This window comes from Bacteroides sp. MSK.20.82 (assembly GCF_019052485.1).
GTDB lineage: Bacteria > Bacteroidota > Bacteroidia > Bacteroidales > Bacteroidaceae > Bacteroides > Bacteroides thetaiotaomicron.
On record NZ_JAHQUN010000020.1, the window covers coordinates 1 to 57,671 of the forward strand.

Genomic DNA, 57,671 nt, shown 5'->3' on the forward strand with positions numbered 1-57,671 from the left:
AAAAAGTTTTTCATGTTAAATAATTTTTTAAGTTGAATAATAAAATAAATATTTTCATAAAAATATTGATACTGTAATATTTTATATAAGAATAATAGTTATGCAATCATCTACATTCATTTTAATTTGTATCGAACCATCCGCATTCTTCTTCGGAATGAATGTTTTTTTGTTCAATTTCCAACGATATGCTTCAGCGTTTGGAAGACGAAGAATGAATTCTGTTGCAGCGGTAGCCTTGAATACCGTATTTTCTATCCGGGCGTTTTTCCAGCTTGCGTCTATTTCGATACCTCCACGCGCACAAAGTCCTTTGAAACTTCCGTTTTTCCATTCTTCCGGCAGACAAGACAATAATTCGATGCAATTATCATGACTTTGCAATAACATTTCTGCCATACCTGCTGCTCCGGCTGTATTTCCGTCGAAGGCGAAAATATCTTCACCTGCTCCGGCGATTCCGGCCGGGGAAACAGTGAACATATTTTCACGTGATAGTTTCCCAAGTAATTGTTTCACACTGCTATAAGCTTTTTCAGAATCTTTCAATCGGGCATAGAAGCAAATCATATTGGCACGGCTCCATTCTGTGTCTTCCCAGTCTTTGGCGGCCAGACGTTTTTCGATTGTTTTGGCGGCAGCTTGTGCCAGCTCGGGTGTCTTGTCCAATGTAATTTGGGAATAGGGATAAAGGGATAATAAATGTGTAGTATGACGATGATTGGGATGTGCCTCTTCGTAATCTTCAAACCATTCCTGTACTCCTCCGTTTGTGCTGATACGGAAAGGAGGGAGTTTGCTGATAGCGGTACGGAGGCTGTCGGCAAATGAGGCATCGACATTTAATATTTCCGTAGATTGCAGGCATGCCGAGAATATCTCATAAGCCAGTACACGGTCGCAAGTCGGCATCATAGATGCGCAAAATTCTTGTCCTTGATGGCGAAAACTGTTTTCCGGCGAGATACTAGGACCTGTTACCAAATAGTTATTTCGTGGGTCTATTACCATATAATCTAATAGAAATTCAGCATTACTTTTTAATAATGGATATGCGGTATTCTTTAAAAAATATTTATCTTGTGTGTAATCATATTGTGTCCATAAATGAGAGGCAAGCCAAGAAGATGCAGTCGGGAATAATCCCCAAAGAATACTACCTGATACAGCTGTATATCCCCATGGATTGGCTGTAGTATGTGCAGTCCATCCTTTACAACCATATAAATCTTTTGCTGTTTTTGCACCATGAATTGATAGATCTTTAATATAGTCAAAAAGAGGGAGATGACATTCTGCTAAATTACCTACATTAGCAATCCAATAATTTTGTTCAGTATTGATATCCAAATGATAATCGTTAGTCCATCCCATATGGCAAGCGAGATTATCGTTAAAAAAACCTTGTAAAGCTACAGGTAGAGGAGAATTAGGACGTGAAGAAGCGATCAACAGATAGCGAGCATATTGGAAAAATAATGCATCTAATCCAGGATCAGATTCTCCTTTCTTTACCCGTGCCCAACGTTCATCGTTTGGTAGGTGATCAAACTTTGCGTGATGCTCAAACGAAAGTCCTACCCGGGAGAAAAGTGGAGAATAGTCTTCTATATGTTTTTTCTTCAGAGTCTTAAAATCTTTCTTTGATGCTAATTCAATTGTTTTCTCACATTTTATTTTGTAGTTGTAACCAGAGAACGTATTGTTTTTAAAATTGGTACGTACATCAGATAATAAAGTGACTTCAGTAGCTTTCTCAATATAAAGTTTTTTCCCTTCAGCCTTTATTGTTCCTCCTTTTATTTGTACAGCAATACGTCCTTCAAAATGTACTCCTCCTTTACCATGTTTTTCAAATTCTGCATTACCGGTATAAATAAGTTGGTTACCGGATGCTACTACATTTGCCTGTCTGAGTAATTTCAATTCAAGTTCTATCGTTATTGCTTTTGGACGACTAGCTTTTATATGCATGGCAACTACGTCATCTGGATTAGAAGCGATACATTGGCGTATATATTCAGTATTACCTACTTTATAGCTAACTGTGTTTATAGCAGTATGTAAATCCAGTTCATGGCGATAATCTGATATTTCTCCTTGAGGATATGAAAAATTTATTTTCAAGTCACCTATGGGAAGATGTGTTCCTACTGAATGTGGGCTACCTGCCATCATATTTCCTGCGACGTGATTACCTTCTGACAAGTTATTTTCAAAAAATAGCTTTCTTACTTGATTGAGTTTTTCTCTTCCGAATGGACGTTGCTGATGTTCATCATATTCCCCTGACCACATTGTTGATTCGTTTAGAGCGAGTGTTTCTGTTTCTATGCCACCATAGATCATTACACCAAGACGACCGTTCCCCAAAGGAAGAGACTTCATCCATTCATCTGCAGGTTTATCATACCATAATTTCATTTTATTCTCGGTTGCCTTCAGTGACAGACTACCACTAACTAGAAGTGCGGCCCCTATTATCAGGCCTAATGTTACGTTTCTCATGTTATAAAATAGTTTATTTCAAAATGATATTGCAAAGGTATAGGAGAAGGGAAAAGTAAAAATGAACAAATGCGGCTATTACTGAAACAAATGCGTCAACTCCTTTTTATATACTGTTTTTTAGTGTATATTTGCGCGCACAGCCAAATATAACCACTATATAATTTATGAAGAAACACCTACTACGATTAGCTTTCATAAATGGATTGCTATTCTTATCTATTTGTATTTTTGCTCAGGAATATTCTGATTTTTATTTCACCCGTGTTAATGGAGAAAATGGTTTATCAGAGAGTAATGTAAAAGCAATCTTGCAGGATAGCTATGGATTTATGTGGTTTGGGACAAAAAATGGGCTCAACCGCTATGATGGAACTTCTATTCTCCAATTCGATTGCGATGATTTGGAGGAGGGTACAGGTAATCATAATATTGGTGCTCTTTTTGAGGATAAAGAAAGGAATTTATGGGTTGGAACAGACAGGGGTGTTTATATATATAATCCGGCGGTTGATGTATTTAAACGTTTCAAAATAGCTTCATCAGAAGGAATAACTCTTGATAACTGGGTAGCGGAAATTCTGTCTGATTCACTAGATAATATTTGGGTGTTGATTCCTGATCAGGGACTTTTTCGTTATAAAGACGGAAAGGTACATCATTATTCATTGATAGATAAAGACAATTTAAAAAATAATAATCCGGAATGTATTTGTATCAATGAGCAGGGCGAAGTATGGGTAGGTACATCAGGAATAGGTTTATTCAAGTACAATTATCGGGATGATAATTTTGAACAATATTTGACAGACCGAATGGGACGTTCGTTAATTGACAAAACAATTATAAGTATTTGTTTTCAGAAAGAAAATGCTATTTTGGGAATACATGAAGGAGATTTGCTGAAATATAATACTCGAACAGATGAGTTGAGTGAAGTTTCGTTCCTTGGTGAGAAAAAAACATTTTTGCGAGATGTAATGTGTTTTGGAGATGAAATTTGGGTAGGTTCTCTTCATGGAATTTTCATTATTAATGAGAAAGAAAATAATGTTATTCATTTGAAAGAAGACCTGATGCGTTCATTTAGTTTATCGGATAATAGTATTTATTCTATTTATAAAGATTATGAAGGAGGAATTTGGATTGGAACAATGTTTGGAGGTGTCAACTATCTGCCTAATCGTATCTTGACTTTTGCTAAATATGTACCGGGAAGCGATCCATATTCTTTAAATACCAAACGTATCCGTGGATTGGCAGAAGATAATAATGGGTGTATTTGGATAGGTACTGAAGATAATGGTGTTAATGTATTGGATCCTCGAACAGGTAAAGTACATCAGATATATGATAATGTTCCAGGTCGTCTCATTACACTATCAGTAAAACATTATGAAAATCATATATATGTTGGATTATTTAAACAAGGAATGAATGATATTAGTATACCTGGTGAACATCTTAAATACGTCAGTGATAAGGATTTGGGTATTGAAGAAGGAAGTGTATATAGTTTTTTAAAAGATAGTAAAGGTCGTACTTGGATAGGACCTGGGTGGGGATTATATGTATCACAACCTAAGGAAAGGAAATTTCACCGTGTGGAAGAAGTAGGATATAACTGGGTTTTCGATATAATGGAGGCTAGAGATGGTACAATTTGGCTTGCTACTATGGGAAATGGTGTTTGGAAATGTGATCCTAAGAATAATTCTTATAAGAATTATTCTTATAAGGAAGGAGTTGACAACTCTCTAAGCTCCAACTCCGTCAGCTCCATCATGCAGGACAGTAAAGGGAATATATGGTTCTCTACCGACCGTGGCGGTATATGCAGATATAATGAAGCGCAGGACAACTTTACCACTTTCAGTATCGAAGATGGACTACCGGATGACGTAGCTTACAACATATTGGAAGATGATGCCGGAAATCTGTGGTTTGGAACCAATAAAGGATTGGTCAAGTTCAATCCCGAGAGTGGAGATGTACGTGTCTTTACCAATAAGGACGGATTACTGGGTAATCAGTTCAATTATCAATCGGCATTGAAAGCTCAGGATGGAAGGTTCTATTTCGGTGGGGTGGACGGATTGATCGCATTTGACCCTACTGTTCAAGAGGAGGAAAAGCCGCTTCCGCCTGTCTACATTTCCAAGTTCAGTATATATAATAAGGAGGTGACGGTGCATACTCCCGAATCACCCCTGAAACAATGTATCGTACATACGGATGAAATCGTCCTGCCTTACGACCAGGCCAATATCAGCTTTGATGTGGCATTGCTCAGCTACTCTACGGCCGAGTCCAACCAATATTATTATCGTATGGAACCTCTTGACAGGGATTGGGTACGGGCTGCCAGCAACCAGAACATCTCGTATGCCAAACTTCCGCCGGGAAAATACACCTTCCGTGTGCAGGCTACTCACGGCAGCAAGTCCGAGTCGTCCACACGCTCTCTGTCTATTATCATTCTTCCTCCGTGGTGGCAGTCTATCATTGCTTACATTGTATATACCGTATGTATTATCCTGATCGTGGTTGGCACCATCTTATGGTACAAACGCCGCAAGGAGAAACAATTGGAAGAACGGCAAAAGCTGTTTGAGATCGAAAAAGAGAAGGAACTGTACGAATCCAAAGTGGACTTCTTCACAGAGATAGCGCACGAAGTGCGTACCCCTCTGACGCTGATCAACGGTCCTCTCGAAGCCATTGAGGAAATGGGGATACAGGAACCCAAGATGAAGAAGTATATCAGTGTGATGGTTCAGAACACCAAACGCCTGCTGGAACTTACCGGACAACTGCTGGACTTCCAGAAGATCGGTGCCAACAAGCTGACCATGAAATTTGAGAGCGTGGACATTACCGAACTTCTTGCCGGAATCGTGGCACGCTTTGAAGTGACATTTAGCCTGAACCGGAAAGAATTGCAATTAAAATCTACAGAAGAGCAGGTGTGGGCAGCCGTAGATAAAGAAGCAATCACCAAGATACTGAGCAACCTGCTTAATAATGCGCTGAAATACGCCAGCCAGAATGTACTGGTAGAACTGGAAAAGGGAGAAGACAGCTTTACGATTCGCGTCACCAGTGACGGAAACAAGATTCCGGCGGAAGTCAGCCAATATATATTCGAACCGTTCTATCAGGTGGACAGAAAGGAGAAGCCCCGTAATGGAGTAGGCATCGGCTTGTCTCTGGCACGTTCGCTGGCATCCCTGCATAAAGGCACGATCTATCTGGACACCCGTCAGGAAAACAATATGTTTGTACTGACCATTCCTTTGAATATGGAGGGCATTAAACAGGAGAACAACAAAGCCATACAGAAAGACATTGTCGAGCTGGACGAACATACGCCCGTCACGGCCGATATGTATGGATATACCCTCCTGCTGGTAGAAGACAATGAAAGTATGCTGACCTTTATTCTCGAACGCTTGCAGGAAAACTTCACCGTAGAGACAGCGATGAACGGGGTAGAAGCACTGGAAATATTGAGAAGCAGCCATATCGACTTGATCATCAGTGATATCATGATGCCTGTAATGGACGGATACCAACTCTGCAAGGAAGTAAAATCGGATATGGAACTTTCTCATATTCCTATTATCTTCCTGACAGCCAAGAATGACATCGACAGTAAAATCAACGGTCTGAAATATGGTGCGGAAGCATACGTTGAGAAACCTTTCTCTTTCAATTATCTGAAAGAACAAGTCCTGTCCTTGCTTGACAACAGACGCAGGGAAAGAGAAGCCTTTGCAAAACGCCCCTTCTTTTCTGTCAACAATATGCAGATGAACAAGGCGGACGAAGAATTTATGAATAAGGTGATCAAGGTCATTGAAGATAACATAACCGATGATAATTTCGGTGTAGAACGAATGGCGGATATACTCTGCATGAGCCGTTCCAGTTTGTTAAGGAAAATCAAGACACTGTTCAACTTGTCTCCGCTCGATTTTATCCGGTTGATCAAGCTGAAGAAGGCAGCCGAGTTTATTCAGGAAGGTAAATACCGGATCGGAGATATCTGCTATATGGTCGGCATCAATTCGCCGTCTTATTTCAGTAAGTTATTCCTGAAACAATTCGGCATGACACCCAAAGATTTTGAGAAACAATATCAATCCGGCAAGCAGATCATTATCACGCAGGAGATAAAGAATGTCGAGGCAGGAGAGGGCACAAAATAGATAAAATACCTCTCTTAGCCCCCATTGGAGCTTATTTGCCGTATTTTTATCATTTTTTGAATCGTTTGTATATAGTAAAGGAGATGCCAATCCTTACCTTTGTGGCATACCTCAATAAGAGAAAAAGGTTTCTTATTCGGGTATGCTTCATTTTTTTACATAAGAACATTGTACCATATGAAAAACCAAAAGCTACTATTAAAAAAAATGTCGGGAGTATCCCTGATGCTTCTTCTGTTTCTTTTCTTTTCCAACTGTGCCAGTGGAGACAAGATTTTCTCTACCGATGTATGGAATATCACTTACGATGATCAGCAAGGGGGGATAGCACTCACCTATAAGTCAAAAAATATTTGTAACGGAATGTATGCTTCCTATCAATGGGAAGGGAAGGAGATCAAGACGAGTGACTATGCCCGCCATAAAATCAGTACGGGCAAAGTTTCCGATTCTTTCGGGAAAGGACATATATATAAGGTGGAGTATACGGATAAGGAACTTCCGAAGCTGACTCAGTATTTCTATCTTTATCCGGGTAAGGAATATATACTGACCGATTTTACAGTCGAAGCGAAAGAAGAAATCAGTTCCGGCAGAATGGCTCCTGTCAATGTCGATTCTATATCCGGATTCTTGCAGGCAAGTGATAACCGTGCCCTTTTTGTTCCGTTCGACAATGACAAATGGATCAGATATCAGTCTCATCCGCTTGGTTTCGATACATTGGTGAGTTATGAAGTGACAGCCATATTCAATAATGAAAGCCGGAACGGTCTGGTGATCGGCTCCGTAGAACATGATAACTGGAAAACAGGTATTTCAATAGGTAAGGGGGATCGTGATAACATTGGTTCGCTGGTATGTTATGGGGGCATAGCAGATGAGCAGACTCGTGACGTAAAGGCTCACGGTGCATTAGCAGGTAAAAAGATTAAATCCCCTAAAGTCTTTTTGGGTTTCTTTGAAAATTGGTGCGATGGACTTGAAGCGTATGCAAAAGCCAACGCTGTAATTGCCCCTCCCAAAGCATGGGAGAAAGCTGTTCCATTTGGTTGGAACAGCTGGGGGGCATTACAATTCAATCTGACTTATGAGAAAGCGATGGAAGTCTCTGATTATTTCAAGGAGAATCTGCAGAACAATCATTTTGTAAACCCTGATCAGACTGTCTATATCGGTCTGGATTCCGGTTGGGACTGTATGAATGAGGAGCAACTGAAGTCATTTATCGAAAAGTGTAAGTCGAACGGACAGATCGGTGGTATCTACTGGACTCCGTTCACCGACTGGGCACGCGATCCGGAACGGACGGTAGATGCCGCACCGGAATATAAATACAAAGATATCTATCTCTATGCCAACGGAAAGCCGCAGGAACTGGACGGCGCCTATGCAGTCGATCCAACACATCCGGCAGTGGAAGCTATGATGAAGAAGACTTCCGGTTTGTTCCACCGTGCAGGATTCGAGTATGTGAAGATGGACTTCATGACACACGGTGCGATGGAAGCGGACAAATGGTATAATCCTGAGATTACCACAGGTATACAGGGATATAATTATGGCATGAAACTGCTCAATCAATATTTTGGAGATATGTATATCAATCTCTCCATTTCTCCTGTTTTTCCCGCTCAGTATGCGCAGTCACGCAGAATAGCCTGTGATGCGTGGAACCAGATCAAGGATACCGAATATACATTGAACGCTCTTTCATACGGCTGGTGGCAGAAGTATATCTACCAATATAATGATGCCGATCATATTGTACTGAGAGATGCTACCGACGGAGAAAACCGTGCCCGTATTACTTCGGGTGTCATTACGGGTATTTACATTACAGGAGACGATTTCAGTGTGGGAGGAGGAAAAGACGCCAAAGAGAAGTCACAGAAATATCTGACCAATGCGGCAGTGAATGCGGTGGCGACAGGAGAAGTGTTCCGTCCTGTGGAAGGAAACGGAGAGAAGTCGGAACATATCTTTGTAAGAAAGACACCCGATGGTCGTTTCCATTGTGCGGTATTCAACTACTCGGACCAGGAACAGACAACTGTGCTTTCGTTGGAAAGAATAGGATTGGACAAGGCACGCAACTATCAGGTGAAGGAGTTGTGGAGCGGCAACGAGACTTCTGCCACAGGACAGCTTGAAGTGACCGTACCCTCCAAAGACGTGCAATTACTTGAATTTAAATAACCGAAGAAATGAAAAAATATCAATTAACACTCTTATCGTTATGTGTGGCAGCCTTTGCGCAAGCGAAGGTCACATTGCCGTCATTCTTTACCGATAATATGGTTATTCAGCAAAACAGTCAGCTGACGTTACCGGGAAAAGCGAAAGCCGGTAAACAAGTGACTGTGAAGGTGAGCTGGAATCATGAGAAATATACGGCTAAAGCGTCAGCTGATGGTCATTTTAGTATAGAAGTCCCGACTCCGCCTGCCGGAGGACCTTATCAGATCACTGTTTCGGATGGTGAGAAACTGGTGCTGAACAACGTCCTATCGGGAGAAGTCTGGATCTGTTCCGGTCAGTCGAATATGGAAATGCCCGTTGCCGGATGGGGAAAAGTGATGAATTACGAACAGGAGGTTGCCGATGCCAATTATCCTTCCATCCGTCTGTTGCAGGTAAAGAAGACCGTCGCTTTCTCTCCGCAGGATAACGTAGAAATGAATATGAACGGTTGGCAGGAATGTAGTTCCGCTACTGTATCGGAGTTTTCTTCCGTCGCTTATTTCTATGCCCGTAAGTTGTGGAAAGAACTGAATGTGCCCGTTGGGGTGATTGACTGTACTTGGGGCGGCACACCTGCCGAATCGTGGACAAGCCATCAGACATTGAAGCGAGTCATGGGATTCCAGAAAAAGATGGCCGAAATGGAAAGCGCAGGCTTCCAAAGAGAGAAACTTGTCGAACTTTACCATCGGGAAATGGACGAGTGGCTTCAGCAGTTCGATGCCAGGGATGCCGGATTCAAAGACGGAGCTCCCCAATGGATATCAGCTCTTCAGACAGGGAATGAATGGAAACCGATGGAACTGCCCGCCTACTGGGAAACTCGCGGACTGAATTTTGACGGTACTGTCTGGTTCCAGAAAGAAGTGGAAATACCTGCCGACTGGAGCGGCAAGGAAATCTCTTTCCATCTGGCTATGATCGACGACGACGATATCACTTACTTTAACGGAAAAGAGATAGGAAGAACTTCGGGATGTAATACGATGCGTACCTATAAGATTCCCGCAACCTTGGCAAAGGCAGGTAAAGGGGTTATCACCATTCGTGCCATAGATTATGGAGGTGAAGGTGGTATCCATGGAGAACCTCAGCAGATGTATATGGAAGCGAACGGCAAGAAGATTTCCTTGGCGGGCAACTGGAACTATCACACTGGAGTATCGATGACCGGTGCACCTTCCAGACCATTGTCTCCCGAAGGAACCGGCTGGCCGACATCCTGTTACCCGACCGTACTTTACAATGCAATGATACATCCTTTTACTGTTTTTCCTATCAAGGGTGCTATCTGGTATCAGGGAGAAAATAATGTAGGATTCGACGAGCAGTACAGAGTACTTTTCCAATCAATGATTACAGATTGGAGAAGGGCATGGAAACAGGATTTTCCTTTCTACTTTGTGCAGTTGGCCAATTATCTGAAGCCGGAAGAAGTGCAGCCGGACTCCAAATGGGCGGCTCTCCGTGATGCACAAGCACATGCGCTGCATCTGCCTAATACAGGTATGGCATGTGCCATCGACCTCGGCGAAGCTTATGATATCCACCCGAAAAACAAACAGGAAGTAGGAAAGCGACTGGCGCAAGCGGCATTGGCGAAGACCTATAACAAAAGTACATACGAAGTGCCTGCATTCCTTGGATACCGCATTTCGGGACGTACGCTGATTCTTAGTTTCGATCAGGAAGTAGTAGCCAAAGAAGGGGCTCCGAAAGGCTTTATACTGGCGGGACCGGACGGGAAATACGTTCCGGCACAGGCTACCATCCGGGGAAAAGAAGTCATTCTGCAATCCGACCGGATAGAAATACCGACGGCGGCTTGCTATGCGTGGGCAGACAATCCTGTTTGTAATCTATATGGCAAGAGCGGGCTTCCCGTACCCCCGTTCCGCACCAGAGAATAAATATCAACCATAACAATGTAAACCATGAAATTAAAAGCATTCTTACTTTTTTTTCTATTAAGTTCTTTTTCTCTTTTGCAGGCTGCCGACAAGCCGCTGATCAAAATAGAAACCGAACGGACCAGCCTTATCTATCAAGTAGCTGACAACGGACGTCTGTATCAGAAATACTTGGGCAAAAAGCTTAACCATGATTCCGATATCCAGTATCTGCCACAAGGGACTGAAGCTTATCTGACTCACGGTATGGAGGACTACTTTGAACCGGCTATTCACATACGTCATAATGATAATAACTCTTCATTGCTGCTGAAATACATAGATCATTCGAGCAATGTCATCGATAACGGGGTCAACGAAACCGTAATTACCCTTAAGGATGATAAATACCCTGTGACCGTGAAGCTGCATTATGTGGCTTACGGCAAAGAGAACATTATCCGTACGTTTAGTGAGATCAGCCATGAAGAGAAGAAGCCTGTGATACTTTGCAAGTATGCTTCATCAATGCTTCACTTGAACAGCAGCAAGTATTTCCTGACTGAATTTTCCGGTGACTGGGCACACGAAGCCAACGTGACCGAAAGAGAACTGGCTTTCGGTAAAAAGGTGATCGATACGAAGTTGGGCGCACGTGCCAATATGTTTGTATCTCCTTTCTTCCAGCTGGCTCTTGACAATCCTTCGCAGGAGAATGCAGGCGAAGTGCTGGTAGGAACTATCGGGTGGACGGGTAATTTCCGTTTTACTTTCGAAGTGGACAATAAAAACGAACTGCGCATTATCAGCGGTATCAACCCGTACGACTCCGAATACAGCCTGCCCGCCAAAGAAGTGTTTCGTACTCCGGACTTCTATTTCACTTACAGCACGCAGGGGAAAGGTGAGGCCAGCCGCAGCTTCCATGACTGGGCGCGCAATCATCAGGTGAAAAACGGTAATGATACCCGTATGACTTTGCTCAACAACTGGGAGTCTACCTATTTTGACTTTGATGAAAACAAACTGATCGGCTTGATGGATGAGGCTACCAAGCTGGGCGTAGATATGTTCCTGCTGGACGATGGTTGGTTTGCCAACAAATATCCCCGTAGCAGTGACCATCAGGGTTTGGGCGACTGGGAAGAGACTGCCGGCAAACTTCCGAACGGAGTAGGGCGTCTTGTTGAAGAAGCACAAAAGAAAGGTATCAAGTTCGGTATATGGATAGAGCCGGAAATGGTGAATCCCAAAAGCGAGCTTTACGAAAAGCATAAGGACTGGGTGATTCATCTGCCTAACCGTGATGAATACTACTTCCGCAACCAGATGGTTCTCGACCTTAGCAATCCGAAAGTACAGGATCATGTATTCGGCGTGGTGGACAACCTGATGACCAAATATCCCGGCATCGATTTCTTTAAATGGGACTGCAACAGCCCGATTACGAATATCTATTCGGTGTATCTGAAAGATAAACAGTCTCATCTGTACGTTGATTATGTGCGCGGACTTTACAAGGTGCTGGACAGAATCAAGGCTAAATATCCTAATCTTCCGATGATGCTGTGTGCCGGTGGCGGCGGACGCTCCGACTATGAAGCATTGAAGTACTTCACAGAGTTCTGGCCAAGCGACAATACCGATCCTATCGAACGTCTGTTTATCCAATGGGGCTATTCGCAGATCTTCCCGAGTAAGACACTGTGTGCCCACGTCACTACCTGGAACCGTGGAACCAGTATCAAGTTCCGTACCGATGTAGCCATGATGTGCAAATTAGGATTCGACATCAAACTGGAAGACATGAATCAGAATGAGCACTTGTACTGTGATCTGGCAGTCAAGAACTACAACCGTCTGAAACCTGTTATCCTTGAAGGTGATATGTATCGCCTTGTTTCTCCTTACGGAAGCAACCATACTTCTTCCATGTTTGTAGGCAAGGACAAGAAAACAGCTGCGGTATTCGCCTTCGATATCCATCCGCGCTATGCGGAAAAGACACTGCCTGTCCGCCTGCAAGGACTGGATGCCGACAAGAAGTACCGTGTGAAGGAAATCAATATGATGCCCGGCAACGGTTCCTCATTGAAGGGTAACGACCAGGTTTTCTCCGGAGAATATCTGATGAACGTCGGACTGGATCTTTTCACAACGCAGCAGCTCAACAGCCGGCTTATTGAAATAACAGCAGAATAAAAAGCTATAGACATAAGAAACATATCTTATAAAAACACTACGAACCATGAAGAAATTACTTTTAAGTGTATGTGCATTTTCATTGACTCTTGCTACGTTGCAGGCAGGGGAAATCACTAAATATGTAAATCCGTTTATTGGAACGGGGGCCATCGATGGGGGACTTTCGGGTAATAATTACCCGGGGGCAACCTCACCGTTCGGTATGATACAGCTTTCTCCGGACACCAGCGAAGCTCCCAACTGGGGGGACGCTTCCGGCTACGACTATAACCGGAATACAATCTTCGGTTTCAGCCATACCCGCCTGAGCGGGACAGGAGCTTCGGACCTGATCGACATTACATTGATGCCGACCAGCAGCGGACGCACTTCTTCCGCATTCACGCACGACGAAGAGAAAGCCCGTCCCGGCTATTATCAGGTAATGCTGAAAGATGAAGGTATTAATGCAGAGCTTACCACTACTCAGAGAAACGGTATCCACCGCTATCAATATCCCGCCGGTAAAGATGCGGAGATTATACTGGATATGGACCACTCGGCAGATAAGGGCAGTTGGGGACGCCGGATCATTAACTCTCAGATCCGCATTCTGAATGACCATGCAGTGGAAGGTTACCGTATCATTACGGGATGGGCGAAACTGCGCAAGATTTATTTCTATATGGAGTTTTCCAGTCCTATCCTTACTTCTACGCTGAGAGACGGCGGTCGTGTTCATGAAAACACAGCCGTGATCAACGGTACGAATCTTCATGGCTGTTTCCGTTTCGGCCAACTGAATGGCAAGCCACTGACATGTAAGGTAGCCCTTTCGTCCGTCTCTATGGAGAATGCTCGTCAGAACATGGAACAGGAAGCACCGCACTGGGACTTCGACCGCTATGTGGCTGCTGCGGACGCTGATTGGGAAAAACAACTGGGAAAGATCGAAGTGAAAGGTACGGAAGTGCAGAAAGAGATATTCTATACGGCTCTTTACCACACTATGATACAGCCTAACACCATGTCCGACGTGAATGGCGAATACATGGCTGCCGACTATACGACCCGCAAGGTGGCGAACAATGAAACTCATTACACCACTTTCTCCCTGTGGGATACTTTCCGTGCCTCTCATCCTCTCTACACGTTGCTGGAACCCGAACGGGTGACTGACTTCGTGAAGAGCATGATACGCCAGTATGAATATTACGGCTACCTGCCTATCTGGCAATTATGGGGACAGGACAATTACTGTATGATCGGTAACCACTCCATCCCTGTGATTACTGATGCCATCCTGAAAGGTATTCCCGGAATTGATGTGGAGAAGGCCTATGAAGCAGTCTATAACAGTTCGGTAACCTCACACCCCAACTCTCCTTTTGAGGTATGGGAGAAATACGGCTTTATGCCCGAAAACATTCAGACTCAATCTGTCTCCATCACTCTGGAGCAGGCTTTTGATGACTGGTGTGTTGCCCAACTGGCTGCAAAATTGAACAAGGATGCCGATTATCAGCGATTCCACAAACGCTCCGAATATTACCGGAACCTTTTCCATCCGAAAACGAAGTTCTTCCAGTCCAAGAATGACAAAGGAGAATGGATCGAGCCTTTCGACCCGTATCAATACGGTGGAAACGGCGGGCATCCGTTTACCGAAGGAAACGCATGGCAATACTTTTGGTATGTTCCGCACAACATCCAAGCTTTGATGGAACTGACAGGAGGAACGAAAGCCTTTGAACAAAAGCTGGATACTTTCTTTACCTCTACCTATAAGAGTGAGCAGATGAATCATAACGCTTCGGGATTTGTGGGACAGTATGCACATGGTAATGAGCCCAGTCATCACGTAGCTTATCTCTATAATTTTGCAGGTCAGCCGTGGAAGACGCAGAAGTATGTCAGCCATATTCTGAACACGCTGTATAACAACACTTCTTCGGGATATGCCGGAAATGATGACTGCGGTCAGATGTCTGCCTGGTATGTATTCAGTGCGATGGGATTCTATCCGGTCAATCCTGCCGACGGCCGGTATATCATCGGTTCCCCGCTTTTGGATGAGTGTACTTTGAAACTGGCAGGTAATAAGGAATTCCGTATCCGGACCATCCGCAAGTCTCCCGAAGATATCTACATTCAGTCGGTGACTTTGAACGGGAAGAAACACAAAGATTTCTTCATCACTCATCAGGACATCATGAACGGTGGTACGATGGTGTTCAAGATGGGTAAGAAACCATCCGGATGGGGAAAGTAAACAGTATGAATTCAGATATTGTATCTAATAGAAACATGGATGAGTTATATCATTAGGGCAATAAATATTATAGCCTTGTTTCTATATAATAAGAGACTGTCTACCTTCTGACAGTCTCTTATTATTATTTTCTTATTTAACCTCTTCGGAAGTCTGTAACATCTGGAATAGCTTGTCCAGCTTTGGAGCCATGATAATCTCCGTACGGCGGTTCTTGCTTCTGCCTTCCGCAGTTTCATTGTCGTCAACAGGCATATATTCGCCGCGACCGCTGGGCTGTATCTGCAAAGGATTTACACCGTAGTTCTTAATCAGGATACGTACGACGGAGGTAGCACGAATCACGCTCAAATCCCAGTTGTCTTTGAACTGTACGGTGTTGATCGGTTTATTGTCAGTGTGACCTTCGATGAATACGTCGATGTCGGTCTGCTTGTTCAGGACTTCCGCCAATTTGCCGAGAGCTTCCTCTCCGCGTTTATCCAGACGGGCGCTTCCTGACTGGAACAGCAATTTGTCCGACATTGCCACATACACCTTTCCATCCTTTTCACGAACCGTCAGTTCGTCTGTGCTAAAGCCCAGTAACGCGTCTTTCACACTGTTCAGCAGTTGTTTCACTTTCTCGTTCTGAGCGTTGATCATGTCCTGCAACTCGTTGATGGTGCGTTCTCTTTCGCTAAGTTCGTTTTTCTTCTGACTCAACAAGGCATTCAGTTTTTCCTGTTCCGTCATGTTAGTACTAAGCATGCTCTGATACTGACGGATACTGTTTCCCATCTGGGTGGTATCACGCAGGAGCTTCTTGATTTGTGCTGACAGCTGGTCGCCCGTGTTGCGGCAATCAGTCAATAAACTTTGCAAGCTGTCGATACTTGCAATACGTGCGGCTTCTGTCATCATGAACTTCTTTTTCGTTACACATGAAGTACATAATAACAATGTAAGGAAAGTAAATAATGCAATTTTCTTCATTACGCTTTATTTTTTTTGCAAAGAAATAATTTTCTTCTGAAGATTACAAAAATTCTTTTATTAAACTCTGTGTCATATAGTTAAGAAATGGCCTGAGAGAATTTTACTGCTGGCACTTCGTTGATGTCAAGACAGGCTGTTGTGCGGAATATGCTAAAGAATCAGCGTTGCAGAAACTCGCAAAGTTTCTGTACAGCCAGTGCACGGTGACTGATCTTGTTCTTTGTTTCGTTTCCCAGTTCGGCAAAAGTCTGTTCGTACCCTTCGGGCTTGAATATCGGGTCATAACCGAAGCCGGAATCTCCGCGCTTCTCTTTGATGATTTCCCCTTTGATCACACCTTCAAAGAGATATTCCTTTCCGTCGAGAATCAGCGAAATGGCAGTGCGGAATTGCGCTTTCCGATTCTCTTTTCCTTCCAGTTCGTGGAGCAGCTTGCGCATATTCGCCTGAGCATCGTGGCCTTCGCCTTCGGCATAACGGGCGGAGTACACGCCGGGCGCTCCGTTCAGAGCTTCCACTTCCAGTCCGGTGTCATCGGCAAAGCAGTCCAACTGATAGTTCCGGTAGATAAAAGAAGATTTCAGCAAGGCATTTCCTTCCAGCGTTTCGGCTGTTTCGGGGATGTCCGTGTGGCAGTCAATGTCATTCAGACTGAGCAGTTCTACCTTATCCCCAAGGATAGCGGCTACTTCTTCGAGCTTATGAGCATTGTTAGTGGCAAATACAAGTTTGCGTTTCATGGTCTTATTCTTGTTTTTTAGTGGAATTATCCAGATTCATTCACCTGTTTATTTCACTTTCAACTGATCGAACCCTTCGCCATACACCCCGATGACGGAACTTTGCGAGATGAAAGCGTTCGGATCGATACGTTTTACCAGTCGGAAGATATCCAGCGACTGACGCCTTTTGGCCAGTACGACCAATACTTTTACATCGTTTTTGCTGTACCATCCGGTGCCGTTGAGCACGGTCACCCCACGGTCAGTATCTTTGATGATGCGGTCGGCTATCTCATCATACTTCTTGGAGAAGATGAAGAACTGTACGGACTGACGGGCGCTGTTGATAATCCAGTCGAGCACGACACCAATGATGAACAGGGTGACGAAACCGAAGATTACCCGACGCCAGTCGTGAAACACAAAGTAACAGGAACTGATGATGAACACATCACAAATCATGATCATCCTTCCAAGTGATACGTCTTTGTATTTGTTGACAATAGCAGCGATGATGTCCGTTCCTCCGGTACTGCCGTTATAATTGAAAGTAATGCCCAGACCTACACCGCACATAGCCGCACCGATGATACAAGCCATAAAGTCCTGTCCGCTGCCGAGCAGCAGAGGCTTTCCGTCGGCCGACATATCGGGCGTTTGTATGTAGTTGTTTACCAACACTTGGAATATCCATAGCAGGAAAGTCAGCATGAAAATTGCATAAGTAGTCTTTATGCTGAATCGCGGACCTAATATCTTGATGGCAAATGTCATCAGAACCGCATTGATGATGAAGTACGACCACTGGATAGGAAATCCCGTTGCGTAATAAATGATAGCCCCGATACCGGTAGTACCCCCTGTCGTTATCTGGTAAGGCAGCAGAAATGCCGCCCATCCCAAAGCATAACTGATCAATCCGAGAGTGATGTAGATATAATCCTTCACTTCTCTCATTATTTCCGCTTTTGCTGGTTTGCGCATTTAATTAATAGGTAATAAGTATTAAGTAATAGGTAATAAGTCGTAGTCGATAGGTACAGGTAATAAGTATTAAGTATTAGGTATTAACCTTGCGGATATGCTCGGAAAGCAGCTACGGTTATTACCTATTACTTATTACCTGTTACTTATTTTAAACTACCACATTTACAATCTTCTTCGGCACCACGATGATCTTCTTCGGTGTTTTGCCTTCGATCCACTTCTGCGAACGTTCGTCGGCTAATACGGCAGCCTGGATGGCATCCGAAGCGGCATCAGCGTCAAACTCCATGTTGAAGCGTGCTTTTCCGTTGAAGGAGATGGTATAGTTGATCGTATCTTCTTTCAGATATTCTTCGTTGTATGCGGGCCATGCGGCGTCACATACGGAAGTTTCGTGTCCCAGTGTATCCCACAGTTCTTCGCAAACGTGCGGAGCGAAAGGAGCGAGGGTGATAACGAGCTGTTCCAGTATCTCTTTCTTGTTGCATTTCAAGTTGGAGAGTTCGTTGACACAGATCATGAATGCGCTGACAGACGTATTGTAAGAGAACTGTTCGATATCTCCCGTTACTTTCTTGATCAGTTTGTGCAGGCTCTTCAACTCTTCCTTCGTTGCAGGCTCGTCTTTCACCAGATATTCGTCGGTACGGTTGTAGAACAATGACCAGAACTTACGGATAAAGCGGTGTACACCGTCGATACCGTTCGTATCCCAAGGCTTGGACTGCTCAACCGGACCGAGGAACATTTCGTACATACGAAGGGTGTCTGCACCGTATTTTTCCACAATCATATCCGGATTGACTACGTTGAACATTGATTTACTCATCTTCTCAACCGCCCATCCGCAGATGTATTTTCCGTCTTCGAGGATAAACTCTGCTTCCGCATATTCGGGACGCCATGCCTTGAATGCTTCCAGGTCGAGGATATCATTGGATACGATGTTTACATCCACATGAAGTGGAGTCACTTCGTATTGGTCTTTCAGGTTCAGTGAAACGAAGGTGTGAGTATCTTTGATGCGATATACAAAGTTGCTGCGGCCTTGAATCATGCCTTGGTTTACTAACTTCTGGAACGGTTCTTCTACTACCGATGCACCTACATCGTGCAGGAACTTATTCCAGAAACGGGAGTAGATCAAGTGTCCGGTAGCGTGTTCCGTTCCTCCTACATAAAGGTCTACGTTTTTCCAGTATTCGTCCACTTTCGGGTCCACCAATGCTTTGTTGTTGTGCGGGTCCATGTAGCGCAGATAGTATGCGGAAGAACCGGCGAATCCCGGCATGGTGTTCAGTTCCAGCGGGAAGATGGTAACGTTGTCGATCTTTTCGTTTTCTACTGTGCACTTGTTTACCGTGTCCCACGCCCATTCCTTGGCGTGTCCCAATGGAGGTTCGCCTGTTTCGGTGGGGAGGAACTTGTCTACTTCCGGAAGTTCCAGCGGCAGACAGTCTTCGTCGATCATGTACGGCATTCCGTCTTTGTAGTATACAGGGAACGGTTCCCCCCAGTAGCGCTGGCGTGAGAAAATGGCGTCGCGAAGACGGTAGTTCACTTTCACACGTCCCAGATTATGTTCTTTCACATATTGCTTGGTCTTTTCGATGGCTTCCTTGATGGTCAGTCCGTTCAGAGACAGGTCACAGTACGGAGTTACATCCGGACGCGGAGAGTTGCAGACGATACCTTCCTTGGCATCGAAGCTTTCTTCGCTTACGTCACAACCTTCTACCAACGGGCGGATTTCGAGTCCGAAATGCTTGGCGAAAGCATAGTCGCGGCTATCGTGGGCGGGTACGGCCATGATGGCTCCTGTTCCGTATCCTGCCAATACGTAATCGCTGATCCAGATGGGCACTGCTTCACCTGTAAACGGATTGATAGCATACGAACCGCTGAAAACACCGGTCACGCTGCGGTCGGCGATGCGTTCGCGTTCCGTACGTTTCTTGGTGCGGTCAAGGTAGGCGTCTACTTCTGCTTTCTGGGCGGGAGTGGTCAGCTGGGCTACCAGATCACTTTCCGGAGCCAGAACCATGAAGGTCACACCGAACATGGTATCTGCACGGGTAGTAAAGATGGTAAATTCGAGATCGCTGTCTTTTACCTTGAACTGTACTTCGGCACCTTCGGAGCGTCCGATCCAGTTCTTTTGAGTTTCTTTCAGTGATTCGGTCCAGTCGATGGTATCCAGTCCGTCGAGCAGACGCTGAGCGTAAGCGGATACACGCAGACACCACTGGCGCATCTTCTTCTGGACTACGGGGAAGCCGCCGCGTTCGCTGACGCCGTCTATGACTTCGTCATTTGCCAATACGGTTCCCAGTGCCTGGCACCAGTTCACCATCGTTTCGCCGAGGTAGGCGATGCGGTAGTTCATCAGGATTTCCTGCTGTTCCTTTTCGCTTTTGGCTTTCCATTCTTCGGCGGTAAAGCTGATTTCTTCGCTGCAAGCGGCGTTGAGTCCTTGGTTTCCGTAGATTGCGAATGCGTCGATCAGTTCCTGGATAGGGCGTGCCTGCTGTTCGTCGTTGCAGTAGTAGCTGTTGAACATCTTTTGGAAAGCCCATTGGGTCCAGTGATAATATTCGGGTTCGCACGTACGGATTTCACGGCTCCAGTCGAAAGAGAAGCCTATTTTGTCGAGTTGCTCGCGATAGCGGTCGATATTAGCTTTAGTAGTAATTGCGGGATGCTGTCCGGTCTGAATAGCGTATTGTTCCGCCGGCAAACCGTATGCGTCATATCCCATCGGATTGAGTACATTGAAGCCACGCAGTCGTTTGTAACGGGCGTAAATGTCCGAAGCGATGTATCCCAGCGGATGCCCTACGTGCAGTCCGGCCCCTGACGGGTAAGGGAACATATTCAATACATAGAATTTCTGCTTCGATTCGTCTTCCGTAACCTGGTAGGTTTTCTCTTCCACCCACCTTTGCTGCCACTTCTTTTCAATCTCCCTGAAATTGTACTCCATAGTGATAAAGTTTTTATTTATAGTGATTTATACTGTTATTTCAATTTGAGCCAGCAAATTTACGTGTTTATTTTCAGATAACCACGTAGTGAGTGAAAAAAACCTTTCTTTTATAATAAGGTATTGCCCGAATAACAAGGTAATACCTGATAAATGAAGAAATATCACGGCAAATACCGTCCGGCTATTGACTTTCTTGTTTTTATTTCGTATATTTGGAGGAATATAAAACGGAATAGTAATGATAGGATATATAAAAATTATAACATAAGTTCAATAGGTGGATGTGCAGAATTGCATAGCCAGGATAACGAATGGGCAAGAAACTGCGAAGGTTCTTGCCCATTTTTGTTATAATAATTCTATTGAGGCCGCTGGAAACGCCTAAAAATAGTTTATAATAAACTTGGGGACCGTTTATAATAAACTCTCTCGTTATTTATTAAAAACGATGAAGGAGTTTATTCGATTCCGGGGGTGTAGTGTAAGAAAGGGAGAAAACTTTTTTTTGAGTAAAGTTCTCTTCCTTTCTTTATGCGGTAAAAATGTGATATATTAATAGGACTGTTTTGATAGTGGTGATTTGTTTACAAACGGGCGCTTCTATCTGTAAGACTCTCTTTTTCGTTAGACTTTTGGATAATATGTTTCTTTCATTTGGTATTATTATATACGTATTAATGTGAGTATATTTGGGGAGGATTGTTTGATCGTTTATAATACAAAGAATATGGATAAAATGTGAGTGTATACTGGTTATAGTTGAAGTCCTGTCGGGATAATCTTTTTAGAGTGTTAGCTGAAAAAGCCTTTAAATAAACGTTAAACTAGCCTGGATACCGACTAAAAAGTATTTTTTCCAACCTATATCCTTTATTTTCTCCTCGAATTAATTGCAAATTAATTACTAAATTAACTAGCGGGACTTACATTTGTGTCAGTTATCATAAAATTCTAATAAATGAAAAAGTTGCTGGTACTATTAACAATGCTTCTTACATCCTTCTTTGCTGAAACGCAAAAAAGGAGAGACTATTGGAATAACAAGCTAAAGCTTATCTCATTCCGACTACCTCTTCCGGTAGGATATATTCCGAAGATTGGCCAATCCTGTTGTAACTAACCGAATAAATAAATTAAATATATATGAAATATCTTATCAGCTTTTTATTCTTAGCTCTTGCATTTTCAATGAAAAGTGAGGCTAAAGTGACATTACCTTCCATACTTGGAGATAATATGGTATTACAGCAGCAAGCAGAAGTCAAACTATGGGGAAAAGCCCGTCCCAATGCTACTGTAACGGTGAAGACTTCGTGGAACGGGCAGACATATAAATCCTCATCGGATGGCAAGGGAGGCTGGTCGTTAACAGTATCTACCCCTGTTGCGGGAGGCCCTTACAAGATCATCTTCAATGACGGCGAATTACTGACGTTGCAGAATGTACTGATCGGTGAAGTCTGGTTCTGTTCGGGACAATCGAATATGGAGATGCCGATGGGCGGTTTCGACCGGCAACCGGTCAGAGGGACGAACGACATTATTGCCAAAGCCAAACCATCCACGCCTATCCGAATGTATACTACAGATTCAAAGGATGGGAGATGGGTACGCCAGTTTAGTAAAACGCCTGTGGAGGACTGCCAGGGCGAATGGCTGGAAAATACGCCGGTAAACGTTTCCCATATCAGCGCCGTGTCTTATTATTTTGCGCGTTATATACAGGAAGTGCTGGAAGTTCCGGTCGGCATCGTCGTTTCTACGTGGGGAGGATCAAAAGTAGAGGCATGGATGAGCAGAGAATCCATAAAGCCTTTTAGTAGCATCGATCTTTCCATCCTCGATAACGATGCTGAAGTGAAGAATCCTACCGCCACTCCGTGTGTACTCTACAATGGCAAGATAGCTCCTTTGACTAATTTTGCAGTGAGAGGCTTCTTGTGGTATCAGGGCGAAAGCAACCGTGACAATACCGATCTTTACCTGAACCTTATGCCCGCCTTTGTGGCTGACTTGCGTGCGAAATGGGGCAGGGGCGAACTTCCTTTCTACTTTGTGCAGATAGCGCCTTTCAATTACGAAGGAGCCGACGGTACATCGGCTGCCCGCCTGCGTGAAGTCCAGTTGCAGAATATGAAGGATATACCGAATAGCGGCATGGTTACGACGATGGATGTCGGCCACCCTGTTTTCATCCATCCCGTAGACAAGGAGACGGTAGGGAACCGACTGGCGTATTGGGCATTGGCGCAGACCTACGGCATGAAAGGATTCGGATACGCTCCTCCTGTTTATAAATCGATGGAGATACAGGAGAACAAAATCTATATAAACTTCGACAATGCCCAACGCGGCCTAAGTCCGATGTGGACATCTCTTAAAGGATTTGAGATTGCGGGCGAGGATAAAGTATTCTATCCGGCTTTTGCCGAAATAGAAACCACGACTGCCCGACTGGCGGTTTCGAGTGACAAAGTCCCTCATCCCGTTGCCGTGCGGTATGCGTATAAGAATTATGTGGAAGCAAGTATTTTCAGTATTCATGGCATCCCCGCGGCACCTTTCCGGACGGATAACTGGTAAAAGCAGATGATTACCTGAATAGATACGGCTATTTTATCAGACATCCGGATATTCGCTTTCTTGTTATATCCGGATGTATAACCGGTTCTCTTTCGGCGAAATTTTGTTGAAAATATATCTATCAAAGTCAGTGGGTATATCCATGAATCCCTGTATCTTTGCATTCTCATTAAAACCATAATTATGGAACTAAAGCATGGGTACTATCATCTGATTGCCATACTAACAGTAGCTATCTGGGGACTGACATTCATTTCGACTAAAGTATTGATAAATCACGGGCTGACACCTCAGGAAATCTTCTTTTACCGTTTTCTGATTGCATACCTTGGCATTTGGGTAATTTCTCCCAAACGTCTGTTCACCAATAACTGGAAGGATGAACTGTGGCTGGTAGCAGGCGGTATATTCGGAGGCTCCCTTTATTTCTTTACAGAGAATACCGCTTTAGGCATCACTCAGGCGTCGAATGTATCGTTTATCATCTGCACGGCTCCCTTGCTGACTACTATCCTTTCTCTGCTTTTTTATAAAAGTGAGAAGGCATCGAAAGGACTGATATACGGTTCCCTGCTGGCATTGATGGGAGTAGGGCTGATTGTCTTTAACGGCAGTTTTGTGCTCAAAATATCTCCGATAGGCGACCTGCTGACCTTGCTTGCCGCATTATCATGGGCATTCTATAGTCTGATTATTAAAAAGATGGCCGGGCGTTATCCTACCGTATTTATCACCCGCAAGATTTTCTTTTACGGAGTGCTGACGATTCTGCCTGCCTTCCTCCTGCATCCCCTGCATCCCGATACCGTTGTACTTCTTCAACCTGCCGTGCTGTTCAACCTTCTGTTTCTGGCCGTATTGGCTTCGCTGATCTGCTATGTACTCTGGAATGTGGTGTTAAAACAGTTGGGAACGGTACGGGCATCCAATTATATTTATCTCAATCCTCTGGTCACGATGATTGCATCGTTCCTTATTCTGGATGAGAAGATTACGTTAGTCGCTTTAGGCGGCGCAGCTTGTATTGTCTGCGGGGTATATTGGGCTGAAAAGAAATAGAGTAGATAAGAAATAGAGTAGATTATGAGAAAAATGATGAATGAGCAGCTTCCTATATCGAAGTCATCTCCTCTGAAAGCTCGTTTTTATGATTATCCTTATTTTACTTACCCGTGGCATTTTCATACGGAGTATGAGATTATCTATGTCAAGGAGGGCACAGGAATGCGTTTTGTAGGAAATAACGCGGAGAAATATGCTGATGGTGATATTCTTCTGCTAGGCTCCGATTTGCCTCATTATATGAAGAGCGATGAGGTGTATCGGCAAGAAGGCAGTACGCTTCGGACAACAGGGACCATCATTCAGTTTGAAAAGGACTTCATGCACCACGCTTTCAATTATTATCCCCATTTTATGAAGATAAAGAACCTGCTTGAAGAGGCGCAACGGGGGATTTACTTTCCCGCGGGATGCTCCCCGCGGCTGGTTGATTTGCTTGAATCGATTCCGGTGGAGACAGGAGTCGATCAGATTACTTCTTTCCTGCAACTCCTGAAGGAAATGGCAAACGTCGCTTCACGGTCTGTGCTATCGACTTCCGACTTTGAAAATGATATTATCTACGACGGGTCGAGAATAGACAAAATCATAGCTTACCTGAATAAGAACTATACACGGCAGATTGATCTGAATGAAATATCTTCTCTGGCAGCTATGAATCCTGCTGCATTCTGCCGCTTCTTCAAGAGCAAAACGGGGAAATCATTCAAGAATTACATATTGGAGATGCGGATAGGATATGCGTGTAAACTCCTGCTCATGGGCGATATGAATATCTCACAGGTCAGTGTAGAGTGCGGATTTGATACGATTTCTCATTTTAATAAGTCGTTCAAGAAGCATACCGGATTCACTCCGTCTTACTATAAAAAGATGATGCTGGCTGAATAGAAATGAATGAAGGAAAGAGGCAAACGGGGCGTATGGGCATAAAAAAAGGGTCAACGCCTTGACCCAACCTTTGTTAACCTTAAATCTAATACTATGAAAAACACATTGCAAAGATACGGACTATTGGGAAATTAGCAAATTATCCAAGTAAAATAGTATGTTTTATAACACGTTTTAATAGTTATCCTTTACTTGTTAAGAAATATACCCTTCTTTTTTAAAAGGATGCAACACTAATTGTGAAAATTGAAACGGGAAATTCCGTTGATTCTCTGACGAAAAACTGTTATCTTTGCAAGGTTAATTTCATTACTCACTCAACAAAAAAGAAAAGGAGCGAACCGTGAACGAGGAAGAAATCGTGCTTACCCCTATGATGAAACAGTTTCTGGATTTGAAAGCCAAACATCCGGATGCAGTGATGCTGTTTCGTTGCGGTGACTTTTACGAAACATATTCTACAGATGCCATTGTTGCATCCGAAATCTTAGGAATCACACTGACAAAACGCGCCAATGGAAAAGGAAAGACCGTTGAGATGGCAGGATTTCCCCATCATGCGCTCGATACATATCTTCCGAAACTGATTCGTGCCGGAAAGCGTGTAGCTATCTGCGACCAGCTGGAAGACCCGAAACTGACGAAGAAACTGGTGAAAAGAGGTATTACCGAGTTGGTTACCCCCGGTGTATCTATCAATGATAACGTTCTGAATTATAAGGAGAATAACTTTCTGGCTGCCGTCCATTTCGGAAAGGCTTCCTGTGGAGTTGCCTTTCTTGATATATCTACCGGTGAGTTCCTCACCGCCGAAGGTCCCTTTGATTATGTAGACAAATTGCTGAATAACTTCGGACCGAAAGAGATTCTTTTCGAACGGGGCAAACGCCTGATGTTTGAAGGTAACTTCGGCAGCAAGTTCTTCACATTCGAACTGGACGATTGGGTATTTACCGAATCCACCGCCCGTGAGAAACTACTGAAACACTTTGAGACAAAGAATCTGAAAGGATTCGGGGTAGAGCACCTGAAGAATGGTATCATTGCTTCCGGTGCTATCCTGCAATACCTGACGATGACACAGCATACGCAGATCGGTCACATTACTTCCCTTGCCCGTATCGAGGAGGATAAGTATGTGCGTCTGGATAAGTTTACAGTCCGTAGCCTGGAGCTGATCGGCAGCATGAATGACGGTGGCAGCAGTTTGCTGAACGTGATCGACCGGACCATCAGTCCGATGGGAGCCCGCCTGCTGAAACGCTGGATGGTTTTCCCGTTGAAAGATGAGAAGCCGATCAACGACCGACTGAATGTGGTGGAATACTTCTTCCGCCAGCCGGATTTTAAAGAGCTGATCGAGGAGCAGTTGCATCTGATAGGAGACTTGGAACGTATCATTTCTAAAGTAGCCGTAGGACGTGTGTCGCCACGTGAGGTGGTGCAGCTGAAAGTTGCCTTGCAGGCCATTGAGCCGATCAAGCAGGCTTGTCTTGAAGCGGATAACGCAAGTTTGAACCGGATAGGTGAACAGCTGAATCTTTGTATTTCTATTCGCGACCGGATTGCCAAAGAAATCAATAATGACCCTCCTTTATTGATCAACAAAGGGGGCGTGATTAAAGATGGTGTGAATGAGGAACTGGACGAATTACGCCGTATTTCATACTCCGGCAAAGACTATCTGTTGCAGATACAGCAGCGTGAAAGTGAGCAGACAGGCATTCCGAGTCTGAAGGTAGCTTACAATAATGTATTTGGTTATTATATTGAAGTCCGCAATATACATAAGGATAAAGTTCCGCAGGAATGGATTCGCAAGCAGACACTAGTCAATGCGGAACGTTATATTACGCAGGAACTGAAGGTTTACGAAGAAAAGATTCTGGGAGCCGAAGATAAGATTCTCGTGTTGGAGACTCAGTTATATACCGATTTGGTGCAGGCATTGACGGAGTTTATTCCGCAGATACAGATTAATGCGAATCAGATTGCCCGTCTGGACTGTCTGTTGTCTTTCGCTAATGTGGCGCGTGAGAATAATTATATCCGTCCGGTTATTGAGGACAATGATGTACTGGATATCCGTCAGGGACGTCACCCTGTGATTGAAAAGCAGCTTCCGATTGGTGAGAAGTATATTGCCAATGACGTGATGTTGGACAGCGCGTCACAGCAGATTATCATCATCACCGGTCCCAATATGGCCGGTAAGTCCGCGCTCTTGCGTCAGACGGCACTGATTACGCTGTTGGCGCAAATCGGTTCGTTTGTTCCTGCGGAGAGTGCCCATATCGGTCTGGTGGATAAGATTTTCACCCGTGTAGGTGCCAGCGATAATATCTCGGTGGGCGAATCTACTTTTATGGTGGAAATGAATGAGGCTGCGGATATTCTGAATAATGTCTCTTCCAGAAGTCTGGTGTTATTTGATGAGTTGGGACGTGGTACGTCCACCTATGACGGTATTTCCATTGCCTGGGCAATCGTCGAGTATATCCACGAACATCCGAAAGCGAAAGCCCGTACACTGTTTGCTACGCATTACCATGAGTTGAACGAGATGGAGAAATCCTTCAAACGTATCAAGAACTATAACGTGTCTGTGAAGGAAGTGGACAATAAAGTGATTTTTCTCCGTAAGCTGGAGCGTGGGGGAAGCGAACACTCCTTCGGTATTCATGTAGCAAAGATGGCAGGTATGCCGAAGAGTATTGTGAAGCGTGCAAATACTATATTGAAGCAACTGGAATCGGACAACCGCCAGCAAGGTATTTCCGGCAAACCATTGACGGAAGTCAGTGAAAACAGAAGCGGTATGCAGCTCAGCTTCTTCCAGTTGGACGACCCGATCCTTTGCCAGATTCGGGATGAGATACTGAATCTGGATGTGAATAACCTTACTCCGATTGAGGCGTTGAATAAGCTGAACGATATAAAGAAGATAGTCAGAGGCAAATAAAAACTGATATAACTTATGCGGGGGCTGACTAAAAAGTCGTTAGTAACTTTAAACTCTCCTCCTTCCGGAAGGAGGAGAATGGAGATACTAACGACTTTTAGTCAGCCCCAACGAAGATACTATAGACTTCTTATGTTGTAAGTTATAGGGTTACTTGCCGTGCCAATGGTATGGCCTTATGCTTATACCTTCTTTGTATAGAAAGAGAGGCCGGTTGGCTTCCATGTGCCTTTGTTTCCGTAGGTATCCTTTTCTTCCGTGGTATAGGCAAAGTTTTTTCCGTCTGATATTTCGTAGATACAGTTTAAGTCATTGCTCTTCTTTTCATAGACATACCCTATGATTGTTCCGTCTCCGTTCGGTGCCGGTTCTAATGTCAAACGGTGATTCTTTCCGTCGGAAGACAGGTAAAGCGGTACTGTACCCGGTTCGTGTCTGACAAATACGCTTCCTATCACACCTTGACAGATATCGGCCTTTGCGGTTAACTCCTTATAAGAGGTATAGTAGCGGTGATAGTGCCCGTCACTTGCCTGAAAGATGGGAGCCGTTTGTTGTAAGGACAGTTGGTGCCTTTTGATATGGGCTATTACCGCTTCTTTTATTTGCTGTTTCTTTATGGGGTCGGCTATTACCTCATAGATGGGGATAAGGTCTTCACCGGTCAGAGTAGTTAAGGCGCGATTCTTTTCATTGGCAGATTGTATCCAGGGGCTGATATCCATCGGATCGCCTGTCAGCTGATCAAAGACTTTGTAATCAGCTCCTTGCAATGACACTACAATTGTTCCCCCATAGTTCTTTTTTACTGTTTCTTCGGGATAAGTGATGGAAACATTGGGATGCTTAATAATGCTGCTCTGATGTGCGCCCATCCCTGTATTTGCGGTTCTCAATAAGTTCTCTTCATCATCCGCTACGATGCTGCGATAGAGGGTTTTGCTTATATAACCTAAATGAGTGTTCACCAATATATGAGTACCAAATAGTTCTATGATTGTTTCAGGTGACGCATCTTCCAGCTCTTGCCGGAAATCATCGGCCAGCCAGTTGGACCAATCCGCATTCAGAGTGAGTAATCTTTGAATCACTCCGTTAGCTCCTGAACTGCCAAAGGCAAATGTGTATTGGGATGAATAATCATAAGGTTTCTGAAAATATTTATGACCGGTAATGGTAGCGGTAAACAGCAAATCATCTTTGTTTTCCGCCGGCACCACAAATTTCTTATATTTTGTGATTGACCGAAGAAACTCTTTCATATCACGACCAATGAAGCTGTCTCCTACTCCGCTCGAACCTACCAGATTGCTAATCCTTTCATTATCTATTTTGCTCAGATCAAGCACTGGTTCTTTTACCGAATTATTGTCTATGTAGCTGCCCATAATATCATATCCGGCACCCAGAAAAGGCTGTGTAAGTGACATGGAGGCTTCAGGCCAGCTATTACCTTGTGGTACGGCAGGGCTTATGTAACTGTCATTCGTTTCTTCCGGAGGAGTGTAAAGTAATTCTTCTTTGTCACTGCAACTTGCGAATACGGATGTGACGAAAGGCACCCATAGTAGTTTGAATAGTGTTTTTGTGCTCATATTTTTATCATTTAGTCGCGCTAAAGGTAGATAAAAGGAATGAGAAAATACTATTTGAACAGCACTATTATTTCAGAAAGTCTTCCACCTTTTTATAAAACAAGGAAAGATGATGCCCGTCAATAAATCCGTGATGAATCGTCATCGCGATAGGCATCACCAGTCTGCCTTCCCTTATGATGGCTTTTCCGGCATTCAGCAACGGGTAGTTATTGCCGCTTCTCTTCTCCTGTGTGCCGGTGATGGAAGTAAAATACAGGTCGGGAGTCGCACTTAACAGAATCAGTCCGTAATCTCCGTCGGCTACTTGTCCGTTTTCTGCCGCGTACGGATCACCGTCTTCGGGGATGGCGTCGATAATTAGCCTTGCTTCCTGATAGAAAGTGTCGAAATCGCCGTGGTAGGGGAAACGGGTGGTGAAGAACTTGCCGTTCTCTTTTATCTTGATGGGAGACAGCATATCTATGGTGTCATAGAGCACTACACGCCCGTCCGGATCGATGCGGTAACGAAACTCCGGTATTTCATTGGCTGCACGCAGCACTGCATAAAGATAATGGAGAAAGAAAGACTGTCCGGCCGCTTTGGCACGTTGCTTGGCTCCTCCGCACTCTACTTCGGAGGTAATGGATAATTGGGGATTCTGGAAGTGGCGGAAGAAGTTGAAATTCTCCTTCCGCTCCCAGTTTTCTATATCTATGATTTGTTTCATTTCTTTGCTACCTTCTTCCGGTCATAGAAGAACATAAAGTAGAAACCGATGATGATGAAAGGAACGCTCAGCCATTGTCCCATGTTGAACATCATGTTGTCTTCGAATGCTTCCTGGTTCTGCTTCACAAATTCGATAAAGAAACGGAAGGTAAAGATATAAGCCAGACAGAGTCCGAAGAAGAATCCGCGATGCAGTTTCTTGCTGTAATTCTTATAAAGATAGATCATGATGAAGAACAGGATCAGATAAGCTATCGCTTCATAGAGCTGTCCCGGATGGCGGGGGAGCATGTCTACCCGTTCGAATACGAACGCCCAGGGTACATTGGTCGGGTTACCGATAATTTCGGAGTTCATCAGATTCGCCAGACGGATGAAACAGGCAGTGATCGGAGTAGCGACGGCAATCATGTCCACCACATCCATATAATGAAGTTTCGTCTTGCGACAATACAGCCAAAGGGCGATCATCAATCCGAGCGTACCTCCGTGACTGGCAAGTCCTTCATAACCGGTGAATTTCCATCCGCCGCCTGCCAGGAACTTGATCGGCAGAAGCATTTCCACAAATCCCTTTCCGCTGGTCAGGTACTGTCCCGGATCGTAGAACAGGCAGTGCCCCAGACGTGCTCCAATCAGAATACCGAAGAAACAATAAAAGAAGAGGGGATCGAATTTCTTCTCGTCTATTTTTTTGTCGCGAAACTGGTAATGGACAATGATGTAAGCAAAGAAGATTCCTACTGCCCACAATAATCCATAATAACGGATAGAAATGCCGAACAGGTTGAATAGTTCGGGATTCGGATTCCAGTTGATTGATAATAAAAGGGTATTCATGTTGGATAACGGTTTACGGTTTGTAATTAGTGTTTTGTGAATTTTTCGGCAACCATCCGGTAAGTTGGTATGTCGATACCTTGCTCCTCGGCTGCTGCAATCATGTCAAACAGCAAACCTTGTATTTCCGATTCATGTCCCCGTGCCAAGTCCTTTTGCATGGATGCGGTACTGTCGGGATCGAGTTTATCAATGACTTTCAAATTGTAGCTGACAGGGTCTTCGGGAAATTCGACTCCCAGCTTACGCCCCAGTGCGGCACTCTCGGTAGAAAGGCCGATGAACGTATCACGTACTTTCCCCGGCTTCTGAACTTCACCCATCGGCACGTCATAGTAAGCACCGGTGACGGCCATTGCCGAGATGAACGACCATTTGACGAATGTATCCCGATTGATGTCCGGAGAAATCTCTGCTTTGATTCCACTTTCCTGAAGGTCTTTCTGAATGGCTTCCATAATGCCCGGAGCCACCTGTGTCCCTTTGTGGGCGCCATACACCAGACGGAAGATTTTCCCCATCTGAGTGATCTCTCCCGTGCCGGAAACAAAGCCTACGATGTAGATGCAACCATCGAGCACCGTTACACCCGGAACGAGACGCTGAATGCGTGGTCCTGTCCCGTAAACATTCAGGATAGGGATGACGACTGTCTTCTCATGCGATGCTCTTTTGATGAGTTCGGTAATCGAATCGACGGAATATCCTTTCACGCAGACGAAGATCACATCCGCTTTCCCGTTAAATTCCTCCGCATTCATGGTAGGGATAACCAGCGTATGCTCTCCCTTTAAATCTGATTTCAGTTTCAGACCGTCTTTCTGTATAGCCTGCAGATGAGCTCCGCGGGCAATACAAGTAACATCTTTTCCGGCTAGCGACAAGAATCCTGCGATACTGCCACCGACGCCTCCGGTTCCTGCAATAAGATATTTCATACTGTTTGAGTTTAAACGTTGAATCGGAAGTGCATGATGTCGCCGTCCTGCACCACATATTCTTTTCCTTCCACACCGAGTTTTCCGGCTTCCTTGACAGCCGCTTCGGAGCCGTACTGGATATAATCATCGTATTTGATTACTTCCGCGCGGATAAATCCTTTCTCGAAATCGGTATGGATGACGCCTGCGCATTGCGGAGCTTTCCATCCTTTCTCGTAAGTCCATGCACGTACTTCCTGTACACCGGCTGTGAAGTAAGTTTCGAGGTTCAGCAGCTTGTAAGCTGACTTGATAAGACGTGCGACGCCCGATTCTTCCAGCCCTACTTCGGCAAGGAACATCTGACGGTCTTCGTATGTTTCCAGTTCGGCGATGTCTGCTTCGGTTTTTGCGGCGACAACGAGGATTTCTGCGTTTTCGTCTTTCACGGCTTCACGCACCATGTCTACGTATTTGTTGCCGTTTACCGCACTTGCTTCGTCTACGTTGCAGACGTACATCACGGGTTTGCTGGTCAACAGGAAGAGTTCGTGAGCGATCTTTTGTTCGTCTTTCGTTTCGAAAGTGACGGTGCGGGCGGATTTGCCTTGTTCCAGTGCATCCTTGTATTGAATGAGTACGTCATAAGCCTGCTTTGCAGCCTTGTCGCCACCGGTCTGAGCCTGTTTCTGTACTTTCTGGATACGGCTTTCGATGGTTTCCAGGTCTTTCAGCTGAAGTTCGTAGTCGATGATTTCTTTGTCACGGACGGGGTTTACGCTTCCGTCTACGTGGGTCACGTTATCATCGTCGAAGCAGCGGAGTACATGGATGATTGCGTCTGTTTCGCGGATATTGGCAAGGAATTTGTTTCCCAGTCCTTCGCCTTTGCTTGCACCTTTCACCAGTCCGGCGATGTCTACGATTTCTACAGTCGTGGGGACAATCCGTTGGGGATGTACCAGTTCTGCCAGTGCGTTCAGGCGTTCGTCGGGAACGGTGATTACGCCTACATTCGGTTCGATTGTACAGAAGGGGAAGTTTGCCGCTTGCGCTTTTGCGTTTGACAAACAGTTGAAAAGTGTCGATTTACCTACGTTCGGAAGTCCGACAATACCACATTGCAATGCCATATTAATCTATTATTTCTTTTATTATCAATGAATCATATCATGTGAGCAGCGACTTGGCGCTAATCTCCCGATAAAAACAGTTTTGATTGCCAGCCTGCTCATTTTAGTTTGCAAAGATAATCATTTTTTGAGCTAATGAGGGAAACTTGGTGCACTTTCTGTCTTTTTCTGATAATTGTGCTGGCTGGAAAAAGGTTTTGAGCAAATTGACAAAATGAATTTTTAGTCTCTTCAGAATGCCGTTTTCCTGCCCGACGGCGGGAGTGGGGGAAAATATGCGAATGAAAATCTGTATTTTGTTCATAAATAGGGCGGTATCTGAATCTTTACAAGGCTAATAATTGGGCAACCATGCCCTTCTTGTCAAATATGAAGGCTTGATGCTTTGGATAAGGTTGACTGACACGTTGGATATATATGACCAACACGTTGGATAAGGTTAGCTGACATATCAGCTATTAATGTTCTGTAGGTTGGATATATATATTCTGCGTGTCAAGTAACGACTCCTTTGCATAATCTTCCAATAAAACGGAAATGATATGCAAATAGTCTGCATATTGATACATCCTATTCTTTCTCTGAGAGCTGACTGGCGTTCTTTTCAAAATGTATCTGTCAGCAGAAACGGCAATATGGTGCCATTAATACTTTGAATTGATTTTATTCTGTCACTATGATAATTTCATCTTTAGTGAGTTCTTAAAAAATCCCCTTATTCTCTGGCTTTACTTTCTATTTGAGAGTAATTAAGAATAAGGGGGATTTCAGTATTCGTTATTCGCAAGGCGGTACTTCCGAAATACTGCCATACCGGTGATACTCAAAGGCGATGCTTTGCTCCTTGATATAGTGTATCAGCTCGATGCGCCCTTGCTTCACAGGCGGTGCTGTCGCAATGTATTTATTGGTTTCCGCTGCCCGTTCGTACATGACATCGGGTATATCCGGCGAACAGGTACGTACTCTTTCATATTCGGGCAATTCTTTCAGGAAGTCCTCTAATGATTCTTTCCGGAGTGTGCAGCCGAGTCCGGCAAGTCTGCTGCTACGATCATCTGTCGGGCCAAAACTGATGGTGAGCGGAGTTCTGCATATACGGGCGGCGTGTGCAATCATCGTCGCTTCTTCGTCTGTATCTTTCGGGAAGAGGCGTAGAATCATGTTCTTCAAAGGCAGATAGCGGAAGAGGTTTTGTTCTCCATATAGCCGGTTGACGTCTCTCGGTTTTGAGAACTCTTCCTGATAGGCTTTGGCATAACTCTGTCGGTAGTCGGTCCGGCTGTCCGGTTTGTCGGTGATTTCGAGGAAACAGGTACAGTAGTTGGGGCCACCTGCTTTGATACCACCACCGAAGGCGGATAGTTTCATTCCTCCGAATGGTTGCCGGTTGACGATGGCTCCGGTAATTCCCCGGTTGATATACAGGTTTCCTGCCATTACGGAGTTCTTCCACAGCTTCTGCTCCTTTTCATCCAGACTTTGCAGGCCGGAGGTCAATCCGTAATCCAACCCGTTCACCAGCCTGATTCCTTCTTCAAGGTTCTCGATACAGGCCACGCTCAGCAGGGGACCGAACAATTCGGTGCGGAATGAGAAACTTTCCGGTTTTACTCCCCATTTGACAGTTGGTGCAAGGATGTACTCTCTGCGGTCGATGAAACGCGGGGGAACCAGCCATGACTCACCCGGTTCGAGGTTGAAGGCTTGCAGTAACTTATCGTTCTTGTTGGTAATCATCGGACCGACGATATTTCCGGCATTCCACACACTGCCGGTTTTCAGGCTTGTCGCCGCATCTTTCAGCTTGCTACGGAAGTTTTCGTCTTCGTATACGGAACGTTCGACTAACAACAGCGAACAGGCGGAACACTTCTGTCCGGCATTGCCGAAGGCAGAAGTGACGATGTTCATGATGGCGTGGTCACGGTCGCCCGACGCTGTGAGGATAATAACGTTTTTACCTCCCGTTTCTGCCGATAACGGAGTGGTCGGATTGGCTTTTGCGATATTCTGTGCGGTGTCCGTTCCTCCTGTCAGAATGATATGTTTGATGGCGGGGGCGGTAGTCAGTACTTTCAGTGCTTCCCGGCGGGTGATGATGACTTGCAGCGCTTCCTTCGGCACACCGGCATCCCAGAATGCCTTGGCAAACATCCACGCAACAGGGGCGGCTACGGTGGCAGGTTTCAGTATAACGGTATTTCCTCCCGCCAGTCCGGCTACTATGCCGCCCACAGGGATGGCACAGGGGAAGTTCCACGGGGAGATGACCAGTATGGTGCCTTTCGGTTTCATTTCTACGTCATCCAGCGCGGCAAACTTCTTCATCGCTGTCGTATAGAAACGGGCATAGTCTACCGCTTCCGATACTTCTACATCACCTTCAATGACGGTTTTACCCGTCACGGCACACATACAGCCTATCAGATCGCCCCGCATATCGGCGAGCCGGTTGGCTGCTTCGTACATGATCCGGTGGCGTTCTTCGAGTGTGGTCTTTCTCCATCCGGCAGGGTCTGCCTCTGCAATTTCGATGATTTTCTCCACTTGTGCGCTGTCCGCCTGCGACATTTCACAGATACAGACTTCATCGTCCTGACAACGGTCTGTATATGGGTAGCGGCTTTCGCATACCACCGTTTCCGCACCTATTTGCAGCGGAATGATTTCCGGCTGTTCCGTTCCGTCTTTCTTCCATTTGGAGAAGATAGAACGCACCCATTCCTGATTCTGTGGCAGGTCGAAGTCCGTGTCCGGTTCATTCTTCAGGACGTCTGCCGGTGGGACGGGCGTGTAAGGAAGATTGCGATTCTGTGTGCGTGGGGACACATGACTCAGTTGATCTTTCATGGCGTAGGCATCTTCGAACTGCTTAGCCAGGAAATCCCACTCTTTTGTGTTCGGTCTCAGATTGAAAGAGTGAGTCAGGAAGTTATCAGGTGCCGTATTCTCATCCATCCGGCGGACGAGATATGAGACGGCATTCAGAAAATGTTCGTTTTTCACTACGGGAGTATAAAGAATCACCCGGTTGCCGAGCATGGATTGGGCTCTCCATAGGTGGTTCGCCATCCCTTCCAGCATTTCGAAGGTCATGTATTCGGCTGTACCATATTTCTGAGCCAGCAGATAGGCGTAGGCGATGGAGAACAGGTTATGGGAAGCTACTCCAAGATGCAATACCCTTGCGTTTTCGGGCATCAGTGCCCGTTCCAGCAGATGCAGGTAGTTGGCGTCTACTTCTTCTTTGGAAGGGCGGATCGGATTGGGCCAGCCTCTCAGCGAAGAGATGACGGTTTCCATTTCCAGGTTGCAGCCTTTCACCAGACGCATCTTGATCGGAGCACCGCCTTCTGCCACACGTGCTTTGGCAAATTCGATCAGTTCGGTCTGAAAGTCGTATGCGTCCGGCAGATATGCCTGAACGACGATTCCGGCGGAATAGTTCTTGAACTGCGGCAGGCTGAGCACTGTCTTGAAGAGGCGTAATGTGAAATGGGTATCTTTGTACTCCTCCATATCCAGATTGATAAACTTGGATCGTCTGACTCCTTCTTCGTCCGTATAGGGGAAATCAATCGCTTTCTGATAAAGCGCGGACATTCGCGAAATGAGTTCCGGAAAACTTTCTTCATAATTCAAGGCGTGTGTCTGCGCATAGATTCCCGATATTTTCACTGATATGTAGTTGATGTCGGGTGATTCGAGCGCTTTCAGATAATGGTGGTAACGATGGTCGGCTTCTCCGTTGCCGAGCACCACTTCGCCCAGCAGGTTGACGTTCTGCCCGATTTTCTCCTTTGCACGGATGGCCAGATGCTTCGTGAGTTGCGGACGCGCTTCGTTGATGATGACCTGCGAGGTGTTCATGCGCAGGCGCTTCTTGATGATGGGGATGGCGATAAAGTCGAAATGATGGCCGAATGCCTGATACATTTTGAACAGGAAGCTGTCCCGCTTGTTCAGAAATTCGGGAACGCCGTATTGGTCGAGAAGGGTTTTGATACGTTTGGCAAGTATCCTTCGGTCACGGATTTGCGAAGATTCATCCAGCATCTTCACGAGGAATTTCTTGTCCTGCGGACGTTGTACCATGACAGCGTATTTATGCTGTTCGCGGCGTTCGGCTTCTGTGATGGTTTGTTCACAGGTATTGTACAGTTTGAGTACCCAATCCTGTACTTCGGTAAGGGTCGGTTGATATTGTTTGTCCATACTAATCTGATCTATGTAGATTATGGAAATTAAGAAAATAAGAATCTCAAATGCAATTTACATAGGGTGGCAGGTGGGACTGAACATAACAGCACGGTAGCGATGCAGGGTTTGCAACGCTTGCTGCGAGAAGCGGTCGAACAGATACTGTTGTGTCATATTCGTCGTTTTTTAAAGTGATTAGGTACAAAAGGCTCACACTTCTCGCAAATATAAAAATATCTTGTTGATTTTCAAGCAAAAGGAGAGAAAATATTCTCTCCTTTCAGAATTATTTTTTCTTGCAATAACTACCCGATTGCTTTATAGCTATTACTGATTCGCATTATCTATCCTTACTTAAAAGAATAAAGTTGCAAAACAACTTGCGGGCTACATCAGCCGCAGCCGCAGGATTATTCAGGTTATCAACCAAATCTAAGGTTGAATAATAGATTTTCCCTTTTCCGCAAGAGATGATTCCGACAGCAGAGCCAAGATTAAACGGAGCACTGCCGTATGAGCCTGCCACTAATTCTTCATTATCTATATGTAGCCCTAAACGCCGGTCGCCGTTACGCACCAGGGCTTGATAAGGCCATCCCATTGCTACATTGACCGGAAGACCGTTGAAAAGAGGATGTTCTTTCACGAAATGAACGCCGCCTACCCAGTTCTTTCCTACGGAATAATAGCCATGATAAGCCGAACCTGTATATGCGCTCACAGCATCCATCCATGACTCGGCCGATTTTAACAAGAGCAATGAAGTACCGTCTTCCTTTACGCGATCCAATAACTCTTGGGGAGCAATCGCCGCATGGTCCGGAAGAGACCAGACTAATTGTACGCTTCCCGTGGGATTGCGTTGACTGTATTCCACACGGACAGCGACCTCATCACCTGCTTTCAACAAGAAAGGGCGAACGACGGTCAATTCTTTATTATTTCTCCATTCATCAACAATACGCTGTCCGTTGACGGAAAGACGCATTCCCTGATCGGAAGTAACCCCAATCATATAGGTGCCGGACTGAGGGGCTTTTAATTTCCCATCCCAGATAGCTGAAAAAGATTGGTTGGCAGGAAGCAAGGGGTCCGGTTGGGCACCGTCTGCGAAAGTACGGTCTATCTTGTTGTCTTGGGTCACCCCCGCCAATGTACGTAAGTCATCGTCTTTATAAAGAGAGAGTTCCAAAACCGATTTGCCTTCTTTCTGACAAAATGCTTCAACAGGAACAGGCTGCGGCGCATCCAGGGATGAACGTGTCACTACAATCCAGTCCAGTTTCTCTATATCCGAATGGAAAGCAGGAAGCTCGCATCCGGTTGCTTTCTGGTAAAAGGTAGCAACAGGATCATCGGGAGTACCATATAAAGCACCTTTTCCTTTCAATTGCTTCTTATCCCAGTAAATGCCAAGTACTTCATCTTTCCCTTCGGCGCACAGGTGTCCCGACGCATTCCGTAATTGCGCCTTGACTTGATATAAACCGGAAACTCCTTCTATTTCCAACTGGCAGTGCTCCAATAATAGCTGTCCGAAACAGTCTCCTCCGGTAATGTGCACCTCTTTTTCGATGTGTTTTCCTTCCTTCCCGTCGGGTGTGCAGACAAATACTGATAAACGGTATTTTCCGGAAAGATTTTTTTCATTAACGATGTAGAAATCGACCGGTACTTTTCCCGGCAGGTGTACAAACTGTGTGCGGGGAGAGACCGCTACATAGAGCGGTTGGGTATAGTAAGTAAAGGTGGAAGGATTTCCTTTGCAGTTCCGGTAGATGTCTACAATGCCGGAATGGTTGTCATACGGCATCGCTTCCCAGCCGTTCACTGCATAAACGTCTCCTGTATTCTGCATACGCATTCCTTGAATGCGCCGTCCTTGATGGTCGAAAGAGACATCTCCCATGGCGCGTGTCAGCGAGTCAATGGAGCCGAAGTAAGGTGCCAGGTTCTTCTCATGGAAAAACTGCTGAAATGCCTCATATTGATTCTTCCAGAATAATCCGTCCCACCCCTTGATTCCGGTCTGTTCTATTTCTTTGGCAATTTCGGCAATGCGGGGAGGAGTTGAAAGAGCACCTTCTTCGCCCCGTATATAGATTTCGGTCCGGTTGTCCGTATACATCAGATTGTCTTTCGGACCTCTATAGTAATCTTCCTCCCAAGTGGCAGGCCCTGCGGCGCGATGATTGTCGAACCATCCCTTCCGGTGCAGTACCGAATCGAAAGGTAACAGATTTGCCTTGGCATCCTCTTCCGAATGTTCGGCAGAAGCCCATCCGGAAGTAAAAGTCATCACCCGGCTCGGATCAATGGCATGCGCCTTTTTCATGTCTTCCATACGCAGGGCAGTCAGTTCTTTATCTCTGGCACGAGGACCTCCCCATTCATTTATCAGATTATAAATGACGAGACTTGGATGACTTCTGTCCCGCAAGATCATTCGTTGCAGTTTGGTATTGACTATGGTCCGGATGAAGGGATCGTGTCCTGCGGAGTGAAAAGCTCCCGGCTCTTCCAGATATAGCAGTCCCAGTTCATCTGCTTTTTCGAGCACTACCGGTGAACCGATGGAACGATGGAAATTCAGCATATTCAGTCCTAAAGCCTTGGCTGTAAGTATCTGTTTTTCGGCCATTTCCGGAGTGGCATACAAGCCGCCCACAGGCCAATATCCCCAACTGATGGCGGTAAGCAGCATCACCCGCTGCCCGTTCAGTCTCAACTGGGCATCTTTTCCAATCCCTGTCGGTTCAAACCAGCGGAAACCGAAAGTCCGGGAATCTGCATCCCATATTCTTTTAGCCGATTTGAGTTCGACCCGGCAAACGTACAGATGCGGGGAATCCAGATTCCAGAGTTTCGCATTCGGGCAGTTCAGGTCCATGGTTATCGTATTTTCTCCCTTTTGCAAGATAACGTTCTTCAAATCCCTGCGAGCTATAATTCTCGATGGGTTTTCCTTTTCTGCAACTGTGAACATGAGCTGCCCCTTTTCTGTATTCATCAGGGTATTGTTCACTGTCAGAATCGCTTTCACTTTGGTATATTCCGGTTGGTTCTGCATATAGATGTCTGATATGAACAAAGGAGAGACTGCATCCAGACGTACCCGCCCTATGATTCCTCCGAATGACCTTCCGGGCGGTATCTGATAGCTGCCCCAATTCATCTCCGTGAAGTCCTGCCAATGGAAATTACCTCCCGGATGTGTCACCCGCACTGCCAGAAGTTGCTCTTCACCGGGTTTCACCGCTTCTGTAATATCCACGTCAAAGGGGGATTCTCCAATCATATCATATCCCACCAGCTTCCTGTCCAGATAAATCTCGGCACGCATACGGACCGATTCAAAATGAATCAGCACCCGTCTGCCTTTCAGTGTTGCCGGGAGTTTGATAGTTCTAAACCACCAGCTGACTCCTGCTCCATCGTCCGGACTTGGGCGACTGGAAACTGTACAATATTCCTCCACGGTTCCCGGCACCTGCACGGCTGTGGCATTGGCCGGATTCAGTTGTTCCCAGCCTCCTGTCGGAACATTCACAGGAAGGAGTGACAAATCCGTAGCATCTTCCGGCAGAAACAGTTTATCGTTTTTCCATTCCGCCTGCTTGTCCTGCCATAAATGCCATTCTCCACCATCCAGAGAAAGAGTGTATCTTCCCGCTGTTTTATCGTCCTGTTTTGCATCTACCGACACACTTGTCCATCCACATAGTATGCACAAGTATAACATCCAACTTTTTTTTAAAGCATTCATTGTTTTTCATCTGTTTATTGAGAAAGTACGTCAGATGCAAAATTATAGGGGAGGCATTAATAAAATAGTGTGATGGCGATTAATACAGAGTTAATTTGCAATTAAAACCCATTAATCTGCGTTTGGCGGCAGAAAAGTATGTTTTGTTTGGGGTATTACGGTATTACTTGGGGTGATTTATTTTTCTTTGGATTAAGTTATTTACCAGTGGCTTGCTTTGACTCAAAGTTTAGTATTTGGCTTGATACTTCTTATAAAAGATCAGGAAAAGGATGAAGCCGATCAATGCGAACGGAACACCCGTCAGGGCGGGATAACGGTAGCCGCCGCTGATTGCCAGTCCTCCTGCATAAGCTCCGATGGCATTTCCCAGATTGAACGCTACCTGTACACAGGCAGCTCCGAGCATTTCGCCTCCTTTGGCTACACGGATAATCAATATCTGTTCCGGACTGGATACGGCAAACAGTCCTGCGGTGCAGAGGCACATCAATAGCGCAGCCGCCCATTTGTAGGGAGAAAGGAAGAAGATAAGCAATAGCATCAGGCAGATCAGTGCTTGTGCGGCAGTTCCTACCTTTCCGGGAGTGTAGCGGTCGGAGAGCCGCCCGCTGATCAGATTTCCCATGACCATACCGAATCCGGCAAGAATCATCAGCGGGGTGATACTTTCGGCAGAGAAACCGGAGATATGAGTGAGCATTGGATTGATATAGCTATACCAGCAGAATACGCCGCCATTACCTAATGCCGTAGCACCCAGAATGAGCCAGGGAGCCGGAGTTTTGAGAAAGCGGAACTGTCCTTTGAAACCGGTATCTTTCAGCCCTTCTACCTGAGGAACCCAACGCCAGATGTAATACAGAATGACGATTCCCCAAAGACCTACCAGCAGGAAGGTAGCCCGCCACGAAAGCATGGTGCTTAAAGAAGTTCCCAGCGGTACGCCGAACAGGTTGGCGATGGTCATTCCGGCTATCATGATGGAGACAGCTTCTGAACTCTTGCCTTTATCGGCGAGCCTTTCCGCGACGATAGAACCGACCCCGAAATAGGCTCCGTGAGGAAGTCCGGAGATGAAGCGGGAGATAAGCAGCATCCAGTAGTTAGGTGATAATGCCGCACAGATATTACCTACCATAATCAGCGTGACTAATACCAGCAATATATGTTTTAGTGGATATTTACGTGCTAATGTCAATACAGGGGCGCCGACACAAACGCCTAGTGCGTAGGCGGAAATGAAATGTCCGGCAGCAGGGATGCTAATCTTTAAATCTCTGGCTACATCGGGCAGTATACCCATCATTACAAACTCGGCGATACCCAATCCGAGGGTACCGAATGCCAATGCAATAAGACTCTTCTTCATACGAAACTCAACCTGATACCTGTTACTTTTTACCTTCTTTATTTAGCGTATTTTTACGGGGTGCAAAGGTAAAACAAAATCTCTCAGAATGAGTTCGTCATGAACGATTTTGATTTAAATCAATTTGCACAATGTCTGTGTATGTTTAAAGTAATAGGTTTGATGTGGCATTGTGCTTTATAGTTAGTTGCCTTTCTTTCCAATCCTTTCCAATCCTTTCCAATTCTTGCAAATTCTTCAAACATTTGCAAGAATTGGAAAAAAAAGAATGTGATATTAAGAAATACTGCCCCCAAAGTATATCATTAGTAAACTTATTGCTGCTTCTTTATCCACTCAGTCATGTCTTTCAAGACTTCCGGATTTATCGTCTCTTCCAGTTGTCCGTATTCGGCTAAAGTTCCTTTCTCACAAGTCTGAAACAAGTGGTTTAGATTTGGATAGGCTTTGATTGTTACATTCTTGTTTCCGTTCTCGCTGATGTGCTGCTTGATAGCAGTCAGATTCATATCGGCATCTACTTGAATGTCTTTTTCTCCGTTTAATGCGAGGACCGGACACTTTATTTTTTTCAGACTTGCAGTCGGATCGTATCTCATAAAGTGGAGATACCACGGCGAGGTCATGGAGTTTATTTGGGCAGATAGTTGTTGTACGGTATTCAGGTTTTTCAACTGTTCGGCAGACATGGTTCTGGTAACATCAGCGTACACCTCTTTTCTGATTTCATCCGACGACTTGGCCGTTTGCTGTAATAAAGAGTATCTGTGGCGAACGGATGGTTTCATTGTCTGCCACACCGGATCGGGCATCCCTTGCGACTTGGAAATCAATTCCACTTGTTTAAGCATCAAGCTGTCACCTCGCACGGCAGCTCCTGCCAATGATATGATAAATGAGATGTTGGGGTCTTTGGCGGCAATATCAAATGCGATTGTTCCACCGCAGCTATGTCCGATAATGCCGATTTTCCGGGTATTAATTTCTTTTCTGCTGCGTAGATAGTTCAGCGCTGCTTCCGTATCTTTTGCAAAATCTTCATTGGTAGCACTTGCATAATCTCCTTGTGAAGCAGCTGTGCCACGGTCATCGCATCTTAGTACGGCAATTCCGTTACGTGTCAGATAATCGGCGATAACAAGAAAAGGTTTATGCCCCATGATTTCTTCATCTCTGTTTTGAGCACCACTTCCTGTAACCAATACTACAGCCGGAAATTTACTCCCTTTCTCCGGAAGGGTTAATGTGCCTGCCAGAGTGATTCCGTCCTGCGTATTCTTTACGCTGACTTCCTCGACCTTATAAGGAAAAGGTGGCTGAGGCTCCTGCGGGCGTTTAGGTCCGCTAAACTCTCCTTTCGTCAGATTCAATGGGAGGGGCATTCCTTGTGTGAATGTGCCGGTAATGGTTTGGTCCGCATTCAGTTTCCCTTTATAAGAGGCATGGATAATCGGTATCTGAACAGTCAGTGTAGAGTCTTGAAAAGAAGTTGTTTCTGTTTTTATATCTTTGGTTCCCTGATCGGGGCTGTCAAGAGTTGCCACATAAGTTCCCTGTTCCGTATGCTTGATATGGAATACAATGGTTAACGAGCCGGCAGGAAGGGAGAGTTTACCATGCCAAGTGCCCGAAATGTCTTGTGCAAGCAAGGAAGAAGATAATGTCAGTCCTGTCAGTAACATAGCGACAGCTGCAATCTTAGTTTTAAATGTTGTTGTTCTCATATTATAAATAATGGTTGGGAGAATTAGAATTCATTCTTTACGTAGTAGTCAAAATATTTGCATTCGTGCACAGCTTGCTTGAAGAACTGCGTGTCGGAATAGGATTTTGCCAGTTGGTAGAAATAGCTGTCCACCTTCTTTTCTTCATCCGACCGTTTAAAATCAGGGTCGAGGATGTTGTTCCAGTTATCCCACCAGTTTTGGGCATAAAGGTCCATTGTACAGGAGGATGCCATAAACAATGCGCGTGCTTTCCATTCACGATCGGTAAAGTAAGTGGCAGCCTGTTCGTAGAGGGCAAGGGCGTTCTCCATGTTGTTGATAGTCATGTATTCTTGGGTGAAGTCCCTGTAATTGTACTCTTTGCTGTAATCGGGAATACGGTTTGAAACTGCCGAGCCGTATGATCCATACGCAGACCAACAGTAGGAATTATCTCTGAAGTACGTGGGAATATTCCTGTAGTAACCGGTAGGGGATATGTTATAATAATAGTTGGCCAGCATATAGGCAGCTCGTGCGCTTTCTTCCGTCATCATCTGGCTTTCTTTTTCCAGTTGCATCAGGGCAGCGGTCAATGTAGCCTTATCGTGTTCTTGGTTCAGGTAGGGATACTGTTCGTACATCGTATCTGTCAGCTGCGAATCGGCAGGTACACTAAACAGTCTCTTGAATCCATTACTGAATATCAATGGGGAGATTTTTGAATAGCCGTTGAACTCGTTCGGCAGGATTTCTACAGGAATATATTTCTCTGTTTCATAATCGTAATCATAGTGAGTGATACTGTAAGATGGCGGAACTTTGGCAAACCATTTCGCAGCTTCTTCAAAGTTATTCATGCGCAGGAAGTAAGTTCCTTCCAATTCGTAAAGCTGGGTTAACAGTGCTTGGTCATTTTCTTTCTCAGCATTACTCATGAGTGAGTTGATAATATTCGGATCCGGATTCTGGCGTAAGTCCTCTATACGGTTGTGAGTAAGGAATGCTTTGCCGTAGTCCTTCTGCATCTTATAGAGATGACCGACAATTTCGTTGATGAAATCTTCATCGGCATTACTCGTTTGCAGGTATTGGCGGATCGTTTTTTCTTCGTCTGTACCGATAAACTTCAGTTGTGCCAGATAGAGGCTGAATTGTGTACGGCTTTTTTGTTTCAGCAATTCGGGTTTCGTGGTTCGGACGGAGTCGATGAGTGCGGCTGCTTGTTGGTAGTCTTTGCAGAGGAACGACAGGTGTGCCAGGTAGAGAGCCCAAAAGTCTTTGTCGCTCACTTTGGGGTGATTCATCACTGCTTTGATAACCTTCTGTCCGCGTTCATACTCTGCAAGTACTTTTCCGGAAGGCTGCATGAATGAGCTTGTGTCATCTGTGGCATTCGAATGATTGTAGCGGGTCAGCACATTCCTTTCCATCTTGTTGATATAACGGATGGCGAGCAGCTTGATATAGGGGGATTCGGGATATATTTCGAGAATATTTTCCACCTCTTCCAGTTCGTTGGAGAAGGTATTATACCCTCGGAGCGCGTACATGGCCGCTTTCTCCCGATTGTCTTTACACCAGGTCATCGCTTCGTTCCAGTCTACTTCGCTTTGGATTCTGAAACTGGAATAGGCTATTTTCTTTCTGTTGTCCGAATGGTCGAACACACGGGAGTAGAGGTAGTTGGCATTTGCCAGTTTGCCTATGTTGTAGAGGGCGCCGGCTGTTTGTTCAAGGGCGGCGTAGTAGATATAATGTTCCTGTTTGAGAGGTTTCACGTATAGGTTATACATTCGGATGGCTTCATTGTTCTTGTTGCGCATATAGTGCGCCAAGCGTACGAGCTGGTAGCCGTATCTTAATTTTAGTTCATGATATGGGCAGTGCTGGTAGAGTTCCAGCCCTTTGTTTTTGTAGTGGGCGTACGTCTCTTCCGAAGGGGAGGCGGCACGTTTCATGTCCCACCAGCCATCGTTTTCTGATAGTTGCGCGTAGGGTTCCAGTTCCTTTGCATATTGTAGGTAAGTGAGGGTCTGCTTTCCTGCGTCTGTCTTGTTCAGGGCGATGACGTATGGGGAAGAAGGTTGCTTTAACGACTGGTAAGAAGCGGAATAGAGCAATGTTTTGAACTGTGCTGTATCCATCTCTTGCAGGGTGTTGTTTTTCTTGAAGAATGTCATCCACGCATTCAGGTTCTCGTCGGGCTGCTGTTCGGCGTCCGGATTCGTGTCTTCTCCATAGAATGCGTAGTCTGTGGTCAGGAGGAAAGGTTGCAGACCTTTGTTCTCTAAAAGAAGTTGGTCGAAAAGATTATAGTAGTTCATATAATCGTAGTAATCGCCTCCGCATCCGTTGACGTAGGAGTGGAAGGGAATCACCGCTATGGCGAGTGTGAGGATAGAACGTTTCAGGTATTTCATGAGAAAGCGTTTATGATGTTAGTTAATTGTTGTGTGGAATATTGTTTGAGAATCTCTTTGTCCAGATGGTAGAAGATGATTTCCCTGTTCTCTTTTCGTAGTTTCCTTTGTAGGAGTTGGGCCGCTTCGAGCAAGGTTTCCGGGCTGACCTCTTCTACTTTGAGTTCGTAGTCTTTGTTCACCCATACTCCGCCCAGATAGTGCGATTGGAGTATGTTGTAGACACCTTCTTTCGTTTGTTTATAATATTCGGGATGTGCGCCGATAGTAGCTTGGCGGATTCCGTTAATCAGTTTAATCTGTCCGAACGGATTTCTCACTATTCCCCAACTGTAGAGCGGCAGGGCGATGTCCAGATGCAGCGGATAGGAGCCGACGTCTTTGATATATGAAGCAGCGTCTTTATTGTTTAATATGGTGTTTTTGTTTTCGAAGTCCGTAGGTTCCGATGAAGCGTAATACATCAGCGTTCCCTTGTCCACAGGAGGTATTCCGGTTTTGTCCTTGAACTTGATTTGATGAAGGCGGATGGTGCAACTTACCAGGGCTCCTTTCCTTAGTTTCCGGATGTGTTTCAGGAAGTTGAAGTAGTTTTCTTTTGTCTTTACCGTCCAGTCGCAGTCGAACTGATATTCATTTGGGAGCTTGTTGAAATGCGAACGGTAAACGGTATCTATCCGGTCGGCGCAATTGCGGGCAAGCTTTTCTATATCTGCGGCAGGACATTGCAGGATGGTTTGGTTGGTGATAAATATAACGGGGACTACCTCTTGCTGAAAGTCGGGATTGCCGGAAGAAGGCGAATAGTCTGCCGTAGGGAATGCCCCATTTCCTTTATTGTCTACATCGAACATACGGGCATATATCTTTTGGACTCCGAGTGTATTCAGATAAGCAGTATCCGCGTCTTCTGCACTCAATTTGCTTTTCCAGACATAAAATGCGGGAGTATTCGTATGTCTATCGATGCATCCGGACAGGCAAATGAGTAAAACAGCTAGTTGTAGTAGTCGAATCTGCATATGTTATGAAGTATCCCGGATCATTAAGTTATATTCCGACAGAAAAAGACAATAAGGATACAGAGGACAAAGTTATGAAAAAAAGATGCTTTTACAATTGAAACGCAAAAGTAAAAGTGAATAAAATTACTAACTTAGAACAATAACCAGCAAAGGATGGTGGTTGTAAAACAGTCACCCTCCAATTTTTTAATTTGGTCTTTGATATATGGGGTACTTCAAATAGCGTAAGGGAGTTAAATTGGGGTGATGTGAAGTTAGGTTTGTATATTAAGATAGTGCATTTATAGATATGGATGGACATTACTCCCTATTATTAAACATATGTTCTATTTAAATAAATAAGCACTGACTAAATTTGCATCATTATAAACTATATAATATTATGAAAAAAATAATCTATCTTGTTCCTGCGTTATCTTTAGCAGGTTGCACTTCACAGCAGGTAGAAGAAAAGCCGAATGTGATTGTCATTCTTGCTGATGATCTGGGGTTCGGTGATGTCAGTGCTTATGGTTCAACTACTATTCATACACCGAATATTGACAGTCTTGCCCGTGGGGGAGTTTGTTTCACAAATGGATATGCTACTTCGGCTACTTCTACCCCCAGTCGTTATGCCCTAATGACCGGAATGTATCCATGGAAGAATAAAGATGCAAAAATCCTTCCGGGTGATGCTCCTCTTATTATCAACGAGAGCCAATACACTTTACCAAAGATGATGCGAGAGTGTGGTTATGTGACCGGAGCTATCGGAAAATGGCATTTGGGCATGGGAAATGGAAATGTCAATTGGAATGAGACAGTCAAGCCGGGAGCAAAAGAGATTGGCTTTGATTACTCTTGTCTGATTGCGGCAACAAATGACCGCGTTCCGACTGTTTATGTAGAAAATGGGGATGTGGTAGGTCGTGATCCGTCAGATCCTATTGAGGTGAGTTATGAACAGAACTTTGAGGGGGAGCCGACTGCTATATCCAATCCCGAAATGCTGAAAATGCAATGGGCGCACGGACATAATAATTCGATTGTAAATGGAATACCCCGTATCGGTTATATGAAAGGTGGGAAGAAAGCCCGTTGGAAAGACGAAGATATGGCTGATTATTTTGTAGACAAGGTAAAGAACTTTATTACTGAACACAGAGACTCTTCATTCTTTCTTTATTATGGTTTGCATGAACCTCATGTGCCACGCGCGCCTCATCAACGTTTTGTTGGGAAAACGACTATGGGACCTCGTGGAGATGCAATTGTGGAAGCAGACTGGTGTGTGGGTGAATTACTAACTTATTTGAAGAAAGAAGGACTTCTGGAAAAGACTCTGATTATTTTTTCAAGTGACAATGGTCCGGTTTTGAATGATGGATATAAAGATGGTGCTCCCGAACTGGCTGGCAAGCACGCTCCTGCCGGAGGATTACGTGGTGGTAAATATAGTTTGTTCGATGGAGGTACACATATTCCTTTATTCGTTTATTGGAAAGGAAAGATTCAGCCTGTAAAATCGGATGCACTAGTCTGCCAGATGGACTTGTTGGCGTCTTTAGGAAGCATGGTGGGAGCCACTCTGCCGGATGGACTGGATAGTCGCAACTATTTAAATGCATTCATGGGAACAGAACTGAAAGCTCGTGAAAATTTGATTATTGAAGCTCAAGGCAGACTGGGTTACCGCAGTGGTGACTGGATTATGATGCCACCTTATAAAGGTTCGCAAAGAAACCTGACCGGAAATGAATTGGGGAACTTGGATGAATTCAGTCTGTTTGATGTAAAATCAGACAAGGGACAGAAATCTAATGTAGCTGGCAGACATCCGGAACTGCTTGAGCGGTTAAAGCAGGAATTTTTTGTGCAAACAGATGGATTTTATCGTAGTGAGGTGGAAGAAGAACCATTAAAATAAGCCCGATAACCCCTTCTGGAAAGCATTTGATTGATTAGGTATTAGATTGTTTTGCAGGAATTGGTGTAGAAGGATAGTTTCTGAACATGTGTGCTCATAATAAAACATATTTTCTATCGTCTACACCTTTTTTCTTTTACTTTTGCTGCATCACAATCATACATAAATAACGTTTAACTTTTTAGAATCATATGAAAACACTCATCCAATTTTTATTGGCGACATTCACCATTTTAGCTTGTGTATGTTGCAAGACTGCAAAAGAAGAAAAAACAGACGATAAATTGAATGAAATTACCTTTGCAGATCCGACTATATTTGTAGAAAATGGCAAGTATTATCTCACAGGTACGCGCAATAGAGAACCTAATGGATTTGCTATATTCGAATCTACAGATTTGAAGGAATGGAAGACTGCTAATGGAGATACTCTTCAGTTGATACTACGCAAGGGAGATTCCGCTTATGGTGAAAGAGGATTCTGGGCTCCGCAATTATTTAAGGAAGGAAATAGGTATTATCTGACATATACGGCTAATGAACATACTGCACTGGCATCCTCCAACTCTGTATATGGTCCATTCAGACAAGACTCCATACGTCCTATTGACGAGACGGCCAAAAATATCGATTCATTTTTATTCAAAGATTCAGATGGAAAGTACTACTTGTATCATGTACGTTTCAACAAAGGAAATTATCTGTGGGTAGCTGAATTTGACTTGCAGAAAGGCTGTATTAAGCCCGAAACTCTGAAAAAGTGTTTCGATAATACGGAGGCATGGGAAAGAACGCCTAATTATAAATCGGCACCAGTAATGGAAGGTCCTACTGTTGTCAAACTCGATGATTTATATTATTTGTTCTATTCTGCCAATCATTTCAAGAATATAGATTATGCTGTGGGATATGCTACGTCTACGTCTCCTTACGGTCCGTGGAAGAAGCATGCAAACAATCCTATTATTCACCGAAGCATCGTCCACGAAAACGGCTCCGGACATGGGGATTTGTTTAAAGGTTTGGACGGAAGATATTACTATGTATATCATGTTCATCATTCAGATTCAATTGTGCAGCCGCGTAAGACACGCATTGTTCCGTTAATCTTAAAAAAGGAAAATGACGTATATAGTATAACGATTGATAAAGAAAATGTTATCAAGCCAATGTGGAAATAATAGAAGTATATAAAACAATATGTATTATGATGGATGGTAATTTTATATCTCGAAAAAGAATAGGAGGCATAGTTGCTTTATCCTTTTTACAGTTTGGAAATCTCTCGGGACAAGAGCGTCCGAACATAGTTATGATATTGGCAGATGATATGGGTTATTCCGATATCGGATGTTATGGTAGCGAGATAGAAACCCCGCATATTGATAGTTTGGCGTTACAGGGAATCCGGCTGACTCAATTTTATAATACTTCTCGTTCCTGCCCAACCCGGGCAAGTCTTATGACTGGTTTGTATCAACATCAAGCTGGGATAGGATGGATGTCAGAAGATCCTTTTAAAAATGTCGATAAAGATCCGAAAGACTGGGGTGTTGCTGAATATAGGGGGGCTTTGAACCGTAATTGTGTGACTATTGCCGAAGTTCTTAAAAGTTCAGGTTACCATACCTATATGACGGGCAAATGGCATTTAGGGATGCATGGCATGGAAAAATGGCCTTTGCAGCGTGGTTTTGAACGTTTTTATGGTATATTGGCAGGGGCTTGCAGTTATCTGAGGCCAGAAGGTGAAAGAGGATTGGTCCTAGACAACGAAAAGTTACCTGCACCCGAGGCACCTTATTATACTACCGATGCGTTTACAGACTATGCCGTTAATTTTATAAATGAACAAAAAGATAATACTCCCTTTTTCTTATATTTAGCATATAATGCTCCGCATTGGCCTTTACAAGCTAAAGAAGCAGATATAGAGAAATATTATGAACTGTATCGTACGAAAGGCTGGGACCAGATTCGTAAAGAACGCCATAAACGTATGGCCGATTTAGGAATAATCGACTCAGAGATCGGTTTTGCTGAATGGGAGAATCGTCAGTGGGAAGAGCTCTCTGAAGCAGAAAAAGATCATACAGCTTATAGAATGGCTGTTTATGCTGCACAAGTGCATTGTATGGATTATAACATAGGAAAACTGATTGAGAGCCTGAAAAAGAGTGGAAAGTTGGATAATACTTTGATCTTTTTCATGTCTGATAACGGGGCATGTGCCGAACCGCATAATGAACTTGGTGGTGGCAAGCAAAAAGATATCAATAATCCGGCGGTAAGCGGCCATCCTTCGTATGGCAAAGCTTGGGCTCAGACCTCAAATACTCCATTCAGAAAGTACAAACAACGTGCATACGAAGGGGGAATATCTACTCCGTTGATAATTACATGGAAAAATCGTTTGAAAGGTTTTGAAAATACATGGTGCCACGTTCCCGGATATCTTCCGGATATCATGCCGACCATACTGAATGTAACTGGTGCCACATATCCTTCTACCTTTCACAATGGTAATAAGATACATCCTTTAGTGGGCACTGATCTTATGCCGGCTATAAAAGGAAAAGTTTCTTCCATTCATGAATATATGTATTGGGAACATCAGGGTAATAGAGCTGTCCGTTGGAAAAACTGGAAAGCGGTATGGGATCAGGAAGGAAAAGTTTGGGAATTATATGATATCGGGAAAGACCGCGTGGAGGCTTGTGATTTGTCAGCCGTTCATCCGGATATCCTTAAACAGTTATCGGACAAATGGGCCGTATGGGCAGCTGAGACAAAAGTTTTAATTCCATTTCCTAATAATAAAAAATAATATATAGCCATGAAAAGAATAGATTATACTTTTATGTTGACCCTTGGTGCGTCAATAGGTGCTTGTCCTGTATTGGCCCAGCAGAATGTATCAAAACCTAATATTGTCCTTATATTATTGGATGATGTCGGATATTCCGATTTCGGATGTTATGGTTCGGAAATAAATACTCCTAATATAGATCGGCTTGCTGAAAATGGTATTAGACTACGTCATTTTTATAACCAGGCTCGGAGTGCGCCAACCAGGGCTTCGTTGATTACTGGTTTATATCCTCATCAAGTTGGGAATGGTGCTTTAGGGAAAGTTCCGGGTTATCCGGCATATCAGGGATATCCAAATGAGAATAATGTTTTCTTGCCTGAAGCATTGAAAACAGCTGGATATTTTAATGTCATGACAGGTAAATGGCATTTAGGATATTTTCAAGGTGTTACTCCAATAAGCAGAGGATTTGACCGTTCACTGAACGCTCCGTTTGGCGGCTATTATTTTTCTTCTGACAAATCATTGAAGAAGAATAAAAAAGAAAGAACCAACCAACGAAATCTTTATTTGAATGATGAAGAAATTGGATTCGATGATGATCGTTTACCTGAAAATTGGTATTCTACTCATTTGTGGACAGATTTTGGATTAAAGTTTATTGATGAAGCTATTGAAGAAAAACAGCCCTTCTTTTGGTATCTGGCACATAATGCTGCACATTTTCCCTTGCAGGCTCCTGTAGAAACCATCAATAAATATAAGGGAAAATATATGAAGGGATGGGAAGATGTGCGTAATGCACGATTCAAAAAGCAATTAGAATTAGGGTTATTCGAGCGTCCTGACCAGTTAACACCTCGTAATCCCAAGGTTCCGGAATGGGATTCACTGACTCAGGAAGAAAAGGAGCGCTATGACATGCAGATGGCTATTTATGCAGCTGTTATTGAGGAAGTAGATCGGAGTATCGGGCGTGTGGTAGAACATTTAAAAGAAAAAGGTGTGCTGGATAATACCCTGATTATCCTCCTTTCGGACAATGGTGGAAATGGAGAACCGGGCATAGAAGGACGCTTTGCTGGAAAGAATCCCGGTTCAGCGGGGAGTACAGTTTTTCTGGGTGCTGCCTGGGCAGACGTTGCTAATGCACCATTCTTCTTGTACAAACATCACGGTCATGAAGGAGGTTGCAACACACCGTTTATTGTTTCCTATCCGAATGGAATTGATAAAAGTCTGAACGGCACTATTCAAAAAGACAATTACGGACATATAGTAGATATCATGCCTACTTTGGTGAAACTTACAGGCGCTACTTATCCCTCTTCGCGTGGCGGCCATAAAGTACCTCCAATGGAAGGTATATCCTTACTGCCTTTATTAAAGGGAGAACTGGTAAAGCAAACCAAACCGACCATTGTGGAACACGAAGGCAACAAAATGCTGCGTGACGGAGAATGGAAAATAGTGCAGGAATATAAAGAGCCGAAATGGAGGCTATACAACTTGAAGAATGATCCTACTGAAATGCGGAATCTCGCAGATAGGGAGCCTGAAATACTGAACCGAATGATTCATGATTACCAAAAAATGGCAGATCATATCGGAGTAGAAAGTGAGATCGAATTCAAGGTTGGCAAATGGTATACTCCTGTAGAAGAATATCTCAAATAAGAAGTATCGGAATTATAATCTTTAATTTATAACATATGAAAAATAAGTATCGTAAACTAGCCGTCATCATGCTGACTGCTGTATGTTTCGCGGGGTGTCAACAAGAAGATATTGTATATCCCGAACCGGATGCAAAGGTCGCTGAAACTTATTTGACCTTAAACGAGCTCACTCAGTCCCCTCTACAAGTACCGGGACCAGAGGGAACCTATATATTGAAAGTGATATCTGATGATAAATGGACGTTAAGTAGTTCACAAGCATGGTGCAGCGTATCAGAAACAGAAGGGTTCAAATATTCCCAAGTGCCTGTTTCGTATTCTGAGAATCCATGGAATGAACCTCGTACGGCAGAACTGACTTTTCTTATCAATGAATCGCAGGAGATAAAGATAGTAACTGTGGAGCAAGAAGCCAGCGAAACTTCTTTGGCTGCGGACTCTAAAGAACTGCAATATAACATTGGAGGAGGTGAAAAGGATATTACTCTACAAACCAATGCGGTAGAATGGAATGTCGAAGTAGTGGATGAACCGACCCATACTCCGGTTAAATGGTGTACAGTAACTCCTGTTACAGGAAAAGGAACAGCCACTTTGAAAGTCACTACCGAGAGTAATACGACAGAAGTGGTACGTAAAGCCAGTTTGGTTTTTACAGCTGCCGACAAGAGTCTGAGTATTCCTGTCATTCAGGCCGACAAACTGGAAGCTCCTGTCATTACTTTGGATGATCACAACGATTTCCTGCTTTCATGGAATGAAATTACCGGTGTGGACGGCTATAAGCTGAAAGTCATTGCAGACCAGAACGAAAACACAATCGATATTCCTTCGGGAACGGCATCTTACAATCTGGATGTTATTGACTGGAAAGGATATGTAGGAATGGTTTCTATTCAGTTATTCTCTTACGCAAACATTGGCGGAGGAACTGTAGCTCAGATGGGAAGTGAAATTATAGAGGCACACAATCTGTTTGACGAGACCAGTGGAGACGGAGAAAAAGGATCTGAATATATTATCACGAAGCCCCGTCATTTGAGGAACGTCAGCAAGTATCTTGATAAGAACTACAAACAGACTGTAGATATTGACCTTACAGGCATAGATATGGCACCTATCAGTACAGAACTGGTCAATAACACTTATAACGGTAATTTCACCGGAGTATACGAAGCAACTAAGGGAGATATTATCGATACCGGTACAGGACGTTCTTCCGAACAATATAAGATAAAGAACTGGACGCTGAATAAAAGTTCCAATACTAATTGCGGTTTGTTCGCTTCTATCGGTGCAGAAGGTATCGTACGTAATGTATGTATCGAGAATGTTGTTATCAAGGCCAAAGCCAAAGTTGGTGCGATTGCCGGTAACTGTTCTGGTAAAATTATCTCTTGCCACACAACAGGTAATGAGGGAAGCATCAGTACGGCTGCAACTACGGATGCTGAAATCTATCTCGGAGGAATTGTCGGTTATCTCACCGAGAAAGGCGAAGTTTCCTATTGCTCTAATACAGCGGCTATTGAAGGGACAGCCGGTTGTGTCGGTGGGGTTGTAGGAATCATAATGCGTGATGCTAACAATGCTCCTGCCGTTGCATATTGTACCAATAAAGCGAATGTAGTTTGCAGCAGCAAATCACCGGTTGGAGGTGTGGTCGGTTCAATAGCGGGAGCAGCAGGAAATGACCTGATCAAAGTGACTGGTTGTGCAAATTCAGGAGAAATTTCTGGAACTCAGGCTAACAATCAAGTAGGAGGAATTGTCGGTCGTGCAACTATTGATACCGAAATATCCCAGTCTTACAATACTGGTTCTATCACTGCGATGGGCTCGGCAAGTGGTATCATCGCACGTATGGGTGGAACCAATGCTATAGTCAGAGATTGCTACAATACAGGTGCGATAAAGAGCACAGGTACAGCTACCAATGGCAACAGCAATGCCGCAGGAATTGTAGCGACATGTACTATAGCAGCAGGAGGTGGCATGACAATCGAAAACTGTCATAACGTAGGAGACATGACAACTGCGAACGGGGCTTCTTTCGGAAACGGACTGTTCCATCGTACTGATGGCAAGATTTCTCAAATAACAATGAAAAGCTGTTTCTCTTTGAACGAAGACGGAAAGTCACAGAGTAGCGGAAGTGACTCATACATATCAGGTGGTTCTTCCAGTTATAAGAACCTGTCTGCAAGTGAAATGAAGAACACATCTTCATTCACAAACTGGAATTTCAGTACGGTTTGGGAAATGGGAAGTGAATACCCGACATTACAGGGCTTATTAAAATAAGGTTTAACAATCAATGAATAACGAATATAATATTATGAAACAGAAGATTCGATTTAAGTTGACGGATAGATACTTAGTCCTACTAATATGCTTTTTAGGATATATATCAACCGTATCAGCACAGTCTCATAAAATTTCCGGTGTGGTAGTTGATGAAGGAAAGTCTCCTATCATTGGAGCTACAATCCAAGTGAAGGGTGCTAACAACGGAACCATTACAGACATTGACGGTAACTTCTCGCTGGAAGTAAAAAATCCCAAGGCCCAGTTACAGATATCGTATATCGGATTTACTACTATAACTGTTCCGGTACAGTTAAAAGGGAAGATGACGATTACAATGCAGGAAGCATCACGCAATTTGGACGAGGTGGTGGTCATCGGCTATGGAACTGTTCGTAAATCCGACCTTTCCGGTTCGGTAAGTGCTGTCAGTATGAAGAATGAAGCTGAGATTATGCCTATCACAAGTGCCGACCAGTTTTTGCAGGGACGTATAGCGGGCGTCAGTATCGCAGCTAACAGTGGTGCACCCGGAGCGGGCATGAATATTCAAATACGTGGTGTCTCTACACTGTCAGGCAATACAGACCCGCTTTATGTAGTCGACGGTTTCCCGATAGAGGCTGCAACAGCAAGTGTAAATGGTGGCACCAGTGAGTTGAGCCAACAGCCGGCGATGAATCCGCTAGCTTCCATCAATCCCAATGATATTGAATCTATCCAGGTTCTGAAAGATGCTTCCGCAACGGCTATTTATGGTTCACGTGCTACGAACGGAGTTATTCTGA

Annotated in this window: 31 protein-coding genes (1 of these 31 running past the window's edge); 15 read left to right on the top strand and 16 right to left on the bottom strand. The window is 44.4% G+C overall.

The annotated features are described in order from the left end of the window. Positions 1 to 81: 81 nt before the first annotated feature. Positions 82 to 2,508, bottom strand: a complete 2,427-nt coding sequence (locus tag KTR07_RS16195) for a glycoside hydrolase N-terminal domain-containing protein (protein WP_113748009.1) — start codon at positions 2,506 to 2,508, stop codon at positions 82 to 84. Positions 2,509 to 2,675: 167 nt separating this feature from the next. Between KTR07_RS16195 and KTR07_RS16200 the strand changes: the two genes are divergently transcribed. The 5 genes from KTR07_RS16200 to KTR07_RS16220 all read left to right on the top strand — a co-directional run bounded on the left by KTR07_RS16200 (position 2,676) and on the right by KTR07_RS16220 (position 15,308). Next, positions 2,676 to 6,719 (top strand): hybrid sensor histidine kinase/response regulator transcription factor, encoded by a 4,044-nt coding sequence (locus KTR07_RS16200; protein WP_113748010.1) that lies wholly within the window; start codon positions 2,676 to 2,678, stop codon positions 6,717 to 6,719. A gap of 177 nt (positions 6,720 to 6,896) precedes the next feature. Further along, positions 6,897 to 8,918, top strand: a complete 2,022-nt coding sequence (locus KTR07_RS16205) for an alpha-galactosidase (protein WP_181590406.1) — start codon at positions 6,897 to 6,899, stop codon at positions 8,916 to 8,918. An 8-nt stretch (positions 8,919 to 8,926) separates the two neighbouring features. Further along, the gene (locus tag KTR07_RS16210) at positions 8,927 to 10,873 is read left to right on the top strand and encodes a sialate O-acetylesterase (protein ID WP_113748011.1); all 1,947 of its coding nucleotides are present in this window, start codon (positions 8,927 to 8,929) and stop codon (positions 10,871 to 10,873) included. Positions 10,874 to 10,897: 24 nt separating this feature from the next. After that, on the top strand, positions 10,898 to 13,054 hold the full coding sequence (locus KTR07_RS16215; RefSeq protein ID WP_113748012.1) for an alpha-galactosidase: 2,157 nt from the start codon (positions 10,898 to 10,900) through the stop codon (positions 13,052 to 13,054). A 46-nt stretch (positions 13,055 to 13,100) separates the two neighbouring features. Continuing rightward, entirely contained in the window at positions 13,101 to 15,308 is a 2,208-nt protein-coding gene (locus KTR07_RS16220) for a GH92 family glycosyl hydrolase (RefSeq protein ID WP_117981539.1), read from the top strand. 132 nt (positions 15,309 to 15,440) lie between these two features. Here KTR07_RS16220 and KTR07_RS16225 read toward each other — a convergent pair whose 3' ends face one another. The 4 genes from KTR07_RS16225 to leuS all read right to left on the bottom strand — a co-directional run bounded on the left by KTR07_RS16225 (position 15,441) and on the right by leuS (position 20,978). Further along, positions 15,441 to 16,283: an OmpA family protein gene (locus KTR07_RS16225; protein WP_008767392.1), complete on the bottom strand. Its 843-nt coding sequence runs from the start codon at positions 16,281 to 16,283 to the stop codon at positions 15,441 to 15,443. A 161-nt stretch (positions 16,284 to 16,444) separates the two neighbouring features. Further along, complete coding sequence (locus KTR07_RS16230; protein WP_008767391.1) at positions 16,445 to 17,026, bottom strand: non-canonical purine NTP diphosphatase; 582 nt, start codon at positions 17,024 to 17,026, stop codon at positions 16,445 to 16,447. Between the two features lie 48 nt (positions 17,027 to 17,074). Continuing rightward, entirely contained in the window at positions 17,075 to 17,992 is a 918-nt protein-coding gene (locus tag KTR07_RS16235; RefSeq protein WP_008767390.1) for a YitT family protein, read from the bottom strand. Between the two features lie 151 nt (positions 17,993 to 18,143). Continuing rightward, entirely contained in the window at positions 18,144 to 20,978 is a 2,835-nt protein-coding gene (leuS, locus tag KTR07_RS16240; RefSeq protein WP_117981540.1) for a leucine--tRNA ligase, read from the bottom strand. Between the two features lie 1,146 nt (positions 20,979 to 22,124). Between leuS and KTR07_RS16245 the strand changes: the two genes are divergently transcribed. The 4 genes from KTR07_RS16245 (at position 22,125) to mutS (ending at position 28,479) form a co-directional block, all read left to right on the top strand. After that, positions 22,125 to 23,564 (top strand): sialate O-acetylesterase, encoded by a 1,440-nt coding sequence (locus KTR07_RS16245; RefSeq protein WP_055299129.1) that lies wholly within the window; start codon positions 22,125 to 22,127, stop codon positions 23,562 to 23,564. A 183-nt stretch (positions 23,565 to 23,747) separates the two neighbouring features. Then, positions 23,748 to 24,623, top strand: a complete 876-nt coding sequence (locus KTR07_RS16250; RefSeq protein WP_055299127.1) for a DMT family transporter — start codon at positions 23,748 to 23,750, stop codon at positions 24,621 to 24,623. Positions 24,624 to 24,647: 24 nt separating this feature from the next. Continuing rightward, positions 24,648 to 25,517 (top strand): AraC family transcriptional regulator, encoded by an 870-nt coding sequence (locus tag KTR07_RS16255; RefSeq protein ID WP_055299125.1) that lies wholly within the window; start codon positions 24,648 to 24,650, stop codon positions 25,515 to 25,517. Positions 25,518 to 25,890: 373 nt separating this feature from the next. Next, positions 25,891 to 28,479: a DNA mismatch repair protein MutS gene (gene mutS / locus KTR07_RS16260; RefSeq protein ID WP_055299247.1), complete on the top strand. Its 2,589-nt coding sequence runs from the start codon at positions 25,891 to 25,893 to the stop codon at positions 28,477 to 28,479. A 182-nt stretch (positions 28,480 to 28,661) separates the two neighbouring features. Here the strand turns inward: mutS and KTR07_RS16265 are convergent, their stop codons facing one another. From KTR07_RS16265 to KTR07_RS16315, 11 genes are all read right to left on the bottom strand, one after another. Continuing rightward, on the bottom strand, positions 28,662 to 30,074 hold the full coding sequence (locus KTR07_RS16265; protein WP_061473330.1) for a hypothetical protein: 1,413 nt from the start codon (positions 30,072 to 30,074) through the stop codon (positions 28,662 to 28,664). A gap of 67 nt (positions 30,075 to 30,141) precedes the next feature. After that, positions 30,142 to 30,786 carry a chloramphenicol acetyltransferase gene (locus tag KTR07_RS16270; protein WP_061473329.1) on the bottom strand — a complete coding sequence of 215 codons (645 nt, stop codon included), beginning with the start codon at positions 30,784 to 30,786 and terminating at the stop codon, positions 30,142 to 30,144. Next, positions 30,783 to 31,628: a prolipoprotein diacylglyceryl transferase gene (lgt, locus tag KTR07_RS16275; protein ID WP_011108644.1), complete on the bottom strand. Its 846-nt coding sequence runs from the start codon at positions 31,626 to 31,628 to the stop codon at positions 30,783 to 30,785. The genes KTR07_RS16270 and lgt overlap by 4 nt, the downstream gene beginning before the upstream one ends. A gap of 26 nt (positions 31,629 to 31,654) precedes the next feature. Continuing rightward, positions 31,655 to 32,566: a ketopantoate reductase family protein gene (locus KTR07_RS16280; protein WP_011108643.1), complete on the bottom strand. Its 912-nt coding sequence runs from the start codon at positions 32,564 to 32,566 to the stop codon at positions 31,655 to 31,657. Positions 32,567 to 32,577: 11 nt separating this feature from the next. Continuing rightward, positions 32,578 to 33,681: a redox-regulated ATPase YchF gene (gene ychF, locus KTR07_RS16285; protein ID WP_011108642.1), complete on the bottom strand. Its 1,104-nt coding sequence runs from the start codon at positions 33,679 to 33,681 to the stop codon at positions 32,578 to 32,580. A gap of 777 nt (positions 33,682 to 34,458) precedes the next feature. Then, positions 34,459 to 37,899, bottom strand: a complete 3,441-nt coding sequence (locus KTR07_RS16290) for a bifunctional proline dehydrogenase/L-glutamate gamma-semialdehyde dehydrogenase (protein ID WP_048696927.1) — start codon at positions 37,897 to 37,899, stop codon at positions 34,459 to 34,461. Positions 37,900 to 38,224: 325 nt separating this feature from the next. Then, positions 38,225 to 41,626 carry a PA14 domain-containing protein gene (locus KTR07_RS16295; protein ID WP_011108640.1) on the bottom strand — a complete coding sequence of 1,134 codons (3,402 nt, stop codon included), beginning with the start codon at positions 41,624 to 41,626 and terminating at the stop codon, positions 38,225 to 38,227. 253 nt (positions 41,627 to 41,879) lie between these two features. Continuing rightward, complete coding sequence (araJ, locus tag KTR07_RS16300; RefSeq protein ID WP_011108639.1) at positions 41,880 to 43,022, bottom strand: MFS transporter AraJ; 1,143 nt, start codon at positions 43,020 to 43,022, stop codon at positions 41,880 to 41,882. A gap of 314 nt (positions 43,023 to 43,336) precedes the next feature. Continuing rightward, complete coding sequence (locus tag KTR07_RS16305) at positions 43,337 to 44,746, bottom strand: S9 family peptidase (protein WP_048696934.1); 1,410 nt, start codon at positions 44,744 to 44,746, stop codon at positions 43,337 to 43,339. 23 nt (positions 44,747 to 44,769) lie between these two features. Then, positions 44,770 to 47,151 (bottom strand): hypothetical protein, encoded by a 2,382-nt coding sequence (locus tag KTR07_RS16310; RefSeq protein ID WP_113748015.1) that lies wholly within the window; start codon positions 47,149 to 47,151, stop codon positions 44,770 to 44,772. Next, positions 47,148 to 48,173, bottom strand: a complete 1,026-nt coding sequence (locus KTR07_RS16315) for a hypothetical protein (RefSeq protein WP_008767375.1) — start codon at positions 48,171 to 48,173, stop codon at positions 47,148 to 47,150. The genes KTR07_RS16310 and KTR07_RS16315 overlap by 4 nt, the downstream gene beginning before the upstream one ends. 385 nt (positions 48,174 to 48,558) lie before the next feature. On the opposite strand from KTR07_RS16315, the gene KTR07_RS16320 reads away from it, so the two are divergent. The 6 genes from KTR07_RS16320 to KTR07_RS16345 form a co-directional block, all read left to right on the top strand. After that, a complete protein-coding gene (locus KTR07_RS16320) occupies positions 48,559 to 50,085 on the top strand; it encodes a sulfatase-like hydrolase/transferase (protein WP_008767373.1) in 1,527 nt (508 codons plus the stop codon). 191 nt (positions 50,086 to 50,276) lie between these two features. Next, positions 50,277 to 51,266: a glycoside hydrolase family 43 protein gene (locus KTR07_RS16325; protein ID WP_008767372.1), complete on the top strand. Its 990-nt coding sequence runs from the start codon at positions 50,277 to 50,279 to the stop codon at positions 51,264 to 51,266. A 131-nt stretch (positions 51,267 to 51,397) separates the two neighbouring features. Continuing rightward, on the top strand, positions 51,398 to 52,912 hold the full coding sequence (locus KTR07_RS16330) for an arylsulfatase (RefSeq protein ID WP_225011800.1): 1,515 nt from the start codon (positions 51,398 to 51,400) through the stop codon (positions 52,910 to 52,912). Positions 52,913 to 52,921: 9 nt separating this feature from the next. Then, complete coding sequence (locus tag KTR07_RS16335; protein ID WP_008767370.1) at positions 52,922 to 54,574, top strand: arylsulfatase; 1,653 nt, start codon at positions 52,922 to 52,924, stop codon at positions 54,572 to 54,574. Positions 54,575 to 54,609: 35 nt separating this feature from the next. After that, complete coding sequence (locus KTR07_RS16340; RefSeq protein ID WP_008767369.1) at positions 54,610 to 56,880, top strand: BACON domain-containing protein; 2,271 nt, start codon at positions 54,610 to 54,612, stop codon at positions 56,878 to 56,880. A gap of 34 nt (positions 56,881 to 56,914) precedes the next feature. After that, positions 56,915 to 57,671: the 5' portion of a SusC/RagA family TonB-linked outer membrane protein gene (locus KTR07_RS16345; protein WP_254306557.1), read on the top strand. Its footprint extends 545 nt past the window's final position; 757 of the gene's 1,302 nt are visible here — the first part of the coding sequence; it begins with the start codon at positions 56,915 to 56,917; its stop codon lies beyond the right edge, outside the window.

Bases quoted from the DNA above. Each gene is read 5' to 3' on its own strand.
- KTR07_RS16195 (WP_113748009.1), bottom strand. From the start codon at position 2,508: ATGAGAAACGTAACATTAGGCCTGATAATAGGGGCCGCACTTCTAGTT.
- KTR07_RS16200 (WP_113748010.1), top strand. From the start codon at position 2,676: ATGAAGAAACACCTACTACGATTAGCTTTCATAAATGGATTGCTATTC.
- KTR07_RS16205 (WP_181590406.1), top strand. From the start codon at position 6,897: ATGAAAAACCAAAAGCTACTATTAAAAAAAATGTCGGGAGTATCCCTG.
- KTR07_RS16210 (WP_113748011.1), top strand. From the start codon at position 8,927: ATGAAAAAATATCAATTAACACTCTTATCGTTATGTGTGGCAGCCTTT.
- KTR07_RS16215 (WP_113748012.1), top strand. From the start codon at position 10,898: ATGAAATTAAAAGCATTCTTACTTTTTTTTCTATTAAGTTCTTTTTCT.
- KTR07_RS16220 (WP_117981539.1), top strand. From the start codon at position 13,101: ATGAAGAAATTACTTTTAAGTGTATGTGCATTTTCATTGACTCTTGCT.
- KTR07_RS16225 (WP_008767392.1), bottom strand. From the start codon at position 16,283: ATGAAGAAAATTGCATTATTTACTTTCCTTACATTGTTATTATGTACT.
- KTR07_RS16230 (WP_008767391.1), bottom strand. From the start codon at position 17,026: ATGAAACGCAAACTTGTATTTGCCACTAACAATGCTCATAAGCTCGAA.
- KTR07_RS16235 (WP_008767390.1), bottom strand. From the start codon at position 17,992: ATGCGCAAACCAGCAAAAGCGGAAATAATGAGAGAAGTGAAGGATTAT.
- leuS (WP_117981540.1), bottom strand. From the start codon at position 20,978: ATGGAGTACAATTTCAGGGAGATTGAAAAGAAGTGGCAGCAAAGGTGG.
- KTR07_RS16245 (WP_055299129.1), top strand. From the start codon at position 22,125: ATGAAATATCTTATCAGCTTTTTATTCTTAGCTCTTGCATTTTCAATG.
- KTR07_RS16250 (WP_055299127.1), top strand. From the start codon at position 23,748: ATGGAACTAAAGCATGGGTACTATCATCTGATTGCCATACTAACAGTA.
- KTR07_RS16255 (WP_055299125.1), top strand. From the start codon at position 24,648: ATGAGAAAAATGATGAATGAGCAGCTTCCTATATCGAAGTCATCTCCT.
- mutS (WP_055299247.1), top strand. From the start codon at position 25,891: ATGATGAAACAGTTTCTGGATTTGAAAGCCAAACATCCGGATGCAGTG.
- KTR07_RS16265 (WP_061473330.1), bottom strand. From the start codon at position 30,074: ATGAGCACAAAAACACTATTCAAACTACTATGGGTGCCTTTCGTCACA.
- KTR07_RS16270 (WP_061473329.1), bottom strand. From the start codon at position 30,786: ATGAAACAAATCATAGATATAGAAAACTGGGAGCGGAAGGAGAATTTC.
- lgt (WP_011108644.1), bottom strand. From the start codon at position 31,628: ATGAATACCCTTTTATTATCAATCAACTGGAATCCGAATCCCGAACTA.
- KTR07_RS16280 (WP_011108643.1), bottom strand. From the start codon at position 32,566: ATGAAATATCTTATTGCAGGAACCGGAGGCGTCGGTGGCAGTATCGCA.
- ychF (WP_011108642.1), bottom strand. From the start codon at position 33,681: ATGGCATTGCAATGTGGTATTGTCGGACTTCCGAACGTAGGTAAATCG.
- KTR07_RS16290 (WP_048696927.1), bottom strand. From the start codon at position 37,899: ATGGACAAACAATATCAACCGACCCTTACCGAAGTACAGGATTGGGTA.
- KTR07_RS16295 (WP_011108640.1), bottom strand. From the start codon at position 41,626: ATGTTATACTTGTGCATACTATGTGGATGGACAAGTGTGTCGGTAGAT.
- araJ (WP_011108639.1), bottom strand. From the start codon at position 43,022: ATGAAGAAGAGTCTTATTGCATTGGCATTCGGTACCCTCGGATTGGGT.
- KTR07_RS16305 (WP_048696934.1), bottom strand. From the start codon at position 44,746: ATGAGAACAACAACATTTAAAACTAAGATTGCAGCTGTCGCTATGTTA.
- KTR07_RS16310 (WP_113748015.1), bottom strand. From the start codon at position 47,151: ATGAAATACCTGAAACGTTCTATCCTCACACTCGCCATAGCGGTGATT.
- KTR07_RS16315 (WP_008767375.1), bottom strand. From the start codon at position 48,173: ATGCAGATTCGACTACTACAACTAGCTGTTTTACTCATTTGCCTGTCC.
- KTR07_RS16320 (WP_008767373.1), top strand. From the start codon at position 48,559: ATGAAAAAAATAATCTATCTTGTTCCTGCGTTATCTTTAGCAGGTTGC.
- KTR07_RS16325 (WP_008767372.1), top strand. From the start codon at position 50,277: ATGAAAACACTCATCCAATTTTTATTGGCGACATTCACCATTTTAGCT.
- KTR07_RS16330 (WP_225011800.1), top strand. From the start codon at position 51,398: ATGATATTGGCAGATGATATGGGTTATTCCGATATCGGATGTTATGGT.
- KTR07_RS16335 (WP_008767370.1), top strand. From the start codon at position 52,922: ATGAAAAGAATAGATTATACTTTTATGTTGACCCTTGGTGCGTCAATA.
- KTR07_RS16340 (WP_008767369.1), top strand. From the start codon at position 54,610: ATGAAAAATAAGTATCGTAAACTAGCCGTCATCATGCTGACTGCTGTA.